Consider the following 57,671-nt stretch of genomic DNA (forward strand, 5'->3'; position numbering starts at 1 on the left):
CGCCGTACGACGGCACAGCTAAGTGACTGCACAGTAACCACCCGGCCGGTCAGTCGGCCGACCGGGTGGCCACCATCGAAGCCGAGGGGCCACCCGGGGTCAGGCCGATGTGGCCTTCTTGCCCCGTGTCGCCCCGCCACGCCCTCGGAGCGTGACGCCCGACTCGCTCAGCATGCGGTGCACGAAGCCATACGAGCGGCCGGTCTCCTCGGCCAACGCCCGGATGCTCGCACCGGCGTCGTACTTCTTCTTCAGGTCTGCCGCGAGCTTGTCGCGCGCGGCGCCGGTCACCCGGCTGCCCTTCTTCAGAGTCTCGGCCACCCGTGCCTCCTCATGGGAAGTGCGCTCTGGTCTCCTCATGATCACCCCTCCGGCGCTTCATGGCCACCCATTCGGCAAGGTCCGTGAGACAAGGTTGTGACGACGGGAGCGCATCCCCACAAGCGGAATCTGCAATTCCGAAGAGTGGTGTCCGTACCGCCGAGCGGGTTGTTCCGGGAAAGGCCAGGTCAGAAAGGCGTGACGGCCGAGCCCGCGACAATCGGGGACTCGGCCGTGAAATCGGTGTAGGACACACCTCGGTACGAGGAGATCTCACACAGATGATGGATCACGACTCGGCCGAATGATCCATACGCAGTGGATCACGCCTTCGATCAAGCGAGGCTGACCGCTTGGGCGGTCAGGCCAGGGCGACGAGGTCCGCGTAGTCGGAGCCCCACAGGTCCTCGACACCGTCCGGCAGCAGGATGATCCGCTCCGGCTGCAGGGCCTCGACGGCACCCTCGTCGTGCGTGACGAGGACGACCGCGCCCTTGTAGGTGCGCAGCGCGCCGAGGATCTCCTCGCGGCTGGCGGGGTCGAGGTTGTTGGTCGGCTCGTCGAGCAGCAGCACGTTCGCGGAGGACACCACCAGGGTCGCGAGGGCGAGGCGGGTCTTCTCGCCGCCGGAGAGAACGCCCGCCGGCTTGTCGACGTCGTCGCCGGAGAACAGGAACGAGCCGAGCACCTTGCGGACCTCGACGAGGTCCATGTCGGGGGCCGCGGAGCGCATGTTCTCCAGGACCGTGCGGTCGGGGTCGAGGGTCTCGTGCTCCTGGGCGTAGTAGCCGAGCTTGAGACCGTGACCGGGGACGACCATGCCGGTGTCCGGCTGTTCGACGCCCGCGAGGAGCCGCAGCAGGGTGGTCTTGCCGGCACCGTTGAGACCGAGGATCACGACCCTCGACCCCCTGTCGATGGCCAGGTCGACGTCGGTGAAGATCTCCAGCGAGCCGTACGACTTCGACAGGCCCTCCGCCATCAGCGGGGTCTTGCCGCAGGGCGCGGGCTCGGGGAAGCGCAGCTTGGCGACCTTGTCCTTCTGGCGGACCTCCTCCAGGCCGGACAGCAGCTTCTCGGCGCGGCGGGCCATGTTCTGCGCGGCGACGGTCTTGGTCGCCTTGGCGCGCATCTTGTCGGCCTGGGCGTTGAGCGCGGCGGCCTTCTTCTCGGCGTTCTGCCGCTCCCGCCTGCGGCGCTTCTCGTCGGCCTCGCGCTGCTGCTGGTACAGCTTCCAGCCCATGTTGTAGATGTCGATCTGGGAGCGGTTGGCGTCCAGGTAGAACACCTTGTTGACGACCGTCTCGACCAGGTCGACGTCGTGGCTGATCACGATGAAGCCGCCGCGGTAGGTCTTGAGGTAGTCGCGCAGCCAGACGATCGAGTCGGCGTCGAGGTGGTTCGTCGGCTCGTCGAGCAGGAGGGTGTCCGCGTCGGAGAACAGGATGCGGGCCAGTTCGACGCGTCGGCGCTGACCGCCGGAGAGCGTGTGCAGGGGCTGGCCCAGCACCCGGTCGGGCAGGTTCAGCGCGGCGGCGATGGTGGCGGCCTCGGCCTCGGCGGAGTATCCGCCCTTGGTGAGGAACTCCGTCTCCTGCCGCTCGTACTGCTTCATCGCCTTATCGCGGGTGGCGCCCTTGCCGCTGGCGATGCGCTGTTCGTTCTCGCGCATCTTGCGGATCAGTACGTCGAGGCCGCGCGCGGAGAGGATGCGGTCGCGGGCGAGGACGTCGAGGTCGCCGGTGCGGGGGTCCTGCGGGAGGTAGCCGACCTCGCCGGAGCGGGTGATGGTGCCGGCGGCCGGGACGGCCTCACCGGCCAGGCACTTGGTGAGGGTGGTCTTCCCTGCGCCGTTGCGGCCGACCAGGCCGATGCGGTCGCCCTTGGCGACGCGGAAGGTGGCGGACTCGATGAGGACGCGGGCACCGGCGCGCAGCTCGATGCCGGAGGCGGAGATCACGGACACACTCCTGGGCGGATACGGGGGCGGGATGGGCGGCTGAGGACGTTCCCGCCGTCTAATGCGCGAGGAGAATGGCCATGGGCCTCAGTCTAGCGGGACCGTGCAACCAATTTTTCTGCGTTCGGGTGTTCGGTTGGTCTCGCCGGGCCGTTGTCAGTGGCCGGTGCGAAACTGAGCGACAAGCCGGGTTTCGGCTGTTTCACGGCAGTTCCGGCAGCGGCGACAGAAGGGAGTGAGCGATATGGCAGGCGCGAACGGCACGCGCCCGAGCATCTACCCGACGCTCGTGTACGCGGACGCGAAGGCGGCGATCCGCCAGCTGACGGAGGCCCTCGGCTTCACGGAACTCGCGGTCTACGAGGGCGAGGACGGCTCGGTGACGCACGCCGAGCTGGTGCAGGGCAACGGCGCGGTCATGCTCGGTTCCAAGGGCAGGGGCGGCGTGTTCGACACGGCGATGCAGGATGCGGGCACCACCGGGGTGTACGTCGTCGTGGACGACGTCGACGCACACCACCGGCGCGCCGTGGACCACGGCGTCGAGATCCTGATGCCCCCGACGGACCAGGACTACGGCTCCCGGGACTACATGGCCCGGGATCTGGAGGGCAACGTCTGGAGCTTTGGTACGTACGCCCCCCACATAGGGGCGTAGCCGGTCAGCTCCCCCCGGTGTGCACCTGGAAGGCGGCCCGGCGCACGGCCTTGGCGAGGGCCGGGTCGGGGTGTGCCGCGGCGAGCGCGACCAGGACCTGCACGGTGCGCGGGTGCCCGACGGCGCGTACCTCGTCGAGGAGCTGCGGGATGGTCGGCTGCACCGCGGACTCCAGGTGCCGTACGAGCATCGGGGCCTCACCGTGGTCGGCGACGGCGGCGGCGGTGTCGACCCACAGCCACGTGGCCTCCTCGCGGGTGAGGACCTCGTGGGCGTCCTCGGGGTCGACGCCGTCGTGCTCGGCGAGCCACAGCAGGGCGTAGGGCCGCAGCGTCGGCTCGTCGAGCACGGCGCGGACATCGGGCTCGGCGGGGGCGCCGACCACACGCAGCGCCTCGAAGGCGAGGCCGCGCAGCAGGGCGTCCTCGCCGCGGGCGGCCGCCAGGAGCTCGGTGACGGCGCTGCCGACGGGGCGGGCGGCGAGCCAGGCGCGGTACTCGGCGCGGGCGGCGTTCGGGCGGAGCTGGGCGCAGCCGCGGAGCATGTCCTCGGCCGCCTGCTCGATGTTCCCGGCGGGGCTCTGCGCGGCGACGCAGATCTGCTCGAGCTTGACCCAGACGGCCCAGCTGCCGAGCGGGGTGAGCGTGGCCTGCCCGTGGCCGTAGGTGAGGGCGCCGACGGAGGCCAGCGCGCGCAGGGCCCAGTCGAGGAGCGGGGCGAGCGGGGTGTCCTCGGCCCGGGGCTGCTGGACGGGCTCGGGCTGCGGCCCGTACGGGATCTCGCAGCGCTCGGTGCGCAGCTCGGTGACCCGCTGCTCCAGGAGGTCGAGGAGCTGCTCCACGGGGACGGGGCCGGCGGACAACTGGAGGAAGGAGAGGACCTGCGGCATGGCCGAGACGACCTCGGCGACGGCGGCGGCCTCGCGGCCCTCGGGTTCCGGGTAGGCGAGGGACCAGGCGTCGAAGAGGGCGACCCAGCCGCGCAGGACGGCGCTGTCGTCGCGGTCCCAGGCGCGCAACCGCCAGCCGGGGCGGGCCCGGTCGCCGTGCACCTCCACGAGGCCGGCGAGGCGGGCGGTGTCCCAGTCGGCGCGTACCTGAGCCACGGTCAGGCCCAGTTCGTGGGCTGCCCGTTCGGCGGTCGCGTCGGAGAGGGTGGCCTTGCCGTCGGCGGTCGCGCCCTCGCGGCCGGGGCCGAGGGCGGCGTCGGCCCAGCGGGCGACGCGGGCCGCACCGGCCAGACCGGAGCGCGCCATTCTGGCCAGCTCCGCCGGTGCCGGGGTGCCCTCCGGGGGGCGCGGTGCGGCGCGGCGCGGGCGCCGCTGGTTCACGGCTCTGGGGGCGGCGGCCAGGGGTCGCGGGCGGACGAGTCGAAGCCTGGAGTCGCGCGGGATACGGGACGTCACGGGTGCAGTCTTCCGGTTGACGGTCCGAAAACCCAAACGGAATGTCACCGCGGGCGACGGGGATGGCCAACGCACGGGGTCCTGCGGGCGGCGTCGGGCCGAAAACCGGCCAGTGGTACGACGCTAAACGGAATGCGCGCGACCGGGTGAGGAGGGGGGGGTGGGGGCGGGGGTTACGACGGAGCGAAGGGAGTGTGAACGGAGGAGGGAAGGGGGCGTGAACGGGGATGGTGACGTGCGCTCAGGGCGTCGCATCAGTGGTGTGCGCTCAGGGCGTCACATCAGCGCTCAGGGCGTCACATCAGCGGTGTCAGGAAGCGGCGCATCGCCTCTTCGTAGGCGTGCGGATCGGCGTTCCACATGGCGCCGTGGGGTGCGTGGCCGACCGTGTGGAGGGTGACCAGGCGGGGACGGGCCTCGGCGAGGCGGCGGGAGAGCCGCCAGGGGGCCACCGCGTCGCCCGGCCCGTGGAAGACCAGGGTGGGGACCGTGAGGTGGTCGGGCTCGGCGGCGCCGGCGAGGCGGTCACCGTACAGACCCGTGCGGCCCTGGGCGGCGCGGACGGCCAGGGGCAGGAGTGCCCCCGGTATACGGCGGGCCGAGGCGAGGGCGCGCAGGGTCGTCTCCCAGCTGAGGACCGGGGAGTCCAGGACGAGCCCGGAGACACGCTCACGCAGTCCCGAGCGGGCTGCGGCGCGCAGCGCCATGGCGGCGCCGGTGGACCAGCCGTGCAGGACGATCTGCCGAGCGCCGTACCGCACGGCGTAGTGGATCGCCGCGTCGAGGTCGCGCCACTCGGTCTGGCCGAGGTGGCCCAGGCCGTCCGGGGGGCGGGGCGCCCCGAGGTCGCCGCGGTAGGCGAGGGCGAGCACCGGGAAGTGGTGGCGGTGCAGGAAGCCCATGACGTTCATGGCGAGTTCCCGGGTGGTGCCCAGCCCGTGCACCGCGATCACCCAGGTGTCCCGGGTGCCCGGCACGAACCAGGCCGGGAGCGGGCCGAGTTCGCCGGGGATGTCGACGTCGTCGTGGTCGAGGCCGAGGGCGGCGCTCGGGTTGCCGACGTGCAGGTTCGGGGTGAGCCACACCCGGTCGCCGGGCTTGAGGGTGCCGTGCGTGACGCGTTCCAGGCGGCGTACGACGGTGTCGGCGGTGTGCGGGGCGGCGGTCAGGACGGGGCCGACGACCGCGTGCGAGCTGTCGCCGGCGAGGCCGTACCGGCCGGGCCGCAGGGCGGCCAGGTCCCGGGTGAGGCTGATCCGGCCCGCGGCGGTGCCGTGCACGATTAGCCGGGGCTCGGTGGGCAGCGGCCTGCCCGGGGGCGCCTTGAGGGCGGCGTCGCTGGCGAACCGGCCGGCGGCCACGGCGGCGGCGCCGACGCCTATCACGGCGGTGACGGCAGCGGCCGTCGCTTTGACAGTGCGCACGGATCCAGTGTCCTGGCGGACCCGGCGAGCGGCCAGCGGGAAAACGGCGCGGATGCCCGGCGAAGCGCCCGCGGACGCGGGTTCGCGGGCCGGGGCACCGGAGTCGTCACGCCCAGCACCGAACACCCGGCAGGCGTGCGCGTACGCGGGCCAGGCCACCGGAGTCGTCACGCCCAGCGCCGAACACCCGGCAGGCGTGCGGGTTCGCCGGCCGAGGGACAGGGTCGTCACGCCGCCCAGCGCCGAGCGCCCGCGGACGCAGCGGCCCCGTGGCCATCACCGGGCGCGGGTCCTCTCCACGCGCCGGAGCGTCGCCGTGGGGCGGAACCGCGCGCGGATCCCCGTTCGTGCGCCAGGGCGTCACCCCCGTTGCCCGTACCCCCGCAACCGCTCCCCCACCTCCGCCAGTTGCTCCTCCGTCAGCAGTGTCGGCGTCAGGCCCGGCACCGACGAGGCCGTCAGCCACAGGCGGCACATCCACTCCAGCTGGGCGGTGCGGTCGTAGGCCTGGTCGAGGGTGGCGCCGTAGGTGATCGTGCCGTGGTTCTGGAGGAGGCAGCCGGAGCGGCCGGTGAGGGCGTGCAGCATGTTCTCGGCCAACTCGCCGGTGCCGTACGTCGCATAGGGGGCGACCCGGACGGGTCCGCCGAGGGCCGCGGCCATGTAGTGGATCAGCGGAAGCTCCCGTACGAGCGTCGAGACGGCCGTCGCGTGCACGGCGTGGGTGTGGACGACGGCGCGGGCGTCGGTGGTGCGGTAGACCGCGAGGTGCATGGGCAGCTCGCTGGTCGGGACGAGGCTGCCGAGCACCTGCCGGCCGTCGAGGTCGACGCCGGTCACGTCGTCCGGGGTCAGCCGGTCGTACGGGACGCCCGACGGCGTGACCAGGACCGTCTCCCCGACGCGTACCGAGACGTTGCCGGAGGTGCCGACGACGAGGCCGTCGGAGACGGTCCGGCGGGCCGTCGCGACGAGGTCCGCCCAGGCGCGCGCCTCCTCGGCGCGCACCCTCCTCCCCCGCGGCTCCCGCGCATCCTGTGCGCCGTCCCGGACGTCTCCCCCGCCCCGCTGCTCAGCCATGCGGCGATCCTGCCAGGCAAGGCGTCAACGCGCCGCCGGGCCGGGGCACTTCAGGCCGGAAGCTGAGCCTCCGAAAGGGCCCATATCGCCATACTTCACCCTCTGATCCTACTTGGCCGGATCGTCGGGCATTGAACGATCCCCCAGTCCTCTCTGGGAGATTTGTCGTGCACGTCGCCATTCCGGGGGATACATGGCCCGTGACCACACGCCGTCCCGTCGCCGCAGCCGCGTTCTCGCGGCGGGCACGGCGGCGCTCGCCGTCGGGGGAACCACGCTCACCGAGGTGCCGGCCGCGGCGGCACCCAGACCGAAGGCACACGACGTCTCGTCCCACCAGAAGAACGTCGACCGGCCGAGCGGCTCACCGGCCGCCGTCCGGGAGCGCTGCCTGCCGGGTGGCCGGCCTGGACCATCTGGCATTACGGCGGCAGCGACACCCTTCCGGGTGACCAAAATCTCTTTTACGGGTCCCTCGATCGGCTGAAGAAGTTCGCCAAGGCCGCGTAGCCGTTGCGGCGCCGGGGCCGCCGGTCCGCGACGGAACGACGACCCCTCTTGCAGACACTCGGAAGCCTCTCCCAGTTCATCTTCCGTTCACCCTGGTTACCTACGTTCATCCAGCCAATGACCTCGAACGATTGCCTGGGTAAATGGAAAGCTTCTCGCTGATCCTCGCGATTGTGGTGGTAACCGCACTCGCGTTCGATTTCACGAACGGTTTCCACGACACCGCGAACGCGATGGCCACGACCATTTCCACGGGCGCCATGAGGCCCAAGGTCGCGGTGGCCATGTCCGCCGTCCTCAACCTGGTCGGCGCCTTCCTGTCCGTGGAGGTCGCCAACACCATCTCCAAGGGTCTCGTCGACGAGACCGGCATCCGTCCCGAGGTCATCTTCGCCGCCCTGGTCGGCGCGATCCTCTGGAACCTGCTGACCTGGCTGGTCGGGCTTCCGTCCAGTTCCTCGCACGCCCTCATGGGCGGTCTGATCGGCGCCACGATCGCCTCGGCGGGCGTCGGAGCGGTCCACGGTGACGTGCTGGTCACCAAGGTGCTGATCCCGGCGATCGCCGCCCCGCTCGTCGCGGGCATGGCCGCGATGCTGGCGACCCGGCTGACGTACTCGCTCGGCAGGAAGGCCGACGGCAAGGCGTCCGAGAAGGGCTACCGCGCCGGCCAGATCGCCTCCGCGGGCCTGGTCTCGCTGGCCCACGGCACCAACGACGCGCAGAAGACCATGGGCGTCATCACCCTGGCCCTGGTCGCCGGCGGCGCCGTCGCCCCCGACTCCGACCCGCCCCAGTGGGTCATCCTCTCCGCGGGCATCGCCATCGCGCTGGGCACGTACCTCGGCGGCTGGCGCATCATCCGCACCATGGGCAAGGGCCTGACCGACCTCCAGCCCCAGCAGGGCTTCGCCGCCCAGACCAGCGCCGCGACGGTCATCCTGGCCTCCTCCCACCTCGGTTTCTCCCTCTCCACCACGCACTCCGTCTCCGGCGCGGTGATGGGCGCGGGCCTGGGCCGCAAGCACGGGGTCGTCCGCTGGTCGACCGCCACGCGGATGTTCGTCGCCTGGGGCCTGACCCTGCCGGCCGCCGGCCTGGTCGGTGCGCTGGCGGAGTACGTGACCGGCTTCGGCGCGTGGGGCACGGGCGTGGTGGCCGTCTTCCTGGTCGCCTCCAGCGCGGCGATCTGGAAGATCTCCCGCCGGGAGGTCGTCGACCACACGAACGTCAACGACGTCGACGACGCCAGCGATGTCGACGAGGAGCCGACCGGTGTGGTGACCGCGGCGATGGCCGCGGTGGCGCCGCCTCCGGTGGCGGGCGCGGTGACCGAGGACCTCACGGCCACGATCCCGGGCCAGTCCTCGTCCACCGACTCGAAGGCCTCGTCGGCCACGACCACCGTCTGAGCCCGCCGCACCCGGCCGGATCCGAAGAAAGAGAAGTATCAGCATGAAGATCGACTGGGCGGCCCTCGGCTCCGTCTTCGGTGTCAGCCTCGTGGTCACCGTGGCCCTGGTGGGCCTGTTCACCCTCGGCATCACGGGGCTGTCGCGGCGGGAGCGGGCTGTGGCGCAGGGCGGGGGCGCGTCGCTCGCGGTCGCCGGGGCGTACGCGTGCTTCGCGGCGTGTGCTGCGGCCGTGGGATACGGGATCTATCTGATCGTGGCCTGAGGCCAACGAGCTCTACCGCCCGCCCTGCCCGGGAACCGCCTCATCGGTGGTCCGGGCAGGGCGGGTCTTTGTCTGCCGTAGGTGGGATTCCCATACGTCCCGTACGGGTGGGGGCAGCATCGCGGTTGCAGGCGTCACGGACCGTGGCCGCAAGGCGATGCCGCGTAGTCACCTCGTGTGAGTGAAACGCGCCGGGCGCGAGCGGCCCGAGAGGGAGCGCATTCGGGGGTGTGGGCCTGAGCACACTCCCCCGCCGCAGGTCAACGGCAAGTTGACGGCTGTTCGCGGGCCATGGTGGACTGCCGGAGCCAGTACGGCGGCAGGAGAGGAAGCCGGTGGAAGTCCGGCGCGGTCCCGCCACTGTCACCGGGGTGCACAGCCCCGGGAGCCAGGAACTCTCACCGCCGGTCTCGTCGAACCAGGGCGTGGACACCCTGAGTGAGGACATATCGCCATGCGCGCCTGCCGTTTGAGTCGCCCCTTCCGAGCCCTGCCCCACCCTTACGCGGGCTGAGCCCATGGGTGCCGAGCGCGTCTTCGCGTACGGCGCCGCCGCCGGTCTCCTCGGTGACCTGCTCCTCGGTGATCCGCGCCGCGGGCATCCGGTCGCCGTGTTCGGGCGGGCCGCCGGTGCCGTGGAACGGGTGTTGTGGCGGGACCACCGCGGGTGGGGTGCGCTGCACACCGCCGTGTGCGTCGGCGGGGCCGCCGCCCTAGGAGGGCTGGCCGCGCGTGCCGTACGCCGCTCCCCGGCCGCCTCCGTCGCGCTGACCGGTGTCGCCACCTGGGCCGTCGTCGGGGGGACCTCCCTGGTCCGTGAGGCCCGGGCCATCGGCAGTGCCCTGGACGCCGGAGACGTCGAGGCCGCCCGTGCCCGTCTGCCGCATCTGTGCGGGCGGGATCCGCAGGCGCTCGACGCCGACGGGATCGCGCGGGCCGTGGTCGAGTCCGTCGCCGAGAACACCTCCGACGCGGTGGTGGGGGCGCTCGTGTGGGGGGCCGTCGGGGGTGTGCCCGGGCTGGTCGGGTTCCGGGCCGTGAACACCCTCGACGCCATGGTGGGGCACAGGTCGCCCCGGTACCGGCGCTACGGGTGGGCCTCCGCGCGGCTCGACGACCTCGCGGGGTGGCCGGGGGCGCGCCTCACCGCTGTCCTCGCGGCGGTGACGGGGCCGGATCCGCGGGGCGCCGTGCGGGCCTGGCGTGCCGACGCCTCGAAGCATCCGAGTCCCAACGCGGGGCCCGTGGAGGCGTCTTTCGCGGGTGCGCTCGGGGTGCGGCTCGGCGGGACGCTGTCCTACGGCGGGCGCGTCGAGCACCGGCCCGTGCTCAACGGGGACGGGCGGGCCGTGTGCGCGTCCGACATCGAGCGGGCCGTACGGCTCTCCCGGCGGGTGAGCTGGCTCGCGCTCGGCGTGTGTGCGGCAGGGCGGCTTCTCGGGAAAGGGCGTACGTCGTGAACGGTGGTCTTCTCGTCGCAGGCACCACCTCCGACGCGGGCAAGAGCGTCGTCACCGCCGGGATCTGCCGCTGGTTGGTGCGGCAAGGCGTCAAGGTCGCGCCGTTCAAGGCGCAGAACATGTCGCTCAATTCCTTTGTGACCCGTGAGGGCGCCGAGATCGGGCGGGCGCAGGCCATGCAGGCGCAGGCCTGTCGTACAGAGCCGACCGCGTTGATGAATCCCGTGCTGCTCAAGCCGGGTGGCGAGCAGAGCAGTCAGGTCGTGCTGCTGGGCAAGCCGGTGGGCGAGTTGAGCGCGCGTGGGTATCACGGAGGGCGGCAGCAGGCGCTGCTCGGGACCGTGCTGGACTGCCTGGAGCAGTTGCGGGGCACGTATGACGCGGTGATCTGTGAGGGGGCCGGGAGTCCCGCCGAGATCAATCTGCGGCGGACCGACATCGTGAACATGGGGATCGCGCGCCACGCGCGGCTTCCCGTGCTCGTCGTCGGGGACATCGACCGGGGCGGCGTCTTCGCCTCCTTCTTCGGGACCGTCGCCCTGCTCTCACGCGAGGACCAGGAGTTCGTCGCCGGGTTCCTCGTCAACAAGTTCCGCGGAGACGTCAGCCTCCTGGAGCCCGGGCTCGACATGCTGCACGACCTCACCGGGCGGCGTACGTACGGGGTGCTGCCCTTCCGGCACGGCCTCGGCATCGACGAGGAGGACGGGATGGCGGTGTCCTTGCGGGGGGCCGTGCGCGAGTCCGTCGTCGCGCCGCCCGTCGGGGAGGACGTGCTGCGGGTGGCGGTGTGCGCGATCCCCCTCATGTCCAACTTCACGGACGTGGACGCGCTCGCCGCCGAGCCGGGGGTCGTGGTGCGGTTCGTGGACCGGCCGGAGGAGCTGGCCGACGCCGACCTCGTGGTGATCCCCGGTACCCGGGGGACCGTCCGCGCGCTGGAGTGGCTGCGGGAGCGGGGGCTCGCGGAGGCCCTGGTCCGAAGGGCCGCCGAACAACGGCCCGTGCTTGGCGTCTGCGGCGGCTTCCAGGTCCTCGGCGAGCACATCGAGGACGAGGTCGAGAGCCGCCGGGGGCACGTCGACGGGCTCGGGATCCTGCCCGTGCGGGTGCGGTTCGCGCGCGAGAAGACCCTGACACGTCCGACGGGGGAAGCCCTCGGCGAGCGGGTCGAGGGGTACGAGATCCATCACGGGGTCGCCGAGATCAGCGGCGGGGAACCCTTCCTCGACGGGTGCCGGGTGGGCCAGACCTGGGGCACGCACTGGCACGGCTCGCTGGAGTCGGACGGGTTCCGGCGGGCCTTCCTGCGCGAGGTCGCGGCCGCCGCGGGCCGCCGCTTCGTGCCGGCGCCCGACACGTCGTTCGCCGCGCTGCGCGAGGAGCAGCTCGACCGGCTCGGCGACCTGATCGAACAGCACGCGGACACGGACGCGCTGTGGCGGCTCATCGAGTCCGGCGCGCCGCAAGGACTGCCTTTCATTCCACCGGGAGCGCCCGCATGAGCACAGTGTTGTTGTTGTCCACCGCCGACACGGATCTGCTGGCGGCCCGGGCCTCCGGCGCGCCCTACCGGATCGGCAACCCGACCCGCGTGGACGTCGCCGAGGAGCTTCCCGGGCTGATCGAGGGCGCCGACATCGCCGTCGTACGGCTGCTGGGCGGCAAGCGCGCCTGGGAGGACGGGCTGGCCGCGCTGAGGGCGTCCGGCATTCCGACCGTGCTGCTCGGCGGTGAGGCCGTGCCGGACGCGGAGCTGATGGCCGAGTCGTCCGTGCCGGCCGGTGTGGTGGCGGAGGCGCTGAAGTACCTCGTCGAGGGCGGGCCCGCCAACCTGACCGAGCTCGCCCGGTTCCTGTCCGACACCGTGCTGCTGACGGGCGAGGGATTCGCCCCGCCGCAGAAGATGCCGGAGTACGGCGTCCACGGCGACCGTGCCCTCCAGGACGGCCGCCCGACCGTCGGCGTGCTCTTCTACCGCGCCCACGAACTGAGCGGCAACACCGCCTTCGTGGACACGCTGTGCGACGCGATCGAGGCGCGGGGCGCCAACGCCCTTCCCGTGTACTGCGGTTCGCTGCGCGGCGCCGACGCCGGGCTGTACGAGATCCTCGGCGGGGCCGGCACCCTCGTCGCCACCGTCCTCGCGGCCGGCGGCGCGCACGCCTCGCAGGCCTCGGCCGGCGGCGACGAGGAGTCCTGGGACGTCGGGCGGCTCGCCGAGCTCGACGTCCCCGTGCTGCAGGGGCTGTGCCTCACCTCGTCGAAGGCCGCCTGGGAGGAGTCGGACGCCGCCCTGTCCCCCATGGACGCGGCGATGCAGGTCGCGATCCCCGAGTTCGACGGCCGGCTCATCACCGTCCCGTTCTCCTTCAAGGAGCAGGGTCCGGACGACGTGCCCGTGTACGTGGCCGACCCGGAGCGGGCCGCGCGGGTCGCCGGGATCGCCGTACGGCACGCACGGTTGAAGCATCTGCGCAACCAGGACAAGAAGCTGGCGCTGGTCTTCACCGCGTACCCGACCAAGCACTCGCGCGTCGGCAACGCGGTCGGTCTGGACACGCCCGCCTCCGCGGTGCGGGTCCTGGACGCGCTGCGGGACGCCGGATACGGCCTGACGGAATACCCCGACAACGGCGACGAGCTGATCCACCGGCTCATCGAGGCCGGCGGTCACGACGTCGAGTGGCTGACGGAGGAGCAGCTGGCCGCCGCGCCCGCGCGCGTGCCGCTCGCCGACTACCGGGCCTGGTTCGACCAGCTCGACCCGGAGCTCAAGGAGGCCATGACCGAGGCGTGGGGCGAGCCGCCGGGCAGCCTGTACGTCGACGGGGACGACATCGTCCTCGCGTCCCTCCAGTTCGGGAACGTCGTCGTGATGATCCAGCCGCCGCGCGGCTTCGGCGAGAACCCGATCGCGATCTACCACGACCCCGACATGCCGCCCTCGCACCACTACATGGCGGCCTACCGGTGGCTGGAGAACTCCTTCGGCGCCGACGCGATCGTGCACATGGGCAAGCACGGCACGATGGAGTGGCTGCCGGGCAAGGGGCTGGGGCTGAGCGGGGGCTGCGCGCCGGACGCCGTCCTCGGGGATCTCCCGCTGATCTACCCGTTCATCGTCAACGACCCCGGCGAGGGCACCCAGGCCAAGCGGCGCGGGCACGCCACCGTCGTCGACCACCTGGTGCCGCCGATGGCCCGGGCGGACACGTACGGCGACCTGGCCAAGCTGGAGCAGCTCCTCGACGAGTACGCGCTCGTCTCCGACCTGGACCCGGCCAAGGCCCCGGCGGTCCGGGCGCAGATCTGGACGCTCGTCAAGGCGGCCGAGCTGCACCACGACCTGCATGTGGACGAGCAGCCGGACGACGACGCGTTCGACGAGTTCGTCATGCACATCGACGGCTATCTGTGCGAGATCAAGGACGTGCAGATCCGCGACGGCCTGCACATCCTGGGCGGCGGTCCGATCGGTGAGCCGCGTGTGAATCTCGTGCTCGCCGTGCTGCGGGCCTCGCAGGTGTGGGGCGGGCAGGCGAACGCGCTGCCGGGGCTGCGGGCCTCGCTGGCGGCCCATTTCGGTCTCAGCGAGAAGGAGCTGCTCGCCGAGCCCGGGGCGCCGGTGAAGGTGCCGGTGGAGCTGACGGATCTGGTCGAGGGCCCGTCCCGTACGGCCGCCGACGCCATCGATCTGCTGGAGCAGCTGTGCCGGCGGGTCGCGGAGGGCATGGAGTCCCGGGACTGGGACGTCACGTCGGTCCCGGCGCTCGTCCGCGAGGTCCTCGGCACCGAACTGCCGGAAGCGGTCGCGGTGCTGGAGTTCGCCTGCCAGGAGGTCGTGCCGCGGCTCGCCCGCACCACGGACGAGATCGGGCACATCCTCAAGGCGCTGAACGGCGGTTACGTCCCGGCCGGTCCGTCCGGTTCGCCCACGCGCGGGCTGGTCAACGTGCTGCCCACCGGCCGGAACTTCTACTCCGTCGACCCCAAGGCCATTCCGTCCCGGCTGAGCTGGGAGGTCGGCCAGTCGCTGGCCGACTCGCTGGTGGCCCGTTATCTGCAGGACACCGGCGAGTACCCGAAGTCCGTCGGCCTGACGGTGTGGGGGACGTCGGCGATGCGCACGCAGGGCGACGACATCGCCGAGATCCTGGCGCTGCTGGGCTGCCGTCCCGTCTGGGACGACGCCTCGCGCCGGGTGACCGGGTTCGAGGTCGTGCCGCTCGCGGAACTCAGCCGGCCGCGCATCGACGTCACCGTCCGCATCTCCGGGTTCTTCCGGGACGCGTTCCCGCACGTCGTCGGGCTGATCGACGACGCCGTGCGGGCGGTGGCTGAGCTGGACGAGCCCGCCGACCAGAACTTCGTCAAGGCCCACGCCGACGAGGACACCGCCGAGCACGGCGACCGGCGACGCGCGACGGCCCGCGTCTTCGGCTCCAAGCCGGGCGCGTACGGCGCCGGTCTGCTGCCGCTCATCGACGCCCGGAACTGGCGCTCCGACGCCGACCTCGCCGAGGTGTACGCGGTCTGGGGCGGCTACGCGTACGGGCGCGGGCTCGACGGGCGGGCCGCGCGCGGCGACATGGAGACGGCGTTCAGGCGGATCGCCGTCGCCGCGAAGAACGTCGACACCCGCGAACACGACCTCGTCGACGCCGACGACTACTTCCAGTACCACGGCGGCATGGTCGCCATGGTGCGGCACCTGACGGGCGCGAGCCCCGAGGCGTACGTAGGCGACTCGGCCACCCCCGACCAGGTGAAGACCCGCACGCTGGGCGAGGAGACGCACCGCGTGTTCCGCGCCCGGGTGGTCAACCCGCGCTGGATGGCGGCGATGCGGCGGCACGGCTACAAGGGCGCCTTCGAGATGGCGGCGACCGTGGACTACCTCTTCGGGTACGACGCCACGGCCGGGGTCGTGGACGACTGGATGTACGAGAAGCTCAGCGCCGAGTACGTCTTCGATGCGGAGAACCGGGACTTCATGAAGAAGTCCAACCCGTGGGCGCTGCGCGGCATCACCGAGCGGCTGCTGGAGGCCGCCGACCGAGGACTGTGGGCCGAGCCGGACGCGGACACGCTGGAGCGGCTGCGCGCCACCTACCTGGAGCTCGAAGGCGACTTGGAGGGTGACGACAAGTGACCACCCCGTTTCCGTTCACGGCCGTCGTAGGCCAGGACGATCTGCGGCTCGCGCTGCTGCTGAACGCCGTGTCGCCGGCGGTCGGCGGTGTGCTGGTGCGCGGCGAGAAGGGCACCGCCAAGTCGACGGCGGTACGCGCCCTTTCGGCGCTGCTGCCGGAGGTCGCCGTCGTCCCGGGGTGCCGCTTCTCCTGCGACCCCTCGGCACCCGACCCGGCCTGCCCCGACGGGCCGCACGAGCCGGGCGCGGGGACGCGGCGCCCCGCGCGCATGGTCGAGCTCCCCGTCGGCGCCTCCGAGGACCGGCTGGTCGGCGCCCTGGACATCGAGCGGGCCCTGGCCGAGGGCGTGAAGGCCTTCGAGCCCGGCCTGCTCGCCGACGCGCACCGCGGGATCCTCTACGTCGACGAGGTCAACCTGCTCCACGACCACCTGGTCGACCTGCTGCTGGACGCCGCCGCGATGGGTGCCTCGTACGTGGAGCGCGAGGGCGTCTCCGTACGGCACGCGGCGCGTTTCCTGCTCGTCGGGACCATGAACCCCGAGGAGGGTGAGCTGCGGCCGCAGCTGCTCGACCGGTTCGGGCTGACCGTCGAGGTCGCGGCCTCGCGGGAGCCGGACCAGCGGGTCGAGGTCGTCCGGCGGCGGCTCGCGTACGACGACGATCCGGCCGGTTTCGCCGCCCGGTGGGCGCAGGAGGAAGCCGCCGTACGGGCGCGGATCGTGGCGGCGCGCGAGCTGCTGCCGTCGGTGCGGCTGGGCGACGGGGCGCTCAGGCAGATCGCGGCGACCTGTGCCGCCTTCGAGGTGGACGGCATGCGCGCCGACATCGTGATGGCGCGGACCGCGACCGCGCTGGCCGCGTGGGCCGGGCGGACCGACGTACTCGCCGAGGACGTACGGCAGGCCGCGCTGCTCGCGCTGCCGCACCGCCGCCGGCGCAACCCCTTCGACGCGCCGGGGCTGGACGAGGACAAGCTCGACGAGACGCTGGAGGAGTTCGGCGGGTCCGAGCCCGAGGACGACGACCCGGATCCGGATCCGGGTCCGGACGGGCCCGGTGGCGGGGGCGGGCAGTCTCCTTCGGAGGGACCTCGGGACGGGGACGCGGGCGCACGGCCCGAGGCCGGGGAGGGCGGGGAGCCGCAGCCGTCCGGTGCCGGTTCGGGTGAGCAGTCCGCCGTACGGGCCTCCGAGCCGTTCCGTGCCAAGGTGCTGAGCGTGCCCGGGATCGGTGAGGGTGCCGCCGGGCGGCGGTCGCGGGCGCGGACCGAGCACGGGCGCACGACCGGGGCCCGGCGGCCGCGGGGCGCGCTGACCAGGCTGCACCTGGCGGCGACCGTACAGGCGGCCGCACCGCACCAGCGGGCGCGCGGGCGGTCCGGGCCGGGGCTGGTGGTACGCCGGGACGATCTGCGGCAGGCCACCCGTGAGGGGCGCGAGGGAAACCTCGTGCTGTTCGTCGTGGACGCCTCCGGGTCGATGGCGGCGCGGCAGCGGATGAGTGCCGTGAAGGGGGCCGTGCTGTCCCTGCTGCTCGACGCCTACCAGCGGCGGGACAAGGTGGGGCTGGTGACCTTCCGGGGGTCGGGCGCGGAGGTCGCGCTGCCGCCGACCTCGTCGGTGGACGCGGCGGCCGCACGGCTGGAGTCGCTGCCGACCGGTGGGCGTACGCCGCTCGCCGCCGGGTTGCTTCGCGCGCATGACGTGCTGCGGGTGGAGCGGCTGCGGGACCCCGCGCGGCGGGCGCTGGTCGTGGTGGTGACGGACGGGCGGGCCACCGGTGGCCCCGAGCCGGTCGCGCAGGCCACGCGTGCGGCGCGGCTGTTCGCGGCCGAGGGTGTCGCGTCCGTGGTCGTGGACTGCGAGTCCGGGCCGGTACGGCTGGGGCTCGCGGGGCAGCTCGCGGGCGAACTGGGCGGGACCGCCGTGACGTTGGACGAGCTGCGGGCCGACTCGATCGCCGGGCTGGTGAGGGATGTGCAGGGGACTTCCAGGAGGGCCGCGTAATGCCGCAGGGGCAGCCGAGTGTCGTACCGGACGATGGGCTGACGACTCGTCAGCGGCGTAACCGGCCGCTCGTCGTCGTGCACACGGGAGTGGGCAAGGGCAAGTCGACGGCCGCCTTCGGGCTCGCGCTGCGGGCCTGGAACCAGGGGTGGCCGATCGGGGTGTTCCAGTTCGTCAAGTCGGCCAAGTGGAAGGTCGGCGAGGAGCGGGCACTGCGGGTGCTCGGGGACTCCGGCGAGGGCGGGACCGTCGCCTGGCACAAGATGGGTGAGGGCTGGTCCTGGGTGCAGCGGGATGCGCAGATGGACAACGAGGAGAAGGCCCGGGAGGGCTGGGAGCAGGTCAAGCGTGACCTGGCCGCCGAGACGTACAAGCTGTACGTACTGGACGAGTTCGCGTACCCGATGCACTGGGGATGGGTGGACACGGATGAGGTCGTCTCCGTGCTCCGGGAGCGGCCGGGGACCCAGCATGTGGTGATCACCGGGCGGAACGCGCCCGGGAAGCTCGTCGACTTCGCCGACCTCGTGACCGACATGTCCAAGGTCAAGCACCCCATGGATGTGGGGCAGAAGGGGCAGAGGGGCATCGAGTGGTGATGTCCTCGCCCGTGCCCCGGCTGGTCGTCGCCGCGCCGTCTTCCGGCAGCGGCAAGACCACCGTTGCCACGGGGTTGATGGCCGCGTTCGCGGGGCGCGGGCTGGCCGTGTCCCCGCACAAGGTCGGGCCGGATTACATCGACCCCGGGTATCACGCGCTCGCCACCGGGCGTGTGGGGCGGAACCTCGACGCGTACCTGTGCGGGGCGGAGCTGGTCGCTCCGCTGTTCCTGCACGGGGCGCGCGGGTGCGACATCGCCGTCGTCGAGGGGGTGATGGGGCTGTACGACGGGGCCGCGGGGGAGGGTGAACTGGCGTCCACCGCTCATGTCGCGAAGCTGTTGCGGGCGCCGGTCGTGCTGGTGGTGGATGCCTCCTCGCAGTCCCGGTCGGTGGCGGCGCTGGTGCATGGGTTCGCGTCGTGGGATCCGGAGGTGCGGGTCGGGGGCGTGATTCTGAACAAGGTCGGGTCGGACCGGCATGAGGAGCTGTTGCGGGAGGCGTTGGATCAGGCGGGGGTGCCTGTTCTCGGGGTCTTGCGGCGGGTTGCTCAGGTGGATACGCCGTCTCGGCATCTGGGGCTGGTGCCGGTGGCTGAGCGGCGTTCCGCGGCGGTGGAGGCTGTTGCCGCGATGGCTGCGCAGGTGCGGGAAGGGTGCGATCTGGGGGCGTTGGTCGCGCTGGCGCGGAGTGCGGGGGTGTTGTCGTGTGCGGCCTGGGATGCGGCTGAGGTTTTGGCCGGCCCGGGCAGCATGCCGACACGGCCGACCGGAGACCCGGGCAGCACGTCGGCACGGCCGGCCGGAGACCCGGGTACCCCGCCGGCACGGTCGGCCGGAAAGCCGGGCACCCCGCCGGCACGGTCGGCCGGAAAGCCGGTGCCGGTCGTCGCTGTCGCCGGTGGTGCCGCCTTCACCTTCTGCTACGCGGAGCACGCCGAGCTGCTCAGCGCCGCCGGTGCCGAGGTCGTCCCCTTCGATCCGCTCCGGGATGAGCAACTGCCCGATGGGACCGCCGGGTTGGTGATCGGGGGCGGGTTTCCCGAGGTGTATGCCGCCGAGTTGTCCGCCAATGAGCCGCTGCGCAAGTCCGTGGCGGCCCTCGCGGAGCGCGGTGCTCCCGTCGCCGCCGAGTGTGCCGGGCTGCTGTACCTGTGCCGCGAGCTCGACGGGCAGCCGATGTGCGGGGTGCTGGATGCCACCGCGCGGATGAGCGAACGGCTCACCCTCGGCTACCGGGACGCGGTGGCGGTGAGCGACAGCGTGCTGGCCGCGGCCGGGACGCGGATGCGCGGGCACGAGTTCCACCGGACCGTCGTCGAGCCGGGAGCGGGCGCGGCGCCCGCCTGGGGTGTGCGCACGCCCCGAAGGCGTGTCGAAGGTTTCGTACAGCGCGGTGTGCACGCGAGTTATCTGCACACGCACTGGGCGTCCGAGCCCGGTGTCGCCCGTCGGTTCGTGGAGAGGTGCCGGACGTCATGAGCAGCAGGCTGGTCGGAGTCGGGGTCGGGCCCGGTGATCCCGAGCTGGTGACCGTCAAGGGTGTGAACGCCCTGCGGGAGGCGGACGTCGTCGTGGTGCCCGTCATGGACACGGGCGAAAAGGGACGGGCCGAGGCGACCGTGCTGCACTACGTGCCGGAGGACAGGGTCGTCCGGGTGGTGTTCGCGCTGAACGAGCGGAGCGACCGGGCCCGGCGGGAGGCCGCCTGGGACGCGGCCGGTGAGCGGGTGGCCGGGTTGCTGAAGGAGCACGGCCGTGTCGCGTTCGCGACCATCGGTGATCCCAACGTGTACTCGACGTTCACCTATCTCGCGCAGACCGTCGCGGAGCTGGTGCCGGGGACGGTCGTGGAGACCGTGCCGGGCATCACCGCCATGCAGGATCTGGCCGCGCGGTCCGGGGCGGTGCTCACCGAGGGGACCGAGCCGCTCACGCTCGTACCCGTCACGGCCGGGTCCGCCGTGCTCAAGGACGCGCTCACCGGCCCCGGGACCGTCGTCGCCTACAAGTTCGGGCGGCAGGCCCAGGAGGTCGCCGAGGCGCTGCGGGAGACCGGGCGTATCGACGACGCGGTCTGGGGGTCGGCGCTCGGGCTGCCGGAGGAGTCCATCCGGCCGGCCGCCGATCTCGACGGGGCACCGCTCCCCTACCTGTCGACGCTCATCGCTCCCGCGCGGCGCGACGGCGGGCGGGGCGGCAAGCTGTGACCGCTCCGGGAGGCAGTGGGGCACTCCGCGATGCCCATCACCAGCCACGTCCGACAGCCCGTCGCGTACTGACGTGCACGTACTGACATGCACGTACTGACATGCACGTACTGACTTGTAGGAGAGGACCGAATCCCATGGCCGATGCCCCCACCGGCAAGGTGACCTTCGTCGGTGCCGGCCCCGGCGCCGCCGACCTGCTGACGTTCCGTGCCGCGCGCGCCATCGCCGAGGCCGACGTCGTGATCTGGGCCGCGAGCCTGGTCCAGGCGGAGGTCCTCCAGCACGCGCGCGAGGACGCGGAGGTCCTCGACTCGGCGACGATGTCGCTGGAGGACGTGGTGGCCGTGTACGAGCGGGCCCGCCGGGAGGGCCTGAAGGTGGCCCGGATCCACTCCGGCGACCCGGCGCTGTGGGGCGGCACGCAGGAGCAGCTCGACCGGTGCCGGGCGATCGGTATCGAGACGGAGATCGTGCCGGGTGTCTCCTCCTTCTCCGCCGTGGCCGCGATCGCCCAGCGGGAGCTGACGATCCCCGAGATCGCGCAGTCCGTGGTCCTCACCCGGCTGGGCGGCGGCAAGACGCCGATGCCGCCCGGGGAGGAGGTCCGTGAGTTCGCCAAGCACGGCACGACCATGGCGATCTTCCTGTCGGCCGCGCGCAGCGGGCAGCTGGTGCGGGAGCTGCTGGAGGGCGGCTATCCGACCGACACGCCGGTCGTCGTCGCCCACCAGGCGACCTGGCCGGAGGAGCTGGTCGTGAAGTGCACGATCGCCACGCTGGAGGAGACCGTCAAGGAGCACAAGCTCTGGAAGCACACCCTCTTCCTGGTCGGCCCGGCCCTCGACGCGCACGGCACCCGCTCGCACCTGTATCACCCGGGTCACTTCCACGGCTACCGCAAGGCCGACCCCGAGGCCCGCCGGGCCCTGCGTGCGCGGGGTGCGAGCACATGACGCCCGGGCGTCCGATCACCGTCGTCGGTACGGGCACGGGGGCGGCGCCGCTCGACGAGCAGGTGCTGACCGGGGCCGGACTCGTGGTGGGCGGGCGGCGGCATCTGGACGCCGTACCGCTGCCGGAGACGGCGGGGCGGGTCGTTCTCGGGCCGCTGGCGCCTGCCCTGGACACCATCGAGGAGTACCTCCGCAAGGACCGGCCGGTCGTCGTGCTGGCCTCCGGCGACCCCGGGTTCTTCGGGATCGTGCGGGCGCTGGCCGAGCGGTTCGGGCCGGAGCGGCTGGACGTGCGGCCGGGGGTGTCGTCCGTGGCCGCCGCGTTCGCGCGGGTCGGGCTGCCGTGGGACGACGCCGTGGTGGTCAGCGCGCACGGGCGGGATCTGCGCACGGCCGTCAACCTGTGCCGGGCCCGGCCGAAGGTGGCCGTGCTGACCGGGCCGGGGGCGGGTCCGGCCGAGCTCGGGGCCGCGCTGACGTCGTACGAGCGGGTCCTCGTCGTCGCCTCGGCGCTCGGCTCCGCGGACGAGCGCGTCGAGCGGGTCACGCCCGCCGAGGCCGCCGGGCGGGACTGGGGTACGGCGGTGAGTGTCGTCATGTGCCTGGACGAGTCCCGGGCGCTCGGCCCGGTGCGGACCGTCGCGGGAGCGGGCGGACAGCCCGCCGGGTGGGCCCTGGACGAGGCGGAGTTCGCCCACCGCGACTCGATGATCACCAAGTTCGAGGTGCGGGCCCTGGCCCTGGCCCGGCTCGGGCCGCGCCTCGGTGACCTGGTGTGGGACGTCGGCGCGGGCTCCGGGTCCGTGGCCGTGGAGTGCGCGCGGCTGGGTGCCACCGTCACCGCCGTCGAGAAGACCGCGGACGGGGTCGAGCGGATCCGCGCCAACGCCGCCGCGCACGGCGTCGACGTCCACGTGGTGCACGGGGCCGCGCCGTCCGTGCTCAGCGACCTCGACGATCCCGACGCCGTGTTCGTCGGCGGCGGGGGGCAGGAGCTGCCCGCCGTCGTCACGGCGTGCGCGCGGCGCGCCCGGCGGGCCGTGGTCGTCGCCATGGCCGCGCTGGACCGGGTCCCGGCGGCGCGCGCGGCACTGACCGGTGCCGGGTTCGCCTGCGACGGGGTGCTGTTGCAGTCCTCGCGGCTCGCGCCGCTGCCGGGGGACGTGACCCGGCTCGCGGCGACCAATCCCGTGTTCCTGCTGTGGGGCGTCAGGTCCCCGGCGCGTAGTGAAGGAGTTGCCCAGTGATCGGCCTCATTTCCGCCACCGCGGCGGGAGCGGCTGCGCGGGACCGGCTGGCCGCGGCGTGGCCGGACCGTACGCGCGTGTACGACGGTCCCGTCGCCGACGCCGTACGCGCCGCGTTCGCTCAGTGTGAGCAGCTCGTGTGCTTCCTGGCCACGGGGGCGGTGGTGCGGCTGATCGCCCCGCTGCTGGGTGACAAGCGGACCGATCCGGGGGTCGTGTGCGTCGACGAGGGCGGGCGGTTCGCCGTGGCGCTGGTGGGCGGGCACGGTGGCGGGGCGAACGAACTCGCCCGTGAGGTCGGTGAGTCGCTGGGGGCCGAGCCGGTGGTGACGACGGCGACGGACGCGGTCGGGCTGCCGGGGCTGGACACGCTCGGGCTCCCGGTGGAGGGGGACGTCGCCGGCGTCTCGCGGGCCCTGCTGGACGGCGAACCGGTGGCGCTGCGCGCCGAGGTGACCTGGCCGCTGCCACCGCTCCCGGTCGCCGGCGAGGGGGCGTACACGATCCGTCTGACGGACCGTCTGGTCGAGTCGGCCGAGCGGGAGGTGGTGCTGCGGCCGCCGTCGCTGGTCGTGGGCGTCGGCGCGTCGAAGGGCGCGCCCGTCGACGAGGTGCTCGGGCTGGTCGGGGGCGCCCTGCGCGACGCCGGGCTGTCGGTCGCCTCGGTGGCCGAGCTGGCCACCGTCGACGCGAAGGCCGACGAGCCCGGGATCGTGGCGGCGGCCGAACGCCTGGGCGTGCCCCTGGTGACGTACGCCGCCGAGGAGCTGGCGCAGGTCGAGGTGCCGAACCCGTCCGACGCGCCGCTCGCCGCCGTCGGTACGCCCTCCGTCGCCGAGGCGGCGGCCCTGCGGCGCGGCGGCGAACTCCTCGTCCCCAAGCGGAAGTCGGCCATGGCGACCTGTGCGGTCGTACGGCGGTCCGGGCGCGGGCGGCTCGCGGTGGTCGGGCTCGGCCCGGGCGCGCGGGACCTGCTGACGCCGCGCGCGAAGGCGGAGCTGCGGCGTGCCTCGGTGCTCGTCGGGCTGGACCAGTACGTCGACCAGATCCGCGACCTGCTGCCGCCCGGCACCCGGATCCTGGAGTCGGGGCTGGGTGCCGAGGAGGAGCGGGCGCGCACGGCGGTCGAGGAGGCCCGGCGCGGGCACGCCGTCGCGCTGATCGGCAGCGGGGACGCCGGGGTGTACGCCATGGCCTCCCCCGCGCTGGCCGAGGCCTCCGACGACATCGACGTGGTCGGCGTGCCCGGCGTGACGGCGGCGCTGGCCGCCGGGGCGATCCTGGGGGCGCCGCTGGGCCACGACCATGTGTCGATCAGCCTGTCCGACCTGCACACGCCGTGGGAGATCATCGAACGGCGGGTGCGGGCGGCGGCCGAGGCGGACCTCGTCGTGACGTTCTACAACCCGCGCAGCCGGGGCCGTGACTGGCAGCTGCCGAAGGCCCTCGCGATCCTCGCCGAACACCGGGAGCCGACGACGCCGGTCGGGGTCGTCCGGAACGCGTCGCGGCCGGACGAGTCCAGCCGGGTCACCACCCTGGCCGGCCTCGACCCGGCGACGGTCGACATGATGACGGTCGTGACCGTGGGCAACACGGCGACCCGCACCATCGCGGGGCGTATGGTGACGCCGCGCGGCTACCGCTGGCAGGAGGAGCCCCGGTGAAGCGAGTGGTCCACCCGATCGAGCAGGAGTCCTTCCGGCGGCTGCGCGCCCGCCTGGACACCGCGCACTTCCCGCCGCTCACGCGGGCCGTGGTGGAGCGGGTGATCCACTCCTCCGCCGACCTCGCCTACGCCGACGACCTCGTCATGGACGAGGGCGAGTTGGCCAAGGCGCACGCCGCGCTGCACGCCGGGGCGCCCGTCGTCGTGGACGTGGAGATGGTCGCCGCGGGCATCACCCGCCGCGAGACCGTCTGCCGGCTGAAGGACGCCGAGTCCGGCCCCGGGCTGACGCGTTCGGCGCACGCGATGCGGCTGGCGTACGAGGAGGTCGGGCCGGGTGCGCTGTGGGTGATCGGCTGTGCGCCGACCGCCCTGGAGGAGCTGCTGACCCTGGACGCCTCGCCCGCGCTCGTCATCGGGCTGCCCGTCGGTTTCGTCGGTGCGGCCGAGTCCAAGGCCGCGTTGCGGGAGAGCGGGCTGCCCGCCGTGAGCAACGTGTCCGAGAAGGGCGGTTCGGCGGTCGCCGCCGCCGCGCTCAACGCCCTGCTGTATCACCCCACTTCGCATGAGGAGAACCTGTGACCACCCCGCCCGCCCTGCTCATCGCCGGACACGGCACCCGGGACGACGCCGGAGCCGAGGCGTTCCGCGACTTCGTGCGGGAGCTGGGGCGCCGCAACCCCGGGCTGCCCGTCGCGGGCGGCTTCATCGAGCTGTCCCCGCCGCCGCTGGGCGAGGCCGTCACCGAACTGGTGGAGCAGGGCGTACGACAGTTCGCCGCCGTGCCGCTGATGCTGGTGTCCGCCGGGCACGCCAAGGGCGACATCCCGGCGGCCCTGGCCCGCGAGAAGGAACGCCACCCGGGCATCTCGTACACGTACGGGCGTCCGCTGGGCCCGCACCCGGCGCTGCTGAGCGTGCTGGAACGGCGGCTGGAGGAGGCCCTCGGCGGCGGGGAGGGGCGTGCGCCCGGGGACCGGTCCGACGTGACCGTGCTGCTGGTGGGGCGCGGGTCGACGGACCCGGACGCCAACGCCGAGGTGTTCAAGGCGGCACGGCTGCTGTGGGAGGGGCGCGGGTACGCGGGCGTGGAGACGGCGTTCGTGTCGCTGGCGGCGCCGGACGTGCCGAGCGGTCTGGACCGGTGCGCGCGGCTGGGGGCACGGCGGATCGTCGTCCTCCCGTACTTCCTCTTCACCGGGATCCTGCCGGACCGGGTGCGGCAGCAGACCGAGGGCTGGGCGGCCGCGCACCCGGAGATCGAGGTCCGCTCGGCGGACGTCATCGGCCCGGAGCCGGAGCTGCTGGATCTGGTGATGGAGCGGTACGAGGAGGCCCTGAAGGGCGACCTGCGGATGAACTGCGACTCGTGCGTGTACCGCATCGCGCTGCCCGGCTTCGAGGACAAGGTGGGGATGCCGCAGCAGCCGCACTTCCACCCGGACGACGACGGTCACCACCACCATGGCCACGGGCATCACCACCACGGGGCGCACTCCCATGCGCACTGAGTCCCCGGACGGGTCCGGGCACGACCTGCGGCATCACGGGGACGCGGAGGTCCGGGACGACGGCTCGGCACTCGTCGACCTCGCCGTGAACGTACGCGCGGACACGCCTCCCGTGTGGTTGCGGGAGGTGATCGCCGGGTCGCTGGACGGCCTGGCGGCCTATCCGGACGGGCGGGCCGCCCGGGCGGCGGTGGCGGCGCGGCACGGGCTTGCGGCGGAGCGGGTGCTGCTGACGGCGGGGGCGGCGGAGGCGTTCGTCCTGCTGGCGCGGGCGCTGAAGGTGCGGCGGCCGGTGGTGGTGCATCCGCAGTTCACCGAGCCGGAGGCGGCGCTGCGGGACGCCGGGCACACGGTCGACCGGGTGCTGCTGCGGGAGGAGGACGGCTTCCGGCTGGACCCGGCGGCCGTTCCGGAGGACGCGGACCTGGTGGTGATCGGCAATCCGACGAACCCCACGTCCGTGCTGCACCCGGCGGACACGATCGCGGGGCTCGCCCGTCCCGGGCGGGTCCTGGTCGTGGACGAGGCGTTCATGGACGCGGTGCCGGGCGAACGGGAGGCGCTGGCCGGGCGGACGGATGTGCCCGGGCTGGTGGTGCTGCGGAGTCTGACCAAGACATGGGGCCTGGCCGGGCTGCGGATCGGGTACGTGCTGGCGGCGCCGGAGATCGTCGCGGAGCTGGAGCGGGCGCAGCCGTTGTGGCCGGTGTCCACGCCCGCGCTGGCGGCGGCACAGGCGTGCGTGGGGCCGCGGGCGCTGGCGGAGGCGGCACACGCGGCACACCGCATCGCGGCGGACCGGGCCCACCTGGTGACCGGGCTGGCTCGCTTCGCGTCGGCCGGGCTGCGGGTGGTGGAGCCCGCGGAGGGGCCGTTCGTCCTGGTGCGGCTGCCGGGAGCGGCGGCCGTACGGCGGCGGCTGCGCGACCTCGGGTACGCGGTCCGGCGCGGGGACACGTTCCCCGGGCTCGGCGAGGACTGGCTGCGGCTGGCGGTGCGGGATCGGGAGACGGTGGAGGGGTTCCTGCGGGCGCTCGACCGGGCGGTGGTGTCGGCGCGCGGCTGAGGTGCCCTCGGCCCCGGGGCCCGAAGTCCGGAACTCACCCCTTCATTTGACATGTCATTGACACGGCTTTGAAGGGTGTTGGTACACAGGTGCGTCCAGCGCTTCCTGTGAGAGGACTGTGCCCGCAGGGACAAGGAGCCCTTCATGGCAACCTCAGGCCGTACCCGCTTACGCTCCCGCCTCAGAGCCCGCATCCACACCCGCCGCCGCCTGCGCGCCGCCGTGATCGGCGCTGCCGCGTCGGCGTTGATCCTCAGCTCCGCACCGGCGACCCCCGCCCGCCCGGGCGGGGAGAGACCCGCCGCCTCCCGCCCCGACATCAGCGACCCCCGCGAGGGCTGGCGCCCCAACAGCGAACGCGCCGACGATGACCCCGGTCTGTGGGACCGCCTCTTCGGCGACGACGACAAGGACGACCGGCAGGGCGGCAACGACGACGACCACGACAAGCCGCGCCGCATCACCCTCGACCGCGGCCGCGGCGCCGCCTCCCCGACCCACCCCCGGATCGCCGGCGCGGCCGACGGCGTCCGCATCGGCGCACCCCGCACCGTCCACGCCACCGGCGCCGACCTCACCTGGACCGCGTACAGGGGCAAGGACCTGCGGGAGTACGAGGTCCACCGCTCCACGGCGAAGAACTTCACGCCGAACGCCGAAACCCTCGTCGCCCCCGTCGACCGCGACACCCGCACGTTCGCCGACCGGTCCGCACACCCGGTCCGCGACGGCGCGGCCCACCACTACCGGATCGTCGTACGCACCCAGCAGGGCAGGCTCCTGGCGAGCCCGGTGCGCACGGTCGAGCTGCCGGCCCTCGGGCACGTCGCCAAGGGCACGAAACTCCTCGCCGCGCCCGGCACGGAGACATACTTCCTGCCGTACACGCCCGCCCGGGTCGTCCCCGGCGAGACCTCCACTGTGGAGGCGACGCTCACCAACACCACGGACACGGTGTGGAAGAAGGGCGAGCGCGTCCTGTCGTACCGCTGGACGCTGGACGGCAAGGACGTCACCAACCTGCTCAACAAGGACGCCACCCCGCTCCCCAGGGACGTGCCGCCCGGTGACTCCGTCACCTTCGACGCGCAGCTGAAGTCACCCGTCCTCGTCGACCCGCTCGACAAGCGGCTGACCTTCGGCCTGGAGTGGGACCTGCGGGAGAAGGCCACCGGCAAGTGGCTGTCGCAGACCGACGGCGTGCCACCCTCCAAGCACCAGGTGACCGCCGAGTACCCGACCTCCGACCAGCTCGGTCTGGAGAACTTCTACTCGTACGCGGGCAAGAACACCGGTGCCGGCTCGGCGCTGATGAGCAACCTCTACGCCGGCAACGCGGTCTGGTCGTACGACGCCTTCTCCAACCCCTCCCTGGGGTTCTCCACCTTCCTGCGCCTGGCCTACAACTCGCAGGACGCCTCCAGCACTCCGGCCGGCCCCGGCTGGTCGCTCCAGGCCTCCTCGCCGGTGCGGCTCGGCACCCCGCTGGACTTCCACCCGTCCGCCCTGCTGCCGAAGCAGATCACGCTGACCGACGGCGACGGCACCAGCCACACCTTCGCCAAGAACAAGAAGGGCACATGGGACTCGCCGTCCGGAGTCCACTTCCGCGTCAGCCAGCTGGAGAAGCACTGTCTGCTCCACCCGCACGAGCGGGAAGCCTGGGAGTTCCTGCGCCCGGACCGCACCCGGTTCCTCTTCGACTGCCAGGGCTATCCCAGCGCCATGGTGGACAAGAACGGCAACCGGATGGAGTTCACGTACGAGGAGCGGCTGCTCGGGCACCCGGCCAAGCTGCTGAAGCACGTGACCGACGCCGAGGGCCGGCGCACGCTCACCGTCGGCTACTGGGAGAAGGGCGAGCCGTACACGTACGTCGACGAGGACGGGAAAGTCCGTGAGGGCAAGCACCTGCTGAACCCGTTCATCATCGGCAAGGTCCGTTCCGTCACCGACGTCTCAGGGCGGCGGATCGACTTAACGTTCACCGAGAAGGGCCTGCTCGGGCGGCTCACCGACGGCGCGAACGCCGCCGAGAAGCTCCGCAAGGTGTTCACGTTCCGCTACGGCAAGGAGTTCGACCACCCGGGCGTCAAGCTGGTCCAGGTCACCGATCCGCGCGGCCACGCCACGAAGCTGGATTACGTCGGCCCGCACGACGACAAGGACCAGCTGCACTACCTGGGGTACACCAAGACGGTCAAGGACCGGCTCGGCGGTCTCACCCGCTACCGCTACGCGGACGCCGACGGCCACGACGGCAGGGCGATCCGGACCGTCGTCACGGACGCCGAGGGCAACCCGAACACCCAGCTGATGGACAGCTACGGGCGGCCGGTGAAGCTCACCGACGCCAAGAAGCGGACCACGAAGCTGGGCTGGGACGCGGACAACAACGTCACGCGCCTGGAGGAGAACAACGGCGCCGCCCGCACCTGGAAGTACGACCCCAAGACCGGCTATCCCCTGGAGATGAAGGACGCCGAGTCGGTGGAGAACGACCGGCCCGCCGCCACCTTCACCTACGCCACCGGCGAGGACGGCTACATCGCCGACCTCGTGCGACGCGTCTCCCCGGAGGGCCGCACCTGGCGGCTCGGCTATGACGCACGCGGCAACCTGACCTCGGTCACGGACCCCAAGGGCGTCGAGAGCGAGCCCGAGGGCGACTACACCTCCACCAACGCCTATGACGCCCGGGGCCGGATCACCGCGGCCACCGACGCCAACGAGCACACCACCCGCTTCGAGGACTACGACCCCTCGGGCTATCCGCGCGTCATCGTCGACCCGCTCGGCCACCGCACGCTGACCACGTACGACGTGCGCGGCAACGTCACCGAGCTGGAGGAGGCCAACGGGGCGACGACCACGCAGACGTACGACGTCTTCGGGCGGCCGCTGGAGAACCGCAGGCCCAAGGACCACAAGGCCGGCGACTTCATCGTCACTCCCGCCCCGCAGTACGACGCGAACGGCAACACCGTGGTCTTCACCGCCCCCAGCGGGGTGAAGGGCACCAGCGAGTTCGACGCCGCCGACCAGCTGGTGAAGTCCGTCCAGCCGGGCGACGAGGACGGCTCACCGGACCGGGTGTCGACCTTCACCTACGACAAGGTCGGCAACCAGCTCACCGCGACCGAGCCGAAGGGCAACCTGACCGAACGGCCCGGGGACTTCACCTCGACGACGAAGTACGACGAGGTCTACCAGCCGATCGAGGCGGTCAACGCGGCCGGCGGCCGGGCCACCGCCTTCTACAACGACGTCGGTGACCTGGTGAAGGTCGTCGACGCCCGCAAGAACGAGACCGAGGACCCCGACGACTACACCACCAGGTTCCGCTACGACCTCGACCACCGCCTGCTGGAAACCACCGACGCGGCCGGCAGGTCGACGACGAGCACCTACGACTGGGACGGCCTGACCACCGCCACCACCGACGCGGAGGGCAACCGCACCGAGCTGGTCCTGGACGCCCGCGCCGCCCTGGTCGAGGCCCGGGTGCCGCACGACAAGGACGGCGACGACACCGTCCGGCGCACCACCCGGTTCGAGTACGACGAGGTCGGCAACCAGACCCGGGTCATCACCCCGCGCGGCGTGGAGACCGGCGACGACCCGCAGGACTTCGCCGCCGAGACGGTCTACGACGAGCTGAACCGCGTCAAGGAGACGCTGTCCCCGTACGACCCCGACGACACGCGCCACAACACCCCGGACCGGACCCGGTACGAGTACGACGCCGTGGGCCGGCTGGCGAAGGTCAGCGCCCCGCCGTCGGAGGGCCAGTCGGTCCGCAACGAGACGACGTACACCTACTTCGACACCGGCTGGATCAGGACGTCCACGGACGCCTACGACATCGTCAACCGCTACGAGTACAACGAGCTCGGCCAGCAGATCCAGAACACGCTGACCAGCGCGGGCGGTTCGGTCTCCCGGACGCTGAACTCGTCCTTCTACCCCAGCGGGGCGCTGAAGTCCCGCTCGGACAACGGTGTTCCGGTGGGCCTCGCGGTCGCGCTCGTCGACAACTCCGACATCAACAACACCGCCACGCAGGGCACGTGGGAAGAGCGGGCCGCCGACGGCTCGTACGGCTACAACGTGCACACGCACCCGGCCGGTTCGGGCGAGGCACGCTTCGTCTGGCAGCTGACGGTTCCCCAGGACGGCGACTACACCGTCTACGTTCGCCACCCGAAGGTGGACGGGGCGGCCAAGGACGCCTCCTACGAGATCAAGCACAAGGACGGCACCGAGCGGAAGACCCTCGACCAGACAGAACTCCCCGGTGAATGGCGATCGTTGGGCAAGTACGCCTTCGCCGAGGACGGCGCCCAGGCGATCACCCTCACCGACAAGGCGACCGGCACGGTCGTCGCGGACGCGGTGCGGCTGGTCCGCGACAACACCGGCGACACTGACAACGAGGAGAAGGACTTCTCCTACCGCTACGACGCCAACGGCAACCAGATCGAGATCGTCGACCGCAGCCCTGGCGTCGAGGTGGACCGCTACACCCTGGAGTACGACGGCCTCAACCAGCTCAGCAAGGTCGTCGAGCACGACGGCGACACCGCCCGCAACACGACCACGCTGACCTACGACGCCAACGGCAACACCCTCACCACCACCCACGACCTGACCTGGAGCAAGCTCGACTACGACCCCCTGGACCGGGTGGAGCGGATCACCAACGCCGCATCCCCCACGGCCGGGGACCGGCAGGTCACCACACTGGAGTACACGGCCCGCGGCGAACTGGCCAAGCAGACCAAGCCCAACGGCAACGTCCTGACCGTCGACTACTACCTCGACGGCTCGACGAAGAAGACCAGCGAGAAGAAGGCGGACGGCACGGTAGTCGCCGAACACGCCCTGAAGTACAACGCCAACGGTCACAAGCTGGAAGACGTCCTGAAGCTGATGGACGCCGACGACCACGGCGACACCATCGACAACACCTACGCCTACACCTACGACCCGCAGGACCGCATCGCCAAGGTCACCAAGACAGGTGACGACGAGGCGACGGAGGAATACCGGCACGACGCGGCCGGCAACGTGGTCTGGCAGAACGTGGACGACACGGTCACCACGCACCGCTACGACCGCAACCGCCTGCTGACCTCCACCGCCGACGGCGCGTCCTCCACCTACAACTACGACCCGCTGGGCCGCCTCGACACCGTCTCCTTCGGCGGCGAGACGATCCAGAAGTACCGCTACGACGGCTTCGACCGCCCGGCGACGATCACGGCGGGCAGCGGCGATGCGGCGAAGACGACGCGGATGACGTACGACGCCTTCGACCGCACGGTGAAGGAGACGGTGGGCAGCGGGGAGGACGCGAAGACGACCCTGTTCACCTACTTGGGCATCACGTCGCACTCCCTGAAGGAGGACGTGACCGACGAGGGCGTGACGTCCTTCCAGTACGCCTCCTGGGGCCAGAAGCTCACCCAGACCAAGGACGAGGAGGACAAGGACCCGGAGACCACGCAGTACCTCTACCACCCGCACGGCGACGTCGAGGCGCTGACCGACAAGGACGGCAACACCAAGACGACGTACGGCTACACGGCGTACGGCAAGAACGACACGGCGCAGTTCACGGGCGCAGACAAGCCGGGTGCGGGCGGCGAGGAGCCGGCGGACCCCTACAACTCCTACCGCTTCAACGCCAAGCGCTACGACACCACCTCCGGCACCTACGACATGGGCTTCCGGACGTACGACCCGGGCCTGAACCGCTTCCTGACCCGGGACATGTACGGCGGGGCGCTGGCCGACATGGGCCTGACCACGGACCCCTTCACCGGCAACCGCTACGCCTTCGCGGGCGGCAACCCGGTCTCGTTCATCGAGATCGACGGGCATCTGTTCGGGATGTCCTGGTCCGACATCGGTCACCTGGCCCTGGACGTGGTCGGTCTGATCCCGGCCGTGGGTGAGGTCGCCGACCTGGCCAACTGCGCCTGGTACGCGGCCGAGGGCAACTACGTGGACGCGGGTCTGTCCTGCGCCTCGGCGATCCCGTTCGCCGGATATGGGGCGACAGCGGCCAAGGCGGCCAAGTACGGCGACGAGGTTCTCGACGCGGTGGACACGGCGGGAGACGTCGGCCGGCAGGTGGACAACGCGACACCGCCGAGCGCGGCGAACCCTCCGTCCACCGGCGGCGCGAATCCCCCGTCGACCGGCGGCGCCGACGCGCCGTCCACAGGCGGTGCGAACCCGCCGGCGGCCGACCCGGCGCCCGGTCCGGCACCGGCACCCGCTCCGGCACCCGCCGCGCCGAAGCTCCCGGACCCGCCACCGGCCACTGGTGCGGCCTGCAGGGTCGGCAACAGCTTCGCGCCCGGCACCGAGGTCCTGATGGCCGACGGCACCACCAAGCCGATCGAGGACGTCAAGGTCGGGGACAAGGTCGCCGCGTCCGACGTGGAAACGGACGACACCCAAACCCGCACGGTCACCCGCACCATCAAGGGTGACGGCACTAAGCACCTGGTCACGATCACCGTCGACACGGACGGCCGCGCGGGCGGCAAGACCTCCACACTCACGGCCACCGACGGCCACCCGTTCTGGGTGCCGGACGTGGGCCGCTGGGTGGACGCGGGGAACCTGAAGCCGGGCCAGTGGCTCAGCACGGGCAGCGGCAGCTGGATCCAGGTCACGGCGGTCAAGGCCCGGACGGCGAAGGCGACGGTTCACAACCTGACCGTCGAGGGTTTGCACACGTACTACGTGCTGGCGGGAACCACACCGACCCTGGTGCACAACTGCGCCTCCGGTGTGAACGCCGCCGGTCAGGCGTGTGCTTGTGCAGCCGGCCCCAACGCCTACTCCGTCGCGTTCGAGATGACGCTTGACGCGGCTGACTTCGGCCGGTCGCGAAACACACATTTCAGGAGGGCCAACGCAGCCCTCGATGCCGCGCTTCAGTCGGATCCGAGCTTCGCCCAGGCAATGGAGCAACTGATTCCCGGCGTCGGTGCCGCCGTCTCGTCGACGGGGGGTCGCCGCACTCCCGGCGGCTGGACCTGGCAGCATGAGCCCTCCGTCAACGCCGGCGGCCGACAGGGCGTGATGCGTCTCGTGCCGACTTTCCAGCATGCTCCGGGATCACCCTGGCAGCCTCTGCTGCATCCTGGTGGCGCCGGTGGCTACGCGGAGTGGGCGATTCCGAACGGCGCCCCGCGCAACAGGAGGTGAGGTGACGGTGTCCATCACGTTCACGCATCGAGGTGGCGACATGGATGACGGAAGCGAGGCGGGCATCCCCGCGCTCGTCGCCGAACTCGACGGGCCGCTCGATGACGAGCATCCGGACGTCTCGGTCACGGATGACGAGTCGTCCTGGAGCATCTCCGCGTTCCAGGGGGGGAGCCTGGTGTTCGAGAACCTCGACGACAGCGAAGTCGAGCCTCGCCACCTGCCGCAGGTTTCGCGCGCGGAGATGATCCGGGTGATGACCCTGCTCGCGCGCGGTGACCTCACGGCTCTCGAGCAGCTGGACTGGCAACCCGGGTACGCATAGCCGATGAGTGCGGTAGCCCGGTCGGCAGGTGCCGGCCGGGTTACTCCACCACCCGGCCGTTCAGCACCACCCGCAGCGGGGCCCCCAGCACGCGTACGTCCGTGCGGGGGTCCTGCTCGTAGATCACCAGGTCCGCCGGTGCCCCCTCCTCCAACCCGGGCCGGCCCAGCCACTTCCGTGCGCCCCAGGTCGTCGCCGACACCGCCTCCACCGGCGGGATCCCCGCGGTGACCAGTTCCGCGACCTCGCCCGCCACCAGACCGTGTGCCAGTGAGCCCCCCGCGTCCGTGCCGACGTACACCGGGATCCCGGCGTCGTACGCGTTGCGCACCGTGTCGTAGCGGCGTTCGTGGAGGCGGCGCATGTGGGCCGACCAGTGGGGGAACCTGCTCTCGCCGCCGTCGGCGAGCTGCGGGAAGGTCGCGATGTTGACCAGGGTCGGGACGATGGCGACGCCGCGCGAGGCGAACAGCGGGATCAGGTCCTCCGTCAGGCCCGTCGCGTGCTCGATGCAGTCGATGCCCGCCTCGACCAGGTCCTGGAGGGAGTCCTCCGAGAAGCAGTGGGCGGTGACGCGCGCGCCCAGGCGGTGGGCCTCGGCGATCGCCGCCTCGACCGCCTCCCTCGGCCAGCAGGCCGACAGGTCGCCGAGGTCGCGGTCTATCCAGTCGCCGACCAGCTTGACCCAGCCGTCGCCGCGCCGGGCCTCCTGGGCGACGTACGCGGTGAGCTCGTCGGGCTCGATCTCCCAGGCGTAGTTGCGGATGTAGCGGCGGGTGCGGGCGATGTGCCGGCCGGCCCGGATGATCTTCGGGAGGTCGTCGCGGTCGTCGATCCAGCGGGTGTCGGAGGGCGAACCCGCGTCGCGGATGAGCAGGGTGCCGGCGTCCCGGTCGGTCAGCGCCTGCTTCTCGGCGACGTCCTCCGGGACCGCGCCGTGCCGGTCGAGGCCGACGTGGCAGTGCGCGTCGACGAGGCCGGGCAGGGCCCAGCCCTCGACCGTGCGCACGTCGCGCGCGCCGGCGGGACGGTCGTACGAGATCCGGCCGTCGACCACCCACAGCTCGTCCCGGACCTGGTCCTCCTCCGGGCCGACGAGCACCCGTCCCCTCACATGCAGCACCGCGCGTTCGCTCATGTACCGCACCTTAGTGAGCCCCTAGTCGGCCTTGCCCACCTGGTCCGACGTCTCCTCCTCCACCTCCGCCATCGCGGGGTCCAGGAGGCGGGAGAGGAAGTGGCGGGTGCGGTCGTGCCGGGGGTTGCCGATGACCTGCTCGGGGGTGCCGTCCTCGACGATCACGCCGCCGTCCATGAAGACGACCCGGTCGGCGACCTCGCGGGCGAAGGTCATCTCGTGGGTGACGACCATCATCGTCATGCCCTCGTTCGCCAGCATGCGCATGACCGCGAGGACGTCCCCCACCAGCTCGGGGTCGAGCGCCGAGGTCGGCTCGTCGAACAGCATCACCTCGGGGCCCATCGCCAGCGCGCGGGCGATGGCGACGCGCTGCTGCTGGCCGCCGGAGAGGGAGGACGGGTACGCCGTCGCCTTCTCCGACAGCCCGACGCGGGCCAGGTTCTCGGCGGCGACCCGGGCGGCCTCCGCCTTGCCCCGTCTGAGCACCCGGCGCTGCGGCAGCGTGAGGTTCTCGGTCACCGTCAGGTGCGGGAAGAGGTTGAACTGCTGGAAGACCATGCCGATACGGCGGCGTACGGCGTCGATGTCGACGTCCGGGTCGGTGAGTTCCGTACCGCCGACGAAGACCCGGCCCTTGGTGGGCTCCTCCAGGAGGTTCACGCACCGCAGCAGCGTGGACTTGCCCGAGCCCGACGGGCCGATGACGCAGACGACCTCGCCCTGGCCGATCTCCAGGTCGATGCCGCGCAGCACCTCGTTGGTGCCGAAGGACTTGTGCAGGTCGCGGACCTCGATCTCGGGACGGGTCATTTCACGGCCTCCTGGGCATTGGCCTCCAGGCGGCGGACGACGAAGCCGAGCGGGATGGTCACCAGCAGGTAGCACAGTCCGGCGACCAGGATCGGCGTGGAGTTGGCGGTCTGGCTGGCCAGGTCGCGGCCGTACTTGGACAGCTCGCGCTCCTCCAGGGTGACACCGAGGAACAGCACCAGCGAGGAGTCCTTGAAGAGCAGGACGAGTTCGTTGGTGAGCGGCGGCAGGATGATCCGGAACGCCTGCGGGATGATGATGGAGACCATCGCGCGGGCCGGTGAGAAACCCAGCGAACGGGCCGCCTCCATCTGCCCCTTGGGCACGGCCTGGATGCCCGCGCGGATCGTCTCCGCCATGTACGCGGCGGCCACCAGGCCGAGCGCGAGGGCCACCTTGCCGTACGTGCCGCCGGGGATCTCCGTGCCGGGGAAGGCCAGCGGCACGGCCACGCCGATGAAGATGAAGATCAGCAGGGCGGGCAGGCCGCGGAAGATCTCGATGTAGACGCCGGCGAGCCAGCGGTAGGGGCCCACGGACGACAGCCGCATCAGGGCGATCACCATGCCGAGAGCGAGTCCGACGGCGAAGCCGGTCACGGTGTAGAGCACGGTGTTCTTCAGCGCCAGCGTGATGACGTCGGGGAACATCTGCTCCGCGATGTCCTCCTGCGCGAACTGGTTGCGCAGCCGGTCCCAGTCGGCGTAGACCGCGAAGGCGATCACGGCCGCGACGAAGACGGCGTACTGGACCCCGCGCGACACGCTGCGCTTCTGACGTCGTGTCAGGCCCTTCTTCCTCGGCTGGACTCGCGTGTCCGCCTCGGTCATGAGGCGGCCGCCGGGGACGCCGCGGCCTCGTCGTACGGGCCGATCCACCGCTCGTACAGCTTCTTGTACGTGCCGTCGGCCCTGGCGTCGGCGAGTGCCTTGTTGATGGCGGCGAGCAGCTTGGTGTTGCCCTTCTTCACCGTGAAGCCGTACTGCTCACCGGTGTCGATGTTGTCGGCGACCTCGAAGGCGTCGGCGTTGGCCTTGTCCTTCAGCCAGCCCTGGACGACCGGGTAGTCGATGACGACGGCCTTGACCTGGCCCGTGCGCAGGCCGTTGAGGACCGCGTCGGAGGACTCGAAGGAGACCGGGTCGAAGCCCTGCTTCTTCGCGTGGTCCTCGCCGGTGGTCTGCGCCTGGGCGCCGAGCTTGACGCCCTTGGCCTTGACGTCGGCGAGCGAGCCGACGCCGCTGTTCTTGTCGACGAGGAGGGCCTGGGTGGCGTTGAAGTACGGGTCGGAGAAGTCGACGTTCTTCTTGCGCTCCTCGGTGATGGTCATGCCGGCCGCGGCCAGGTCGCACTCGCCGGAGTTGAGGAACGCGCCGGTCTTGAAGTTCTCGAACGGCGTGTCGAGGATCTGCTGCTTCACGCCCAGGTCGGCGGCGACGAGGTCGATCAGCGAGACGTCGAAGCCCTGCACCTTGCCGTCGATCTCCGACTGGAAGGGCGGGTACGGCAGGTGCGTACAGGTGGTCAGCTGCCCGGCCTTGACGAGCTCCACCCCGCCGGCGGCGGTCTTCGTGCCGCTGCCGCCGTCGTCGTCCGAGGCGCAGCCGGCCACGAGCAGCAGCCCGGCCGTCGCGGTGGTGGCGGCCAGGACGCGGGCCCGGCGTCCGGGGAGCGTGTTCACGGGGGGCCTCCTGTGAGGGAACGCGAGTTCCGATTATTCCGATTATGGGGATAATGCTGGTCTTTCAAACCAGGCCTGGGGCCACGGTGGCGGTCCGTCCGGCCCGGGCGGTCGCCCGCCGCCGGGGTCCCGGCACCGGCCGGAACGGCCGGCAGGCGCCGGTTACCCTCGACTGCGTCTACCCGCGATCGAAGAGTTGACCGAAGAGAGCACCGCCGTGACCCACCCCCTCCTCGACCTGGCCCCCTTGAGCGCCGCACACTTCGCCTCGATCGAGGACCGCGTGGCACGGCTGCTGAACACCGAGCAGGACGTCGTGATCATGCAGGGCGAGGCGCTGCTGCCGCTGGAGGGCGCGATCCGCGCCACGGCCGGTCCCGGCACCACGGCGCTCAACGTGATCACCGGTCCGTACGGGCAGACCTTCGGCGACTGGCTGCGGGACTGCGGCGCCACGGTGATCGACCTGGCGGTGCCCTTCCACACGGCGGTCACGGCCGGCCAGATCCGGCAGGCCTTCGCCGAGCACCCGGAGATCGACTTCGTGTCCCTGGTGCACGCGGAGGCGGCGACCGGCAACACCAACCCGGTCGCGGAGATCGGCGAGGTGGTGCGGGCGCACGACGCGCTGTTCTACCTGGACGCGGTGGCGTCGATCGGCGCCGAGCCGGTGCTGCCGGACACGTGGGGCGTCGACCTGTGCGTGATCGGCGCGCAGAAGGCGATGGGCGGTCCCGCCGGGGTGTCGGCGGTGTCGGTGAGCGAACGGGCCTGGTCCCGGATGGCGGCGAACCCGCGGGCGCCACGCCGGTCGTACCTCTCGCTGCTGGACTGGAAGGAGCGCTGGATCGACGGTGGCCGCAAGGCCCTGCCGCACGCTCCGGCACAGCTGGAGATGCTGGCGCTCGAGGCGTGCGTCGAGCGGATCGAGGCGGTGGGCCCGGACACGGTGATGGCCCGACACGCGTCCGCCGCGTCGGCCACCCGCGCCGGGGCACTGGCGCTCGGCGGCGGCCTGGAGCCGTACGTCCACGAGGTGACGGAAGCGGCCCCGGTCGCCACCACCCTGCGGGCACCGTCCGGGGTCGTGGCCGCGGAACTGGTGACCCGCGCCCTGGCCGCCGACCCGGCGGTACCGCTCGCCGCAGGCGGGGGCGCGCTCGCCAAGGACATGATCCGCGTCAACCACTACGGCACGGACGCGACACCGGGCGCGGTGCGCAGTTCCCTGACGGCCCTCGGGGTCGCGCTCGCGGAGAAGGGGCTGGACGTGGACGTGGTGGCGGCGCTGCGGGCCGCGGAGGACGCCTGGCGGTAGGCGACGCGGGCTGCCGAGGTGCCCGACAGCGGCGTCGCAGGCTGCGGCGGATGCCCGACAGCGGGCGTCGCGGGCTGCGGCCCATGCCCGACAGCCGGCATCGCAGGCTGCGGCGAATGCCCGGCGACACCGTCCCCCACCGCCGAAGATGCCCGGCGACAGGCGTCCCCCACCGCCCAAGTGCGCGGCGACGAGTGTCCCGCGCCGCCCAATATGCCCGGCGTTGGTCCTCGGCCAGGCCGAAAGGCGCCGGTCGGCGGTGCAGAGCCGGCTGCGCTGTCAGTGGCCCGTGCCATGCTCCCCGCATGACCACCGACACAACCCCCCACACCCTGCCCGACGGCCGCCCCATCCCCCTCCTGACCGGTGACGAGCGCGCCACGCTCGAGAGCTGGCTCGACTTCCACCGGGCCACGCTGGAGCTGAAGTGCGCTGGGCTCGACGACGCGCAAGTGCGGTGTGCGTCCGTCGAGCCGTCGGCACTGACGCTGCTCGGGCTGGTGCAGCACCTCGCCGAGGTCGAGCGGAACTGGTTCCAGCGGGTGGCCGGCGGGCTCGACGTACCGCCCGTGTTCGAGGACGGGACCGGGTACGGCCTCGATCCCGCGCGAGGGCTCGACGAGGCGCTCACGATCTGGCGGCGGGAGGTCGCGCGCGGACGGGAGCTGTGCGCCGGGCGGTCGCTGGAGGACACCGGCCGGGTCGCCGACGGGCCGGTGGCCGGGCTGGAGGTCTCGCTGCGCTGGGTGTTCATCCACATGATCGAGGAATACGCACGCCACAACGGTCACGCCGACCTGCTGCGCGAACGCATCGACGGAGTGACCGGAGCGTGAATTCAACGTAATTCCGGGAATTCTTTTCCTGGCTTTCCATGGGTAGCTTCCCGTATTCTTCTGCCCGCTCTTCCCGAACCTAAACGCAAAGATTCTGCGAACGCCAAACGACGTAATTCGGGCAGGTCTCGCGAGGGTTACATGGTTGTGACGCGTTACACATCGTGCTCGCTTTGCCCGGTATTTTCCTGACAAACAGGGGCAATACGCCACGGCTGTGCGTTGATCCACGCGCCCGCGTGATAACACATGACCCGCCCGTACGTAAGCCCGCACGGCGATGCAATTTTGAATTTCCCTCGGTAAATTCGCTTCGCATGACTGCCGCACAAGCAGACCTGCAAATCGACCGTCCGTCGGTGGCGGACGGGGCCGCGCTGTGGCGGATGGCCAGGGACTCGAAGGTCCTCGACCTGAACTCGTCCTACAGCTATCTGCTGTGGTGCCGGGACTTCGCCGCCACCTCGGCCGTCGCGCGCGACGAGCACGGCGAACCGGTCGGCTTCATCACCGGCTACGTCCGGCCGGACCGCCCCGACACCCTGCTCGTCTGGCAGGTGGCGGTGGACGAGGCGCACCGCGGGCGCGGGCTCGCCGCCGCGCTGCTGGACGGGCTGGCCGCGCGGGCCGTCGCGGAGCGCGGAGTGACCACCGTGGAGACCACCATCACACCGGGCAACACCGCCTCCGAGCGCCTGTTCACCTCGTTCGCCGAGCGCCGCGGCGCCCGGCTGGAGCGCGACGTGCTGTTCGACGCGGGCCTGTTCCCCGACGGACCGCACGACCCCGAGGTCCTGTACCGCATCGGTCCGCTCTCCGGCTGACCCCTCCGACTTCCCCTGACTCCCCGACTCTCCCCCCCGACTCCCCCTGACTTCCCCCCACGCAACGAGGAGCGATTCGTCGTGACCATCACCCAGCCCGACCTGAGCGTCTTCGAGACCCTGGAGTCCGAGGTGCGCAGCTACTGCCGCGGCTGGCCCACCGTCTTCGACCGTGCGGTGGGCAGCCGCATGTACGACGAGGACGGCCACGAGTACCTCGACTTCTTCGCCGGCGCCGGTTCGCTCAACTACGGGCACAACAACCCCGTCCTGAAACGGGCACTGCTCGACTACCTGGCGCGGGACGGCGTCACCCACGGCCTCGACATGTCGACGACGGCCAAGCGCGCCTTCCTGGAGTCCTTCCAGAACCTGGTGCTGCGGCCGCGTGACCTGCCGTACAAGGTCATGTTCCCGGGTCCGACCGGCACCAACGCCGTGGAGGCCGCGCTGAAACTGGCGCGGAAGGTGAAGGGCCGCGAGGCCATCGTGTCCTTCACCAACGCCTTCCACGGCATGTCGCTGGGGTCGCTGGCCGTGACCGGCAACGCCTTCAAGCGCGCGGGCGCCGGCATACCGCTGGTACACGGCACGCCGATGCCGTTCGACAACTACCTCGACGGGCAGGTCCCGGACTTCCTGTGGTTCGAGCGGCTGCTGGAGGACCAGGGCTCGGGGCTCAACCAGCCGGCCGCGGTCATCGTCGAGACCGTGCAGGGCGAGGGCGGCATCAACGTCGCCCGGGCCGAATGGCTGCGCCGGCTCGCGGAGCTGTGCGAGCGGCGCGACATGCTGCTGATCGTCGACGACATCCAGATGGGCTGCGGTCGTACGGGCGCCTTCTTCTCCTTCGAGGAGGCCGGCATCACGCCCGACATCGTCACCGTCTCCAAGTCCATCAGCGGCTACGGCCTGCCCATGTCGCTGTGCCTGTTCAAGCCCGAGCTGGACGTCTGGGAGCCGGGCGAGCACAACGGCACCTTCCGCGGCAACAACCCCGCCTTCATCACGGCCACCGCGGCCCTGGAGGCGTACTGGGCCGACGGCTCGGCGATGGAGAAGCAGACGCGCAAGCGTGGTGAGCAGGTCGAGCAGGCGCTGATCTCCATCACCGAGGAGAACCTCGCCGACGTCAAGGAGTACCGGGGCCGCGGGCTGGTGTGGGGCATGGAGTTCCACGACAAGACGCGGGCCGAGCGCATCGCGCGGCGCGCCTTCGAACTCGGGCTGCTGATCGAGACGTCCGGCCCCGAGAGCGAGGTCGTCAAACTCCTGCCCGCCCTGACCATCACCCCCGACGAGCTGGACGAGGGCCTGACCACGCTCGCCCGCGCCGTCCGCGAAACCGCCTGACCGACATCGGGTCCCGCCCGACCATCTATCTAGGAGGCATCGCAGCACGTGATTGTCCGTTCCTTCAAGGACATCGAAGGCACCGACCGGCATGTGAAGGCCGCGTCCGGGACGTGGGAGAGCAAACGCATCGTCCTCGCCCGGGAGAGGGTCGGCTTCTCCCTGCACGAGACGATCCTGTACGCGGGGACCGAGACCTCCATGTGGTACGCCAACCACGTCGAGGCCGTCGTCTGCGTGGAGGGCGAGGCCGAGCTGACCGACCACGAGACCGGGCAGAGCTACACGATCACGCCCGGCACCATGTACCTCCTGGACGGGCACGAGCGGCACACGCTCAAGGTCAAGGAGGACTTCCGCTGCCTCTGCGTCTTCAACCCGCCCGTGACCGGCCGGGAGGACCACGACGAGAACGGCGTCTATCCGCTGCTCACCGAACCCGAGGAGGTGTGACATCACCATGACCACGACCGTCACCGATCTCTACCCCAGCCGAGGAACCAGCGAAGTACTGATCCCCCGCCAGGACCCGGTGGTCTGGGGCGCGCCCGACGCGCCGGGCCCGTTCGAGCCCGCCGACCTCCAGGCGTTCGAGCGCGACGGCTTCCTCGCCATCGACCAGCTCATCACCGAGGACGAAGTAGCCGTCTACCACCAGGAGTTGCAGCGGCTCGTCACCTCGCCGGAGATCCGCGCCGACGAACGCTCGATCGTCGAGCCGAAGTCGAAGGAGATCCGGTCGGTCTTCGAGGTCCACAAGATCAGCCAGGTGTTCGCGAACCTCGTGCGCGACGAGCGGGTCGTCGGGCGGGCGCGGCAGATCCTCGGCTCGGACGTGTACGTCCACCAGTCGCGGATCAACGTCAAGCCGGGCTTCGGGGCCAGCGGCTTCTACTGGCACTCGGACTTCGAGACCTGGCACGCCGAGGACGGGCTGCCGCGGATGCGCACGGTGTCGGTCTCGATCGCGCTGACCGAGAACTACGACACCAACGGCGGGCTCATGATCATGCCGGGGTCGCACAAGACGTTCCTCGGGTGCGCGGGGGCCACGCCGAAGGACAACTACAAGAAGTCGCTGCAGATGCAGGACGCGGGCACGCCGTCCGACGAGGCGCTGACCAAGCTGGCGTCCGAGTACGGCATCAAGCTGTTCACGGGCAAGGCCGGTTCGGCGACCTGGTTCGACTGCAACGCCATGCACGGCTCCGGGGACAACATCACGCCGTTCCCGCGCAGCAACGTGTTCATCGTGTTCAACAGCGTGGAGAACACGGCGGTGGAGCCGTTCGCGGCGCCGGTGCGGCGGCCGGAGTTCATCGGGGCGCGGGACTTCACGCCCGTGAAGTGACCTTTCGTGCCCTTCGGGCGGGCGGCGTCAACCGTGGGACGGTGACGCCGCCCGCCGGCGTGCGTCAGCCGGAAAGCACGTCCAGCAGCCGGTCGACATCCGCGGCCGTGTTGTACAGGTGGAAAGATGCGCGCAGGTTCCCCGCGCGGTTGGAGACCTCGATGCCGGCCTCGCTCAACTCGGGCTGCCGGTGGCCGAGTCCCGGCACGGAGACGATCGCCGAACCGGGTGCCAGGACGGGCTCGTGGCCGAGTTCCGCGAGCCCCGCGCGGAACCGGTCGGCGAGGGCGAGGTCGTGGGCGCGGATGGCGTCCACGCCGAGTTCCTCGATCAGGGCGAGGGACCGGCGCAGCCCGGCGTAGGTGAACAGGGCGGGTGGCAGGTCGAACCGCCGTGCGGAGTGGGCGAGTTCGGTGACGGGGCCGTAGCAGCTGTCCCAGGGGTTCTCCCCCGCGACCCAGCCGGCCAGGACCGGCGTCAGCCCGCCGAAGTCCTCCGGGACGACCAGGAAGCCGGCCCCGTGCGGGCCGAGCAGCCACTTGTAGCAGACGGAGACCGTGTAGTCGTACGCGTCGGCGTCCATCGGCAGCCACGTGGCGGCCTGCGAGAAGTCGACGCACGTGCGCGCCCCGTGCTCCCGGGCGGCGTCGCGCAGCGCGGGCAGGTCGGCGATCCGGCCGTCGGCGGACTGGGCGGCGCTGACGGCGACGAGCGCGGTGCCCGGCCGGACGGACTCGGCGAGCCGCTCCAGCGGCACGGCGCGCACCTTGAGGTCGCCCCGGATGTGGAAGGGGTTCACCACGGAGGTGAAGTCGTTTTCGGCGGTGAGGACCTCGGCGCCCTCCGGCAGGGAGGCGGCGACCACCCCGGTGTACGCGGCGACCGAGGAGCCGGCCGCCACCCGGCCGACCGGGACACCGGCCAGCCGGGCGAAGGAGGCCCGGGCAGCCTCGACGTCCGCGAACAGCGGGTCCAGCGGACGGCCCTCGGCCCGCAGCTGTGCGGCCTCGTTCAGGGCGTTGACGGTACGGGCGGGGAGGAGCCCGCTGCTCGCGGTGTTGAGGAAGGTGTTCTTCGGGGCGAACTCGGCACGGACGAGGTTCTCGAAGGTCTCCATGCGACCACTCTGCGGCCCCGGGAACTCCCCGTCCATTGCCGATTCCTGCGCGGCATCGCTAAGGAGCGCTTATATGTAGGCCGCGGCCTGCTGTTTCGCCCCTGCGGCACGGCGCAGCCGTCCGGCCCGCAGGCGTCCGCGTCCTCGTCCTTGATGAGCTGCAGGGGCGCGCGCTCGCCCCACGCCCGCGTCAGCGCCTGGGCGAAGACCTCGGTGGGCTGGGCGCCGGAGATGCCGTACGTCCGGTCGAGGACGAAGAAGGGCACGCCGGTCGCGCCGAGTTGCGCGGCCTCGCGCTCGTCGGTGCGGACGTCGTCGGCGTACGCGGCCGGGTCGGCGAGCACCTTGCGCACCGCGTCGGCGTCGAGCCCGGCCTCGGCGGCCAGCTCCACGAGCCGCTCGGCGCCCTCGGAGTAGACGGACCGCTCCTCGGCGAAGTTCGCCCGGTAGAGGATCTGGAGCAGCTCGTCCTGCCTGCCCTGCTCCTTGGCGAAGTGGAGCAGGCGGTGCATGTCGAAGGTGCTGCCGTGGTCGCGGCCGCGGGTGCGGTAGTCCAGTCCCTCGGCGGCGGCCAGGGCGCCCAGGTCGTCCTCACCGGCCAGGGCCTGCGCCTCGCTCATGCCGTACTTCCTGGTGAGCATCGTAACGACCGGCTCGATGTCGTCCTGGGCACGGCCCGGGTCGAGCTCGAAGGAACGGTGCACCACCTCGACCTCGGCACGGTGCGGGAAGGCGGCGAGCGCCTTATCGAAGCGGGCCTTGCCCACGTAGCACCAGGGGCAGGCGATGTCGCTCCAGATCTCGACGCGCATTCTTCGGCTCTCTCCAGGTCGTACGGGTACGGAGACTCCCTCCGCCTGATATGTGAACGTTCAAGCAGCCGGGTTCATTCCCCGGCCACCGCCAGGCGCAGGCGCAGGTGGTGCTCACCACCGGACGGCGGGTGCTCCGGATCCGCGCGCCACCCCTGCCGGGCGTAGAAGGCCTGAGCCCGCCGGTTGCCGGCGTGCACCTCCAGTACGGCCGTCCGCCTGCCGTCGGCCCGCCACTGCTCCAGGCAGGCGGTGTGCAGGGCGGTGCCGACGCCGGAGCGCCAGTGGTCGGGGTCGACGTGGAACTGGAACAGCTCGACCGTGTCCGCGGGGGAGCCGTCCGGGACGCGGAAGGAGGCGATGCCCACCAGACGGGCGTCGCGCACCGCGCACAGCACCTGACCGTCGGGCCGCTCGATGGCCTCGCGCCACCGGGCCGGCCAGTCGGTGCCGTCGTCGGGGAGGCCGTCCGGGTAGTACGTGGACCGGGCGCGGGTGTGCAGCGCGGCGACGGCCGGGGCTTCGACGGGCAGGGCGGTTCTGATCACCAGACGTCCACTCACACGGTCACTGATCATGCAACGGAGGACGTGTCCGCCGCGGCTCCGGTTGCCAGGCGGCTGAACTGGGCACGGTACGCGCTCGGCGTCAGCCCCGTGCGGCGGACCAGGTGAGCCCGGAGCGAGTCGGCGGTGCCGAGGCCGCGGGCGCGGGCCACCGGGTCCATGGGCAGGGTGCCGGAGGCCTGGGGATCGCCGTCTTCGGCACCCTGGTCTCCGGCGGATTCACCGAGGGCATGCGGGCGAGCCTGGCATCGGTGCGGCCCTGCTCCTGCTGACGTGCGTGTTCAGCTTCCGTCTCGCAGGTCGCTCGGCCAGCTCGGCCTGAACTCGATGTGGTCGTACGTCACCACACAGCCCTCCCCCATCGGCGACTGCGTCATGAAGCCGACCAGGGCCGCGCCCGTCTCCTTCTCGTCGCCCAGCGTGAAGAGCCGGACGAAGGTCCAGCGTTCCCCGTCGCGGGAGGCGTGGAAGGCGAAGGCGCGGCCGGTGCGGCTCACCCGCAGCCAGACGGAACTGCCGTCCACGGTGAAGGAGTTGGCGTCGTCGGAGTGCCCCCGGGTGACCACCGTGCACACGGTGGGCACGTCCGGGGAGTACTCCAGACAGAGCTTGGCCCAGGCCCGCTCGCCGACGTGTACGTACAGCACCCCGGCGTCGAAGGTCGCCGCGAACCCGACCGTGACACGGGCGATCAGCTGGAAGTCGCCTTCCGGCGCCCCGAGCAGCCGGGGCGCGTCGGAGGCGGGATCCAGCCGTTCATCGGTGGGCGGCACGAACCGGTCCTGCCGCGCCCCGGCCCACCCGGTCAACACCCCACCCTCGTGGGACCAGTGCCCGTCGGGCCCGTACGTACGGAGCGGGAAAGGGAGTTCGGGAAGCTCGAGATCCATTCGCCGAGTCTCTCAGACCGGCCTTCAAGGGGCGCGGGGCTGCGTCGATATGCGGCTCCGCCGCGTGGGCGCGACGAGCCACGGCCGACCAGCGGCCCGCAGTCCACCCGCACCCCTGCGGCGCTACCGCTCAGACCTCCAGCCGCCCGTTGAACCGCCGAGGCAGCCCCAGCGGGTTGTCGTCCTTCAACTCCGGCGGCAGCAACGCCTCCGGCGCGTTCTGGTACACCACCGGCCGCAACCACCGCTCGATCGCCGTACCACCCACGGAGGTCGACGTCGAGGTCGTAGCCGGGTACGGCCCACCGTGGTGTTGCGCGGGCGCCACCGCGACCCCCGTCGGCCAGCCATTGACCAGTACACGCCCCGCCAGCGGCGTCAGCTCCCGCAGCAGCTCCGCACCACGCCCCTCCCCCGCGGCCTCCTGCTCGGACACGTGCACGGTGGCGGTGAGGTTGCCGGGCAGACGCGACAGCACGGCCTCGACCTCGGCCTCGTCCTCGTAGCGGGCGACCACCGTCACCGGCCCGAAGCACTCCTCCAGCAGCAGGTCGTGCTCGCCCTCCTGCGCCAGCTTGCCCGCCGGCACGGTGAGGAAGCCCGCGCTGACCGTGTGCTCGCCGCCCGCGCCCGGTGTCACCGGGGACTCCACGTCGGGCAGCTGCGTGCGCTCGGCGACCCCGGCGACGAAGTTGTCGCGCATGCGGTGGTCGAGGAGGACGCCCGCCTCGGTGTCGCTGACGGCGTCCGTCAGGGACTTCACCAGGCGGTCGCCCGCCGCGCCGGACGGCGCGAGCACGAGGCCCGGCTTCACACAGAACTGTCCGACGCCCAGCGTCATCGAACCGGCCAGGCCCTGCCCGATGGCCTCCGCGCGCTCGGCGGCGGCGGCCTCGGTGATCACGACCGGGTTCAGGGAGCCCAGCTCGCCGTGGAACGGGATCGGCACGGGACGCGCGGCGGCCGCGTCGAACAGCGCACGGCCACCCTTCACGGACCCCGTGAAGCCCGCCGCCGCGATCAACGGGTGCTTGATCAGCTCGATGCCCGCCTCGAAGCCGTGCACCAGGCCCACGACCGCCGCGGGGATGTCGTGCCGGGCGGCGGCCCGGCGCAGCACCTTGGCGACCAGCTCGGACAGGGCCGGGTGGTCGGGGTGGGCCTTGACGACGACCGGGCAGCCGGCGGCGAGCGCGCTCGCGGTGTCGCCGCCGGCGACGGAGAAGGCGAAGGGGAAGTTCGACGCCGAGTAGACGGCGACGACACCGAGGGGCACCTTGTAGCGGCGCAGGTCCGGGATCGGCGGGGTCGCCGTGTCGTCGGGGTGGTTGATCACGACGTCGAGGAAGGCGCCCTCGTCGACGATGTCGGCGAAGGCCCGCAGCTGGTAGCAGGTGCGGGCGAGCTCGCCGGTCAGCCGGACCGGGCCCAGCGCGGTCTCGGCGTCGGCGGTCTCGACGAGACCGTCCTTGGCCGCCTCCAGCTCCTCGGCGCAGGAGCGCAGGAAGGCCGAGCGGACGCTGCGGTCGGTCAGTGAGCCCCGCACCTCGTGCGCGGCACGGACGGCGGCGTCCACCTCCTGGGCTGTGGCCTCCACCGCAACCTGTTCACGCTGCTTCCCGGTTCGGGGGTCGACACTCCAGACTGGTGCTGCTGCCACCGCGGGTCCCTCCACATTGACTGCCGCATGCAATGCCGCAGGATGTACGTCATCCACCAGGACTGTTCGATATACTGAACACTGTCTCTGATGCTGAATAGCTGTTGGAGACTATATCTCCAGCTTCTCGTCGAACGAAGGGGTCAAGGGCGATGTCGGCAGGCGAGACAGGCGGCGGGGCGCAGGTCAAGTCAGCGGTACGGACCGTCGAACTGCTGGAGTACTTCGCCGGACGGCCCGGTATGCACTCCCTCGCGGCGGTCCAGGAAGCCGTCGGCTATCCCAAGTCCAGCCTGTACATGCTGCTGCGCACCCTCGTCGACCTCGGCTGGGTGGAGACGGACGCGACGGGCACGCGGTACGGCATCGGCGTACGGGCCCTGCTGGTCGGCACCTCCTACATCGACGGCGACGAGGTCGTGGCCGCGGCCCGGCCGACGCTGGACCGGCTCTCCGACGACACGACGGAGACCATCCACCTCGCCCGCCTGGACGGTACGAACGTCGTCTACCTGGCCACCCGCCAGTCGCAGCACTACCTGCGCCCCTTCACCCGGGTCGGCCGCCGGCTGCCCGCGCACTCGACCTCCCTCGGCAAGGCGATCCTCGCCACGTACAGCGACGAGCAGGTCCGCAAGATGCTCCCGGAGACGCTGCCCGCGCTGACCGAGAACACGATCACCGACCGGGAGAAGCTCATCGAGGAGCTCCACCAGGTGCGCGAGCAGGGCTTCGCCGTCGACCGCGAGGAGAACACCCTCGGGCTGCGCTGCTTCGGCGTGGCGATCCCGTACCGCACGCCCGCCCGCGACGCGATCAGCTGCTCGGTGCCGGTGGCGCGGCTGACTCCCGCGCACGAGCAGCTGGTGAAGGACGCGCTGTTCGACGCGCGGGACCGGCTGACGCTCGCCACCCGGAGGCTCTGACCGATGGAGGTCACGCTCCGCGAGGTCCACGACAGCGACCTGCCGGTCTTCTACCGGCAGATGAACGACCCCGAGTCCCTGCGCATGGCGGCCTTCACCCCGAAGGACCCGGCCGACCGGGACGCCTTCGACGCCCACTGGACCCGGATCCGCTCCTCGTCCTCCGTCGTCCGCACCGTGCTCGCCGACGGTGACGTGGTCGGCAGCGCGGCGGTGTACGGCTCGCCGGGCGAGCGGGAGGTGACGTACTGGGTCGACCGGGCGTACTGGGGGAAGGGCATCGCGACGGCGGCGCTGCGGGGGCTGCTCGACGAGGTGCGGGAACGGCCGTTGTACGCCCGGGCGGCCGCGGACAACGCCGGGTCGCTGCGCGTGCTGGAGAAGTGCGGGTTCCGAGTGACCGCGCACGCCACGGGGTACGCGGCGGCGCGGGGTGCGGAGATCGACGAGGTCGTGCTGACGCTGGAGGACTGAGCCCGGAGGGCAGAGGCCGGAGGGCAGAGGCCGGAGGGCAGAGGCGGCACGCCTCCCCCGTGCGGCGGAGAGGGATCGTCTCCGTGCAGGAGGTGCCCGATGCCGGCCTCGCGGGAGGCTCATCGCATGACGCAGTCGCTCGCTCCCGCTTCCCCTCCCGCCACCGCCCCCGCCGGCCCCGGCCTCAGTCGCCCCCGCCGGGTCCTGCGGGCCGTCGCCGTCGTGTCCTGTGTGCCCTACCTCGCCCTCAAGGCCGCCTGGATCGCCGGCAGTCAGGTCGGCATCCCGGAGGGCAGCCCGCTGCTGGAGCACCGGGTGAGCATGGCCGTGGTCAACGGTGTCTCGGTGCTGGTGGACAGCGCCGTGATCGTGCTGGCGCTGGTGCTGACCCGGCCGTGGGGGCTCAGGGTGCCCGCGTGGCTGCTGGCGTTTCCCGTGTGGGTGGCCACCGGGCTGCTCGCGCCGATCATGGCCGGCTTCCCGCTCCAGCTCCTGATCAGGATGCTCGGCGGCGGCACGCGGACGGACTCCGGCGGTGAACCCTTCCTCCACGAGTGGGTGTTCGCGGTCGTGTACAGCGGCTTCATCCTCCAAGGACTCGCCCTCGGCGCCCTGTTCGTGCTGTACGCCCGCGACCGCTGGGGCGACCTGTGGCGCGGCCGGGTGTGGGAGCTGCCCGTCGGCCTCATCGGCGCAGCGCAGCGGGCCACGGCCGGCGCGGCCGCCGTGCTCGCCCTGCTGCCTCTGACCCTGCACCTGATGTGGGCCTGCGGCGGCACCGCCGGGCTCGGCGAGGACCGGGGCGCAAACCGGGGCAGCGATTTCCACGTCCTGGAGGCCCTGTACGTCGGCTTCCTCCTCGCGGCCGTCGCCGGCGGCTGGCTGCTGGCCTTCCGCCGGGCCCGGGCGCTGCCCGTCGCCGTGCCGCTCGCCCTGGCCTGGGTCGGCTCCGGCGCGGTGGCCTGCTGGGGCGGCTGGCTGTCCCTGGCCTCCCTCGGCGGTGTCGCCGACATCGCCGACCGGCCGACACCGCTGATGCACCTCGCCTACGCTGGCCAGATGATCGTCGGGATCCTCGTCGCCGCCATCGGCGCCTACTACTTCGCCGAGCGGTCCGCGGGCACCCCGAAGCGGCCGGCGGCGTGACGGCGTACGCCCGGGCGCTGTTCGGCCGGCGGGCGCGCCTGCGGTGGATCCACCTGATCCTCGGCGGTGCGCTCGCCATGCCGTACGTCCTCGTCGGCGAGGTCGTCATCGGCCCGGCCACCGGCAGCACGAACGTCTTCGGCTCCCTTTCCCTCCAACTCGCCTCCTTCGCCCTCGGGTTGCCGATCGCCGCCGCCACTTCCCTGTTCCCGCTGACCCGGCCGCTGGAGGCCGGTGCCGTGCGCTGGCTGTGCGGAGTGGACGCGGACCGGCTCGCCTACGGGCCCGCCCGGACGAAGGGCGAGAAGGGGCGTACGGCGGCCTGGTTCACGCTGCATCTGGGCTTCGGCGGGATCATCGCGGGGATGACGCTGGCGGTGCCGCCGTTCGCGGCCGTGCTGATCGTGCTGCCGGTCTTCGCGTGGCTGCGCGACAGCCGCCTCGGGCTGCCCGAAGTCTTCGGCCACGCCTGGGCGTTGGCACTCGCGCCGGTCGCGGGCGTGGCGACGCTCCTGGCGCTCGCCGGCTGTGCGGCCGGCTGCGGCGCCCTGCTCGCCCGCTGGGCGCCCGCGCTGCTCGGGCCCTCCCCTCAGGACCGGCTCGCGGCGGCCGAGGCGCGCGCCGCCGACCTCGCCGTACGCAACCGGCTCGCGCGCGAACTGCACGACTCCGTCGGCCACGCCCTGAGCGCGGTCACCCTCCAGGCGAGCGCGGCGCGCCGCGTGCTGGACTCCGACCCGGAGTTCGTCCGCGAGGCGCTTGCCGCGATCGAGGACACCACCCGGCGTACCGTCGGCGAACTCGACGCCGTCCTGGGCGTGTTGCGGGAGGGTGACGCCCCCGGCACGGCCCCGGCGCCCACCCTCGCCGCCGACCTCGACGGTCTGCTGCGCCGCACCCGCGCGGGCGGCCTGCGCGTCGCCGCCACGGTCACCGCGGACCTCGGGCTTCTTCCGCCCGTGCTGTCCCGAGAGGCGTACCGCATCGTCCAGGAGGCGCTGAGCAACGCCCTCAAACACCCGGGCGACGGGGTCACGGTGACCCTGCGGATCGAGGTCGCCGACGAGCACCTGGAGATCACCGCCGAGAACCCCCTGTCCCGGGCCGGCCCCTGCCGCCCCGGCGGCGGCCACGGCCTGCGCGGCATCGCCGACCGGGCGCGGCTGCTGGGCGGGACGACCGAGGCGGGCGCCGCGGAGGGCGGCTGGCGCCTGCACGTACGACTCCCCATGACAGGAACCACTGAGGCCGGTGTCACGTACGAATCCCCATGACAGGAACCGCCTGAAGCCCCGGAGGACCCGCATGACGCCCCGCCCGCCGATCCGGCTCGTCCTCGCCGACGACGAGCGCATGGTCCGCACCGCCCTGCGCGCCATCCTGTCCGCCGAGCCGGACCTGGAGGTGGTCGGTGAGGCGGCGACCGGGGCCGAGGCGGTGTCCGTCGTACGGGACCTCAGGCCCGACGTCGTCCTCATGGACGTCCGCATGCCGGAGATCGACGGCATCCGCGCCACCGAGCAGATCCTCGCCGGTCTCGACGCCCCGCCCCGCATCGTCGTCGTGACCACCTTCGAGAACGACTCCTACGTGTACGACGCCCTGCGCGCCGGAGCCGCCGGGTTCCTGCTCAAACGGGTGGACGCCGACGCGCTGGTACAGGCCGTGCGGCTGGTCGCGCGCAGCGACACCCTGCTGTTCCCGTCGGCCGTACGGTCGCTCGCGGCCGAGCACGCACGCGCGTGTCCCGCGCCGCCCGGCTGGGTGGCGAAGCTCACGGGACGCGAGAGCGAGGTGCTGCGGCACATGGCCGCCGGGCTGACCAACACGGAGATCGCGCGCCGCATGGCGGTCGGCCCCGCCACGGTGAAGACGCACGTGGCGGCGGTCCTGGCCAAGACGGGCACCCGGGACCGGACGCAGGCGGTCATCGCGGCGTACGAGGCGGGCTTCCTGAAGCAGACCTGAGCGGCGGCTTCAGCAACACACGCTCGCTTCATGAACACACGATGAGAAAACCGGGCGGAAGGGAACGTTCCGATCCATCCCGTTCGTCTTGCAGAACGGAATGAACAAGACGATCAGGCGCGCTGCGGTCTTCACGCTGCTCCTGGTGCTCGCCCTGCTGATCAGGGCGACCTGGGTGCAGTTCTACGAGGGCCAGGCACTCGCGGACGACAAGGACAACCGGCGCAACGCGATCGAGACGTACGCGGAGCCGCTCGGGAACATCATCGTGGCCGGCGAGTCGATCACCGGCTCGGCGCGGACGAAGGGCAGCGACCTCGCGTACAAGCGCACGTACACCGACGGCTCGCTGTACGCGGCGGTGACGGGCTACGCCTCGCAGGCCTACGCGCCGACGCAACTGGAAGGCATCTACCAGGACCTGCTCAACGGCACGGACAGCCGGCTGAAGACCGTGATGGACACGATCACGAACAAGCGGGCGGATCCGGGCAACGTGGTCACGACGATCGACCCGGCCGTGCAGAAGGCGGGGTTCGACGCGCTCGGTGACAAGAAGGGCGCGGCCGTCGCCATCGACCCGAAGACCGGCAAGGTCCTCGCGGTCGTGTCGACGCCGTCGTACGACCCGTCGTCGCTGACCGACGCCAACACCGCCGGGAAGGCCTGGAAGGAGCTCAACGCGGACCCGGACAAGCCGCTGACCAACCGGGCGCTGCGCCAGCCGCTGCCGCCGGGCTCGACGTTCAAGCTGGTGGTGGCGGCGGCCGCGCTGGAGGACGGGCTGTACTCGTCGGTGGACGAGCGCACCGACAGCCCCGACCCGTATCCGCTGCCGGGCACCACCCGGAGCCTGACGAACGAGAACCCGAACGCGCCCTGTGAGAACGCCTCGATCCGGGAGGCGCTGCGGTACTCGTGCAACAACGTCTTCGGCAAGATGGCCGTCGACCTCGGCCAGGACAAGGTGAAGGCGATGGCCGAGAAGTTCGGGTTCAACGACGACGAGCAGGACGTGCCGGTGCGGGCCTACACCAGCGTGTACCCGTCGGACATGTACCCCTCGGAGACGGCCCTGACGGGCATCGGCCAGTTCGACGTCACCGCGACCCCGCTCCAGATGGCCATGGTGTCGGCTGCCATAGCCAACGGCGGCAAGCTGGTCTCGCCGCACATGGTCTCGCAGATCACCAACAGCGGCGGCGATGTACTCAAGGACTACGACGACGAGGCGGGCACGAAGGAGATCATCAGCTCCTCGACCGCCGAGCAGCTGGAGTCGGCGATGCAGACGGTCGTCGAGAAGGGCACCGGTACGAACGCGCAGATTCCGGGTGCGACCGTGGGCGGCAAGACGGGTACGGCCCAGCACGGCGAGAACAACAGCAAGACGCCGTACGCCTGGTTCACCTCGTACGCCAAGTCCGACTCGTCGGGCAAGGAGGTCGCGGTCGCGGTGATGGTGGAGCAGTCCGACGCGGCCCGTTCCGAGGTCAGCGGCAACGGACTGGCGGCGCCGGTCGCCAAGGCGATGATGGAAGCGGCGCTGAAGGACTGAACCCGCGCCGCCGAAAAGCCGTCTGAACAGACGGGCCGCCCCCTTCCCCCCGGGGGCGGCCCGTTGCCGTCACGGCACGATCGAGGTCACTTCACTCCGAGGACCTGCTCGATCGGGTCGATCGCGAAGTACACCAGGAACAGCACCGAGGTCCCCCACAGCAGCCAGTGGACCTCCTTCGCCTTGCCCAGAACGGTCTTGATGACGACGTAGGCGAGGAAGCCTGCGCCGATGCCGTTGGTGATGGAGTACGTGAACGGCATCACGGCGATGGTCAGGAACGCCGGGATGGCGATGTCGTACCGGTCCCAGTCGATGTGCTTGACCTGGGTCATCATCAGGAAGCCGACGGCGACCAGGGCCGGGGCGGCCGCCTGGAGCGGGACGATGGTGAGCAGCGGGGTCAGGAACAGCGCCAGGCCGAACAGGCCGCCGGTGACCAGGTTGGCGAAGCCGGTGCGCGCGCCCTCGCCGACGCCGGCCGCCGACTCGATGTAGGAGGTCGCGGAGGAGGCGGAGCCCGCGCCGCCCGCGACGGCCGCGGCCCCGTCGATGAGCAGCACCCGGCCGAGGTTGGGGACCTTGCCCTGCTCGTCCAGCAGTCCGGCCTCGGCGCTGATGCCGACGACGGTGCCCATGGTGTCGAAGAAGTCGGACAGGATCAGCGTGAACACCAGCAGGACGACCGTGATGACACCGGCCTGGCCGAACGCGCCGAACAGGCTGAAGTCGCCGAGGAGTCCGAAGTCGGGGGAGTCGACGAGCTTGTCGGGCCACTGAGGGGTCGTCAGGCCCCAGGACTTGATGTCGGCTGTGGAGTTGATCACGATCGCCACGACCGTCATGGTCACGATGCTGATCAGGATGGCGCCCTTGACCTTGCGGGCGAGCAGTCCGATGGTCAGCAGCACACCGAGGCAGAAGACGAGAATCGGCCATCCGGTGAGCGTGCCCGAACCGCCCAGCTGAACGGGCACGGTGGTGTTGGCGGCGTCCGGGATACGGCTGACGAACCCGGCGTCGACGAAGCCGATGAAGGCGATGAACAGGCCGATGCCGACGCTGATCGCCTGCTTGAGCGGCTGCGGGATGGCGTGCATCACGGCCTCACGCAGGCCGGTCACCACCAGCACGCAGATCAGCAGGCCTTCGAGGACGATGAGGCCCATCGCGTCGTCCCAGCTCATCAGCGGGGCGATCTGGAAGGCGACGACGGCGTTCAGGCCGAGTCCGGCGGCGAGCGCGAGGGGTAGATTGCCGCCGATGCCCATAATGACCGTCATGACCGCGGCCACCAGGGCGGTGGCGGTGGTGAGTTGGACCGGGTCCAGCTGCTGCCCGAACTTGTCCTTCGCGCTGCCCAGGATGATGGGATTCAGGACAAGGATGTAGGCCATGGTGAAGAACGTGGCGAAGCCGCCGCGTATCTCCCGGCCGAAGGTGGATCCCCGCGCGGAGATCTTGAAGAACCGGTCGACGCCGTTCACCGCGCGGGGCGGGGCGTCGGGCCGGTCGGCCACCTTCTGTGTTTCGGACATGGCGCGTGCTCCTTGTCGCCTGGTTGATCGGTGTGCGGATGCTGGCTGGATTGTTCCCGCGTTGAACCCCGTTCAGGTTTTCTCCGTGTTACGGAATCAGGCCCGACGGGTCATACACCGTTCGACGGGTCGTACGAATCCGCGCACCATCACTGCTACGCTTCCGGATCTCGTCCGGGTCACCTCCGGACGCTCACATGTCATCTACATGACACGCACAGGCACCTGGTAGGTGCCCGAAGCCGCTGCGAGGAGAGGTCGCCCGTGGGCACAGTCGTCGACGACGCCGCCTCCGTGGAGTTCCACGCCTTCTTCGAGCGCCACTACGCCGAACTGTCCCGGCTCGCCCACCTGTTGACGGGCGAGCCGGACACCGCCGACGACCTTGCGGCGGACGCGTTACTGGCGCTGTGGCACCGCTGGGACCGGGTGCGCGCCGCCGACCATCCGGCGGCCTACGCGCGCGGTGTGGTCGCCAACCTGGCCCGCACCCGCATCCGCAGCGCGGTGCGCGAGCGGCGGCGCATCGCCCTGTTCTGGTCGCAGCGCGAGGAGCGGACCGAGAACCCGGACGTCGCGGGAGTGGTGGACGTACAGGAAGCCCTGCGGCGGCTGCCGTTCCGCAAGCGGGCCTGTGTGGTGCTGCGGCACGCGTTCGACCTGTCGGAGAAGGACACCGCGCTCGCCCTCGGCGTCTCGGTGGGTACGGTGAAGAGCCAGACGTCGAAGGGAATGGCCGAACTGCAGCGGCTGCTCGGGGACCAGGCAGTACCGCAACGGGTGCATGCGGCGATGGCACGCACCGGTGAGGCCGGAGGAAGGGACCGATGACCATGCGGCGGGACGTGCACGACGAGCTGCGCGCCCGGCTGCACGAGGCGGCCGGGGCCCACGAGCCGGACCGGGCCCGGATCCTGGCCCGGGTCGAACGCGGCATGGCCGCTCCGGACCGCCCCGACCACCGGGCCACGCGTCCGCCCGTGTGGGGCTGGGCGCGGGTGGTGAGCGCGACGGCCGCGGTCGCGGGTGTGCTCGCGGTGGGCGGTTACGCGGTGGCGTCCGCGGTGAAGAGCGACGAGGCGCCTGAGCAGCAGCAGGTGGCGGTCTCGGCGACGCCCACCCCGTCCCCGGACGCGACGAGCCGTGCCCCCGCGCCGCCGGTGGGTCCCACCCCGAGCGCCGAGCCGGAGTCCCGCGCCCCCAGTGCGCCGCCCTCGCGGACCCCCGGCAGCAC

General features: G+C 71.8%; 47 protein-coding genes, 2 pseudogenes and 1 riboswitch (1 of these 50 only partly in view). Of the genes and pseudogenes, 33 read left to right on the forward strand and 16 right to left on the reverse strand.

Features of this window, described 5'->3' with window-relative positions; all coding sequences use genetic code 11:
• Positions 1-99 precede the first annotated feature (99 nt).
• A complete protein-coding gene (locus tag ACYVMZ_RS30740; RefSeq protein WP_003976983.1) occupies positions 100-321 on the reverse strand; it encodes a helix-turn-helix domain-containing protein in 222 nt (73 codons plus the stop codon).
• Between the two features lie 361 nt (positions 322-682).
• The gene (locus tag ACYVMZ_RS30745) at positions 683-2,281 is read right to left on the reverse strand and encodes an ABC-F family ATP-binding cassette domain-containing protein (RefSeq protein WP_461085440.1); all 1,599 of its coding nucleotides are present in this window, start codon (positions 2,279-2,281) and stop codon (positions 683-685) included.
• Between the two features lie 244 nt (positions 2,282-2,525).
• Here ACYVMZ_RS30745 and ACYVMZ_RS30750 point away from each other — a divergent pair, with 244 nt between their 5' ends.
• A complete protein-coding gene (locus ACYVMZ_RS30750) occupies positions 2,526-2,939 on the forward strand; it encodes a VOC family protein (protein WP_461085442.1) in 414 nt (137 codons plus the stop codon).
• Between the two features lie 4 nt (positions 2,940-2,943).
• On the opposite strand, the gene ACYVMZ_RS30755 is transcribed toward ACYVMZ_RS30750, so the two are convergent.
• The 3 genes from ACYVMZ_RS30755 to ACYVMZ_RS30765 form a co-directional block, all read right to left on the reverse strand.
• Positions 2,944-4,344, reverse strand: a complete 1,401-nt coding sequence (locus ACYVMZ_RS30755; RefSeq protein ID WP_461085444.1) for a hypothetical protein — start codon at positions 4,342-4,344, stop codon at positions 2,944-2,946.
• 296 nt (positions 4,345-4,640) lie between these two features.
• Positions 4,641-5,768 carry an alpha/beta hydrolase gene (locus tag ACYVMZ_RS30760; RefSeq protein ID WP_461085446.1) on the reverse strand — a complete coding sequence of 376 codons (1,128 nt, stop codon included), beginning with the start codon at positions 5,766-5,768 and terminating at the stop codon, positions 4,641-4,643.
• A gap of 360 nt (positions 5,769-6,128) precedes the next feature.
• Complete coding sequence (locus ACYVMZ_RS30765; RefSeq protein WP_461085448.1) at positions 6,129-6,848, reverse strand: class II aldolase/adducin family protein; 720 nt, start codon at positions 6,846-6,848, stop codon at positions 6,129-6,131.
• 653 nt (positions 6,849-7,501) lie between these two features.
• Between ACYVMZ_RS30765 and ACYVMZ_RS30770 the strand changes: the two genes are divergently transcribed.
• From ACYVMZ_RS30770 to ACYVMZ_RS30850, 17 genes are all read left to right on the forward strand, one after another.
• Positions 7,502-8,770 (forward strand): inorganic phosphate transporter, encoded by a 1,269-nt coding sequence (locus ACYVMZ_RS30770; RefSeq protein WP_461085450.1) that lies wholly within the window; start codon positions 7,502-7,504, stop codon positions 8,768-8,770.
• A 43-nt stretch (positions 8,771-8,813) separates the two neighbouring features.
• The gene (locus ACYVMZ_RS30775; protein ID WP_461085452.1) at positions 8,814-9,035 is read left to right on the forward strand and encodes a hypothetical protein; all 222 of its coding nucleotides are present in this window, start codon (positions 8,814-8,816) and stop codon (positions 9,033-9,035) included.
• Between the two features lie 278 nt (positions 9,036-9,313).
• A riboswitch (cobalamin riboswitch) is annotated at positions 9,314-9,452 on the forward strand.
• Between the two features lie 101 nt (positions 9,453-9,553).
• Positions 9,554-10,495, forward strand: coding sequence for a cobalamin biosynthesis protein (locus tag ACYVMZ_RS30780; protein ID WP_461085454.1), 942 nt, complete (start codon positions 9,554-9,556; stop codon positions 10,493-10,495).
• Positions 10,492-12,000 (forward strand): cobyric acid synthase, encoded by a 1,509-nt coding sequence (locus ACYVMZ_RS30785; RefSeq protein WP_461085456.1) that lies wholly within the window; start codon positions 10,492-10,494, stop codon positions 11,998-12,000. The genes ACYVMZ_RS30780 and ACYVMZ_RS30785 overlap by 4 nt, the downstream gene beginning before the upstream one ends.
• Positions 11,997-15,650, forward strand: a complete 3,654-nt coding sequence (gene cobN, locus ACYVMZ_RS30790; protein ID WP_461085458.1) for a cobaltochelatase subunit CobN — start codon at positions 11,997-11,999, stop codon at positions 15,648-15,650. Before ACYVMZ_RS30785 ends, cobN begins: the two co-directional genes overlap by 4 nt.
• A complete protein-coding gene (locus ACYVMZ_RS30795; RefSeq protein ID WP_461085460.1) occupies positions 15,647-17,659 on the forward strand; it encodes a putative cobaltochelatase in 2,013 nt (670 codons plus the stop codon). The genes cobN and ACYVMZ_RS30795 overlap by 4 nt, the downstream gene beginning before the upstream one ends.
• Positions 17,659-18,258, forward strand: a complete 600-nt coding sequence (cobO, locus tag ACYVMZ_RS30800; RefSeq protein WP_461085462.1) for a cob(I)yrinic acid a,c-diamide adenosyltransferase — start codon at positions 17,659-17,661, stop codon at positions 18,256-18,258. The genes ACYVMZ_RS30795 and cobO overlap by 1 nt, the downstream gene beginning before the upstream one ends.
• Positions 18,258-19,739, forward strand: a complete 1,482-nt coding sequence (locus ACYVMZ_RS30805; RefSeq protein WP_461085464.1) for a cobyrinate a,c-diamide synthase — start codon at positions 18,258-18,260, stop codon at positions 19,737-19,739. Before cobO ends, ACYVMZ_RS30805 begins: the two co-directional genes overlap by 1 nt.
• Positions 19,736-20,467 (forward strand): precorrin-2 C(20)-methyltransferase, encoded by a 732-nt coding sequence (cobI, locus tag ACYVMZ_RS30810; protein ID WP_461085466.1) that lies wholly within the window; start codon positions 19,736-19,738, stop codon positions 20,465-20,467. Before ACYVMZ_RS30805 ends, cobI begins: the two co-directional genes overlap by 4 nt.
• A gap of 137 nt (positions 20,468-20,604) precedes the next feature.
• Positions 20,605-21,423 (forward strand): precorrin-4 C(11)-methyltransferase, encoded by an 819-nt coding sequence (gene cobM / locus ACYVMZ_RS30815; RefSeq protein WP_461085468.1) that lies wholly within the window; start codon positions 20,605-20,607, stop codon positions 21,421-21,423.
• Entirely contained in the window at positions 21,420-22,670 is a 1,251-nt protein-coding gene (gene cbiE, locus ACYVMZ_RS30820) for a precorrin-6y C5,15-methyltransferase (decarboxylating) subunit CbiE (RefSeq protein WP_461085470.1), read from the forward strand. The genes cobM and cbiE overlap by 4 nt, the downstream gene beginning before the upstream one ends.
• Positions 22,667-24,337 carry a precorrin-3B C(17)-methyltransferase gene (gene cobJ, locus ACYVMZ_RS30825; RefSeq protein WP_461085472.1) on the forward strand — a complete coding sequence of 557 codons (1,671 nt, stop codon included), beginning with the start codon at positions 22,667-22,669 and terminating at the stop codon, positions 24,335-24,337. Before cbiE ends, cobJ begins: the two co-directional genes overlap by 4 nt.
• A complete protein-coding gene (locus ACYVMZ_RS30830; protein WP_461085474.1) occupies positions 24,334-24,921 on the forward strand; it encodes a precorrin-8X methylmutase in 588 nt (195 codons plus the stop codon). The genes cobJ and ACYVMZ_RS30830 overlap by 4 nt, the downstream gene beginning before the upstream one ends.
• A complete protein-coding gene (locus ACYVMZ_RS30835) occupies positions 24,918-25,850 on the forward strand; it encodes a sirohydrochlorin chelatase (protein ID WP_461085476.1) in 933 nt (310 codons plus the stop codon). Before ACYVMZ_RS30830 ends, ACYVMZ_RS30835 begins: the two co-directional genes overlap by 4 nt.
• On the forward strand, positions 25,840-26,916 hold the full coding sequence (gene cobC, locus ACYVMZ_RS30840; protein WP_461085478.1) for an Rv2231c family pyridoxal phosphate-dependent protein CobC: 1,077 nt from the start codon (positions 25,840-25,842) through the stop codon (positions 26,914-26,916). The genes ACYVMZ_RS30835 and cobC overlap by 11 nt, the downstream gene beginning before the upstream one ends.
• 144 nt (positions 26,917-27,060) lie before the next feature.
• Positions 27,061-34,143 (forward strand): golvesin C-terminal-like domain-containing protein, encoded by a 7,083-nt coding sequence (locus tag ACYVMZ_RS30845; RefSeq protein WP_461085480.1) that lies wholly within the window; start codon positions 27,061-27,063, stop codon positions 34,141-34,143.
• Position 34,144: 1 nt separating this feature from the next.
• On the forward strand, positions 34,145-34,468 hold the full coding sequence (locus ACYVMZ_RS30850) for a hypothetical protein (protein ID WP_461085482.1): 324 nt from the start codon (positions 34,145-34,147) through the stop codon (positions 34,466-34,468).
• A 40-nt stretch (positions 34,469-34,508) separates the two neighbouring features.
• On the opposite strand, the gene ACYVMZ_RS30855 is transcribed toward ACYVMZ_RS30850, so the two are convergent.
• Genes ACYVMZ_RS30855 through ACYVMZ_RS30870 form a run of 4 tightly spaced genes read right to left on the reverse strand, consistent with a single transcriptional unit; the run spans position 34,509 to position 38,100 of the window.
• Positions 34,509-35,606 carry an amidohydrolase family protein gene (locus ACYVMZ_RS30855; protein WP_461085484.1) on the reverse strand — a complete coding sequence of 366 codons (1,098 nt, stop codon included), beginning with the start codon at positions 35,604-35,606 and terminating at the stop codon, positions 34,509-34,511.
• A 21-nt stretch (positions 35,607-35,627) separates the two neighbouring features.
• Positions 35,628-36,419: an amino acid ABC transporter ATP-binding protein gene (locus ACYVMZ_RS30860; protein ID WP_461085486.1), complete on the reverse strand. Its 792-nt coding sequence runs from the start codon at positions 36,417-36,419 to the stop codon at positions 35,628-35,630.
• Positions 36,416-37,249 (reverse strand): amino acid ABC transporter permease, encoded by an 834-nt coding sequence (locus ACYVMZ_RS30865; RefSeq protein WP_461085488.1) that lies wholly within the window; start codon positions 37,247-37,249, stop codon positions 36,416-36,418. Before ACYVMZ_RS30865 ends, ACYVMZ_RS30860 begins: the two co-directional genes overlap by 4 nt.
• Positions 37,246-38,100 (reverse strand): transporter substrate-binding domain-containing protein, encoded by an 855-nt coding sequence (locus ACYVMZ_RS30870; RefSeq protein ID WP_461085490.1) that lies wholly within the window; start codon positions 38,098-38,100, stop codon positions 37,246-37,248. The genes ACYVMZ_RS30865 and ACYVMZ_RS30870 overlap by 4 nt, the downstream gene beginning before the upstream one ends.
• A gap of 217 nt (positions 38,101-38,317) precedes the next feature.
• Between ACYVMZ_RS30870 and ACYVMZ_RS30875 the strand changes: the two genes are divergently transcribed.
• The 6 genes from ACYVMZ_RS30875 to thpD all read left to right on the forward strand — a co-directional run bounded on the left by ACYVMZ_RS30875 (position 38,318) and on the right by thpD (position 43,782).
• Entirely contained in the window at positions 38,318-39,418 is a 1,101-nt protein-coding gene (locus tag ACYVMZ_RS30875; RefSeq protein ID WP_461085537.1) for a pyridoxal-phosphate-dependent aminotransferase family protein, read from the forward strand.
• Between the two features lie 305 nt (positions 39,419-39,723).
• The gene (locus ACYVMZ_RS30880) at positions 39,724-40,254 is read left to right on the forward strand and encodes a DinB family protein (RefSeq protein ID WP_461085492.1); all 531 of its coding nucleotides are present in this window, start codon (positions 39,724-39,726) and stop codon (positions 40,252-40,254) included.
• 317 nt (positions 40,255-40,571) lie between these two features.
• Entirely contained in the window at positions 40,572-41,078 is a 507-nt protein-coding gene (gene ectA, locus ACYVMZ_RS30885; RefSeq protein WP_461085494.1) for a diaminobutyrate acetyltransferase, read from the forward strand.
• Between the two features lie 81 nt (positions 41,079-41,159).
• The gene (ectB, locus tag ACYVMZ_RS30890) at positions 41,160-42,431 is read left to right on the forward strand and encodes a diaminobutyrate--2-oxoglutarate transaminase (protein ID WP_461085496.1); all 1,272 of its coding nucleotides are present in this window, start codon (positions 41,160-41,162) and stop codon (positions 42,429-42,431) included.
• Between the two features lie 48 nt (positions 42,432-42,479).
• On the forward strand, positions 42,480-42,884 hold the full coding sequence (locus ACYVMZ_RS30895; RefSeq protein ID WP_461085498.1) for an ectoine synthase: 405 nt from the start codon (positions 42,480-42,482) through the stop codon (positions 42,882-42,884).
• Positions 42,885-42,891: 7 nt separating this feature from the next.
• On the forward strand, positions 42,892-43,782 hold the full coding sequence (thpD, locus tag ACYVMZ_RS30900) for an ectoine hydroxylase (RefSeq protein WP_461085500.1): 891 nt from the start codon (positions 42,892-42,894) through the stop codon (positions 43,780-43,782).
• Positions 43,783-43,846: 64 nt separating this feature from the next.
• Here thpD and ACYVMZ_RS30905 read toward each other — a convergent pair whose 3' ends face one another.
• From ACYVMZ_RS30905 to ACYVMZ_RS30920, 4 genes and pseudogenes are all read right to left on the reverse strand, one after another.
• Positions 43,847-44,899, reverse strand: coding sequence for an aminotransferase class V-fold PLP-dependent enzyme (locus tag ACYVMZ_RS30905; RefSeq protein WP_461085502.1), 1,053 nt, complete (start codon positions 44,897-44,899; stop codon positions 43,847-43,849).
• A 101-nt stretch (positions 44,900-45,000) separates the two neighbouring features.
• A pseudogene (locus tag ACYVMZ_RS30910) lies at positions 45,001-45,711 on the reverse strand (DsbA family oxidoreductase); the annotation flags it as partial.
• Between the two features lie 74 nt (positions 45,712-45,785).
• A complete protein-coding gene (locus ACYVMZ_RS30915; protein WP_461085504.1) occupies positions 45,786-46,289 on the reverse strand; it encodes a GNAT family N-acetyltransferase in 504 nt (167 codons plus the stop codon).
• Positions 46,286-46,447 (reverse strand): annotated as a pseudogene (locus ACYVMZ_RS30920) (AraC family transcriptional regulator); the annotation flags it as partial. The gene ACYVMZ_RS30915 and the pseudogene ACYVMZ_RS30920, both read right to left, overlap by 4 nt.
• Between ACYVMZ_RS30920 and ACYVMZ_RS30925 the strand changes: the two are divergent.
• Entirely contained in the window at positions 46,382-46,549 is a 168-nt protein-coding gene (locus ACYVMZ_RS30925) for a hypothetical protein (RefSeq protein ID WP_461085506.1), read from the forward strand. The pseudogene ACYVMZ_RS30920 and the gene ACYVMZ_RS30925 sit on opposite strands and share 66 nt — an antisense overlap.
• Before the next feature lie 9 nt (positions 46,550-46,558).
• Here ACYVMZ_RS30925 and ACYVMZ_RS30930 read toward each other — a convergent pair whose 3' ends face one another.
• Both ACYVMZ_RS30930 and ACYVMZ_RS30935 read right to left on the reverse strand, forming a co-directional pair.
• Positions 46,559-47,167: a DUF1349 domain-containing protein gene (locus ACYVMZ_RS30930; RefSeq protein WP_461085508.1), complete on the reverse strand. Its 609-nt coding sequence runs from the start codon at positions 47,165-47,167 to the stop codon at positions 46,559-46,561.
• A 130-nt stretch (positions 47,168-47,297) separates the two neighbouring features.
• On the reverse strand, positions 47,298-48,827 hold the full coding sequence (locus ACYVMZ_RS30935) for an aldehyde dehydrogenase (NADP(+)) (RefSeq protein WP_461085509.1): 1,530 nt from the start codon (positions 48,825-48,827) through the stop codon (positions 47,298-47,300).
• A gap of 152 nt (positions 48,828-48,979) precedes the next feature.
• On the opposite strand from ACYVMZ_RS30935, the gene ACYVMZ_RS30940 reads away from it, so the two are divergent.
• The 6 genes from ACYVMZ_RS30940 (at position 48,980) to ACYVMZ_RS30965 (ending at position 54,899) form a co-directional block, all read left to right on the forward strand.
• Positions 48,980-49,753, forward strand: coding sequence for an IclR family transcriptional regulator (locus ACYVMZ_RS30940; protein ID WP_461085511.1), 774 nt, complete (start codon positions 48,980-48,982; stop codon positions 49,751-49,753).
• Positions 49,754-49,756: 3 nt separating this feature from the next.
• Positions 49,757-50,227, forward strand: coding sequence for a GNAT family N-acetyltransferase (locus ACYVMZ_RS30945; protein ID WP_461085513.1), 471 nt, complete (start codon positions 49,757-49,759; stop codon positions 50,225-50,227).
• 126 nt (positions 50,228-50,353) lie between these two features.
• Positions 50,354-51,373, forward strand: coding sequence for a hypothetical protein (locus ACYVMZ_RS30950; protein ID WP_461085515.1), 1,020 nt, complete (start codon positions 50,354-50,356; stop codon positions 51,371-51,373).
• A complete protein-coding gene (locus ACYVMZ_RS30955) occupies positions 51,370-52,647 on the forward strand; it encodes a sensor histidine kinase (protein WP_461085517.1) in 1,278 nt (425 codons plus the stop codon). The genes ACYVMZ_RS30950 and ACYVMZ_RS30955 overlap by 4 nt, the downstream gene beginning before the upstream one ends.
• A gap of 31 nt (positions 52,648-52,678) precedes the next feature.
• A complete protein-coding gene (locus ACYVMZ_RS30960) occupies positions 52,679-53,341 on the forward strand; it encodes a response regulator (RefSeq protein WP_461085519.1) in 663 nt (220 codons plus the stop codon).
• A gap of 100 nt (positions 53,342-53,441) precedes the next feature.
• Positions 53,442-54,899 carry a peptidoglycan D,D-transpeptidase FtsI family protein gene (locus ACYVMZ_RS30965; protein ID WP_461085521.1) on the forward strand — a complete coding sequence of 486 codons (1,458 nt, stop codon included), beginning with the start codon at positions 53,442-53,444 and terminating at the stop codon, positions 54,897-54,899.
• 86 nt (positions 54,900-54,985) lie between these two features.
• Here ACYVMZ_RS30965 and ACYVMZ_RS30970 read toward each other — a convergent pair whose 3' ends face one another.
• Positions 54,986-56,437 (reverse strand): NCS2 family permease, encoded by a 1,452-nt coding sequence (locus tag ACYVMZ_RS30970; protein WP_461085523.1) that lies wholly within the window; start codon positions 56,435-56,437, stop codon positions 54,986-54,988.
• A gap of 264 nt (positions 56,438-56,701) precedes the next feature.
• Between ACYVMZ_RS30970 and ACYVMZ_RS30975 the strand changes: the two genes are divergently transcribed.
• A complete protein-coding gene (locus tag ACYVMZ_RS30975) occupies positions 56,702-57,268 on the forward strand; it encodes a SigE family RNA polymerase sigma factor (protein WP_461085525.1) in 567 nt (188 codons plus the stop codon).
• Positions 57,265-57,671: the beginning of a hypothetical protein gene (locus ACYVMZ_RS30980; RefSeq protein ID WP_461085527.1), read on the forward strand. The gene runs 457 nt beyond the window's last position; 407 of the gene's 864 nt are visible here — the first part of the coding sequence; the start codon lies at positions 57,265-57,267; its stop codon lies beyond the right edge, outside the window. Before ACYVMZ_RS30975 ends, ACYVMZ_RS30980 begins: the two co-directional genes overlap by 4 nt.

Source organism: Streptomyces deserti (assembly GCF_054782695.1).

Excerpts from the sequence above, each read along its gene's own strand:
- ACYVMZ_RS30970 (WP_461085523.1), bottom strand. The coding sequence starts at position 56,437 with ATGTCCGAAACACAGAAGGTGGCCGACCGGCCCGACGCCCCGCCCCGC.
- ACYVMZ_RS30780 (WP_461085454.1), top strand. The coding sequence starts at position 9,554 with ATGGGTGCCGAGCGCGTCTTCGCGTACGGCGCCGCCGCCGGTCTCCTC.
- cobO (WP_461085462.1), top strand. The coding sequence starts at position 17,659 with ATGCCGCAGGGGCAGCCGAGTGTCGTACCGGACGATGGGCTGACGACT.
- cobI (WP_461085466.1), top strand. The coding sequence starts at position 19,736 with ATGAGCAGCAGGCTGGTCGGAGTCGGGGTCGGGCCCGGTGATCCCGAG.
- thpD (WP_461085500.1), top strand. The coding sequence starts at position 42,892 with ATGACCACGACCGTCACCGATCTCTACCCCAGCCGAGGAACCAGCGAA.
- ACYVMZ_RS30965 (WP_461085521.1), top strand. The coding sequence starts at position 53,442 with ATGAACAAGACGATCAGGCGCGCTGCGGTCTTCACGCTGCTCCTGGTG.
- ACYVMZ_RS30915 (WP_461085504.1), bottom strand. The coding sequence starts at position 46,289 with ATGATCAGTGACCGTGTGAGTGGACGTCTGGTGATCAGAACCGCCCTG.
- ACYVMZ_RS30845 (WP_461085480.1), top strand. The coding sequence starts at position 27,061 with ATGGCAACCTCAGGCCGTACCCGCTTACGCTCCCGCCTCAGAGCCCGC.
- ACYVMZ_RS30865 (WP_461085488.1), bottom strand. The coding sequence starts at position 37,249 with ATGACCGAGGCGGACACGCGAGTCCAGCCGAGGAAGAAGGGCCTGACA.
- ACYVMZ_RS30770 (WP_461085450.1), top strand. The coding sequence starts at position 7,502 with ATGGAAAGCTTCTCGCTGATCCTCGCGATTGTGGTGGTAACCGCACTC.
- ACYVMZ_RS30945 (WP_461085513.1), top strand. The coding sequence starts at position 49,757 with ATGGAGGTCACGCTCCGCGAGGTCCACGACAGCGACCTGCCGGTCTTC.
- ACYVMZ_RS30940 (WP_461085511.1), top strand. The coding sequence starts at position 48,980 with ATGTCGGCAGGCGAGACAGGCGGCGGGGCGCAGGTCAAGTCAGCGGTA.
- ACYVMZ_RS30880 (WP_461085492.1), top strand. The coding sequence starts at position 39,724 with ATGACCACCGACACAACCCCCCACACCCTGCCCGACGGCCGCCCCATC.
- cobN (WP_461085458.1), top strand. The coding sequence starts at position 11,997 with ATGAGCACAGTGTTGTTGTTGTCCACCGCCGACACGGATCTGCTGGCG.
- ACYVMZ_RS30860 (WP_461085486.1), bottom strand. The coding sequence starts at position 36,419 with ATGACCCGTCCCGAGATCGAGGTCCGCGACCTGCACAAGTCCTTCGGC.
- ectA (WP_461085494.1), top strand. The coding sequence starts at position 40,572 with ATGACTGCCGCACAAGCAGACCTGCAAATCGACCGTCCGTCGGTGGCG.
- cobM (WP_461085468.1), top strand. The coding sequence starts at position 20,605 with ATGGCCGATGCCCCCACCGGCAAGGTGACCTTCGTCGGTGCCGGCCCC.
- ACYVMZ_RS30855 (WP_461085484.1), bottom strand. The coding sequence starts at position 35,606 with ATGAGCGAACGCGCGGTGCTGCATGTGAGGGGACGGGTGCTCGTCGGC.
- ACYVMZ_RS30750 (WP_461085442.1), top strand. The coding sequence starts at position 2,526 with ATGGCAGGCGCGAACGGCACGCGCCCGAGCATCTACCCGACGCTCGTG.
- ACYVMZ_RS30905 (WP_461085502.1), bottom strand. The coding sequence starts at position 44,899 with ATGGAGACCTTCGAGAACCTCGTCCGTGCCGAGTTCGCCCCGAAGAAC.
- ACYVMZ_RS30805 (WP_461085464.1), top strand. The coding sequence starts at position 18,258 with ATGTCCTCGCCCGTGCCCCGGCTGGTCGTCGCCGCGCCGTCTTCCGGC.
- ACYVMZ_RS30950 (WP_461085515.1), top strand. The coding sequence starts at position 50,354 with ATGACGCAGTCGCTCGCTCCCGCTTCCCCTCCCGCCACCGCCCCCGCC.
- ACYVMZ_RS30960 (WP_461085519.1), top strand. The coding sequence starts at position 52,679 with ATGACGCCCCGCCCGCCGATCCGGCTCGTCCTCGCCGACGACGAGCGC.
- ACYVMZ_RS30765 (WP_461085448.1), bottom strand. The coding sequence starts at position 6,848 with ATGGCTGAGCAGCGGGGCGGGGGAGACGTCCGGGACGGCGCACAGGAT.
- ACYVMZ_RS30775 (WP_461085452.1), top strand. The coding sequence starts at position 8,814 with ATGAAGATCGACTGGGCGGCCCTCGGCTCCGTCTTCGGTGTCAGCCTC.
- cbiE (WP_461085470.1), top strand. The coding sequence starts at position 21,420 with ATGACGCCCGGGCGTCCGATCACCGTCGTCGGTACGGGCACGGGGGCG.
- ACYVMZ_RS30930 (WP_461085508.1), bottom strand. The coding sequence starts at position 47,167 with ATGGATCTCGAGCTTCCCGAACTCCCTTTCCCGCTCCGTACGTACGGG.
- cobC (WP_461085478.1), top strand. The coding sequence starts at position 25,840 with ATGCGCACTGAGTCCCCGGACGGGTCCGGGCACGACCTGCGGCATCAC.